The sequence below is a fragment of the Clostridium sp. chh4-2 genome (assembly GCF_002899675.1).
In the GTDB taxonomy this organism is placed as follows: Bacteria; Bacillota; Clostridia; order Lachnospirales; family Lachnospiraceae; genus CHH4-2.
The window spans coordinates 57,308-114,978 of sequence record NZ_PKUU01000005.1 but is presented as its reverse complement, the minus strand read 5'-3'; the positions used below and the strand labels follow the sequence as shown (position 1 = coordinate 114,978).

49 protein-coding genes, 2 tRNA genes, 2 pseudogenes and 2 CRISPR repeat arrays (1 of these 55 cut by a window edge) are annotated in these 57,671 nt (G+C 44.9%); of the genes and pseudogenes, 41 read left to right on the top strand and 12 right to left on the bottom strand.

Translation table 11 applies throughout. The annotated features are described in order from the left end of the window. Together C0033_RS06905 and C0033_RS06900 are read left to right on the top strand one after the other, a co-directional pair. Positions 1-474: the 3' portion of a hypothetical protein gene (locus C0033_RS06905; protein ID WP_103227143.1), read on the top strand. It extends 12 nt beyond the left edge of the window; the window shows 474 of its 486 coding nt (coding positions 13-486); its start codon lies beyond the left edge, outside the window; its stop codon occupies positions 472-474. A 183-nt stretch (positions 475-657) separates the two neighbouring features. After that, positions 658-1,037 (top strand): annotated as a pseudogene (locus C0033_RS06900) (cupin domain-containing protein). A gap of 54 nt (positions 1,038-1,091) precedes the next feature. Here C0033_RS06900 and C0033_RS06895 read toward each other — a convergent pair. Then, a complete protein-coding gene (locus tag C0033_RS06895; RefSeq protein ID WP_103227280.1) occupies positions 1,092-1,907 on the bottom strand; it encodes a class I SAM-dependent methyltransferase in 816 nt (271 codons plus the stop codon). Between the two features lie 29 nt (positions 1,908-1,936). After that, on the bottom strand, positions 1,937-2,644 hold the full coding sequence (locus tag C0033_RS06890; protein ID WP_347501049.1) for a TetR/AcrR family transcriptional regulator: 708 nt from the start codon (positions 2,642-2,644) through the stop codon (positions 1,937-1,939). 144 nt (positions 2,645-2,788) lie between these two features. Between C0033_RS06890 and C0033_RS06885 the strand changes: the two genes are divergently transcribed. Continuing rightward, on the top strand, positions 2,789-3,805 hold the full coding sequence (locus tag C0033_RS06885) for a transglutaminase domain-containing protein (RefSeq protein WP_103227141.1): 1,017 nt from the start codon (positions 2,789-2,791) through the stop codon (positions 3,803-3,805). Between the two features lie 93 nt (positions 3,806-3,898). On the opposite strand, the gene C0033_RS06880 is transcribed toward C0033_RS06885, so the two are convergent. Together C0033_RS06880 and C0033_RS06875 are read right to left on the bottom strand one after the other, a co-directional pair. Continuing rightward, positions 3,899-4,864, bottom strand: a complete 966-nt coding sequence (locus C0033_RS06880; RefSeq protein ID WP_103227140.1) for a helix-turn-helix transcriptional regulator — start codon at positions 4,862-4,864, stop codon at positions 3,899-3,901. Between the two features lie 193 nt (positions 4,865-5,057). After that, positions 5,058-5,129 (bottom strand) — tRNA-Glu (locus C0033_RS06875). Positions 5,130-5,628: 499 nt separating this feature from the next. Here C0033_RS06875 and C0033_RS06870 point away from each other — a divergent pair. The 3 genes from C0033_RS06870 to C0033_RS06860 all read left to right on the top strand — a co-directional run bounded on the left by C0033_RS06870 (position 5,629) and on the right by C0033_RS06860 (position 8,994). Beyond that, a complete protein-coding gene (locus C0033_RS06870) occupies positions 5,629-6,318 on the top strand; it encodes a TetR/AcrR family transcriptional regulator (RefSeq protein ID WP_103227139.1) in 690 nt (229 codons plus the stop codon). Positions 6,319-6,487: 169 nt separating this feature from the next. Next, positions 6,488-7,738, top strand: a complete 1,251-nt coding sequence (locus tag C0033_RS06865; protein WP_103227138.1) for an MFS transporter — start codon at positions 6,488-6,490, stop codon at positions 7,736-7,738. 59 nt (positions 7,739-7,797) lie between these two features. Next, the gene (locus C0033_RS06860; protein WP_103227137.1) at positions 7,798-8,994 is read left to right on the top strand and encodes an amidohydrolase family protein; all 1,197 of its coding nucleotides are present in this window, start codon (positions 7,798-7,800) and stop codon (positions 8,992-8,994) included. 117 nt (positions 8,995-9,111) lie between these two features. On the opposite strand, the gene C0033_RS06855 is transcribed toward C0033_RS06860, so the two are convergent. After that, positions 9,112-9,618: a flavin reductase gene (locus tag C0033_RS06855; protein ID WP_103227136.1), complete on the bottom strand. Its 507-nt coding sequence runs from the start codon at positions 9,616-9,618 to the stop codon at positions 9,112-9,114. A gap of 242 nt (positions 9,619-9,860) precedes the next feature. Here C0033_RS06855 and C0033_RS06850 point away from each other — a divergent pair, with 242 nt between their 5' ends. The 4 genes from C0033_RS06850 (at position 9,861) to C0033_RS06835 (ending at position 15,958) form a co-directional block, all read left to right on the top strand. After that, entirely contained in the window at positions 9,861-10,418 is a 558-nt protein-coding gene (locus C0033_RS06850; RefSeq protein ID WP_103227135.1) for a DUF3795 domain-containing protein, read from the top strand. A 126-nt stretch (positions 10,419-10,544) separates the two neighbouring features. After that, positions 10,545-11,651: a sensor domain-containing diguanylate cyclase gene (locus C0033_RS06845; RefSeq protein ID WP_180994600.1), complete on the top strand. Its 1,107-nt coding sequence runs from the start codon at positions 10,545-10,547 to the stop codon at positions 11,649-11,651. Between the two features lie 12 nt (positions 11,652-11,663). Continuing rightward, positions 11,664-13,868: an EAL domain-containing protein gene (locus C0033_RS06840; RefSeq protein ID WP_103227133.1), complete on the top strand. Its 2,205-nt coding sequence runs from the start codon at positions 11,664-11,666 to the stop codon at positions 13,866-13,868. A 23-nt stretch (positions 13,869-13,891) separates the two neighbouring features. Continuing rightward, positions 13,892-15,958: a M13 family metallopeptidase gene (locus C0033_RS06835; RefSeq protein WP_146043743.1), complete on the top strand. Its 2,067-nt coding sequence runs from the start codon at positions 13,892-13,894 to the stop codon at positions 15,956-15,958. Positions 15,959-16,067: 109 nt separating this feature from the next. On the opposite strand, the gene C0033_RS06830 is transcribed toward C0033_RS06835, so the two are convergent. Continuing rightward, a tRNA-Met gene (locus tag C0033_RS06830) sits at positions 16,068-16,141 on the bottom strand. Positions 16,142-16,356: 215 nt separating this feature from the next. Between C0033_RS06830 and C0033_RS06825 the strand changes: the two genes are divergently transcribed. Both C0033_RS06825 and C0033_RS06820 read left to right on the top strand, forming a co-directional pair. After that, positions 16,357-17,028: a YkgJ family cysteine cluster protein gene (locus C0033_RS06825; protein ID WP_103227131.1), complete on the top strand. Its 672-nt coding sequence runs from the start codon at positions 16,357-16,359 to the stop codon at positions 17,026-17,028. Between the two features lie 13 nt (positions 17,029-17,041). After that, complete coding sequence (locus C0033_RS06820; protein WP_103227279.1) at positions 17,042-18,391, top strand: MATE family efflux transporter; 1,350 nt, start codon at positions 17,042-17,044, stop codon at positions 18,389-18,391. On the opposite strand, the gene C0033_RS06815 is transcribed toward C0033_RS06820, so the two are convergent. Both C0033_RS06815 and C0033_RS06810 read right to left on the bottom strand, forming a co-directional pair. Further along, on the bottom strand, positions 18,388-19,746 hold the full coding sequence (locus tag C0033_RS06815) for an MATE family efflux transporter (RefSeq protein WP_180994599.1): 1,359 nt from the start codon (positions 19,744-19,746) through the stop codon (positions 18,388-18,390). The genes C0033_RS06820 and C0033_RS06815 overlap by 4 nt on opposite strands. Positions 19,747-19,784: 38 nt before the next feature. Then, positions 19,785-20,345, bottom strand: a complete 561-nt coding sequence (locus tag C0033_RS06810) for a TetR/AcrR family transcriptional regulator (RefSeq protein ID WP_103227129.1) — start codon at positions 20,343-20,345, stop codon at positions 19,785-19,787. Positions 20,346-20,578: 233 nt separating this feature from the next. Here C0033_RS06810 and C0033_RS06805 point away from each other — a divergent pair, with 233 nt between their 5' ends. The 24 genes and pseudogenes from C0033_RS06805 to C0033_RS06690 all read left to right on the top strand — a co-directional run bounded on the left by C0033_RS06805 (position 20,579) and on the right by C0033_RS06690 (position 48,483). Further along, positions 20,579-21,973, top strand: coding sequence for an MATE family efflux transporter (locus C0033_RS06805; RefSeq protein WP_103227128.1), 1,395 nt, complete (start codon positions 20,579-20,581; stop codon positions 21,971-21,973). A gap of 14 nt (positions 21,974-21,987) precedes the next feature. After that, positions 21,988-22,596, top strand: a complete 609-nt coding sequence (locus C0033_RS06800; protein ID WP_103227127.1) for a cytidylate kinase-like family protein — start codon at positions 21,988-21,990, stop codon at positions 22,594-22,596. 107 nt (positions 22,597-22,703) lie between these two features. Continuing rightward, positions 22,704-23,618, top strand: a complete 915-nt coding sequence (dapA, locus tag C0033_RS06795; RefSeq protein WP_103227126.1) for a 4-hydroxy-tetrahydrodipicolinate synthase — start codon at positions 22,704-22,706, stop codon at positions 23,616-23,618. Positions 23,619-23,754: 136 nt separating this feature from the next. Then, positions 23,755-24,438: a GntR family transcriptional regulator gene (locus C0033_RS06790; protein ID WP_103227125.1), complete on the top strand. Its 684-nt coding sequence runs from the start codon at positions 23,755-23,757 to the stop codon at positions 24,436-24,438. Positions 24,439-24,832: 394 nt separating this feature from the next. Continuing rightward, the gene (locus C0033_RS06785; protein ID WP_103227124.1) at positions 24,833-25,219 is read left to right on the top strand and encodes a BlaI/MecI/CopY family transcriptional regulator; all 387 of its coding nucleotides are present in this window, start codon (positions 24,833-24,835) and stop codon (positions 25,217-25,219) included. After that, the gene (locus C0033_RS06780) at positions 25,212-26,831 is read left to right on the top strand and encodes a M56 family metallopeptidase (protein WP_103227123.1); all 1,620 of its coding nucleotides are present in this window, start codon (positions 25,212-25,214) and stop codon (positions 26,829-26,831) included. The genes C0033_RS06785 and C0033_RS06780 overlap by 8 nt, the downstream gene beginning before the upstream one ends. Positions 26,832-27,026: 195 nt before the next feature. Continuing rightward, on the top strand, positions 27,027-28,484 hold the full coding sequence (locus C0033_RS06775) for an NAD(P)/FAD-dependent oxidoreductase (RefSeq protein ID WP_103227122.1): 1,458 nt from the start codon (positions 27,027-27,029) through the stop codon (positions 28,482-28,484). A gap of 1 nt (position 28,485) precedes the next feature. Then, the gene (locus C0033_RS06770; RefSeq protein ID WP_103227121.1) at positions 28,486-29,721 is read left to right on the top strand and encodes an FAD-dependent oxidoreductase; all 1,236 of its coding nucleotides are present in this window, start codon (positions 28,486-28,488) and stop codon (positions 29,719-29,721) included. Further along, a complete protein-coding gene (locus C0033_RS06765; RefSeq protein ID WP_103227120.1) occupies positions 29,715-30,080 on the top strand; it encodes a DUF1667 domain-containing protein in 366 nt (121 codons plus the stop codon). Before C0033_RS06770 ends, C0033_RS06765 begins: the two co-directional genes overlap by 7 nt. A gap of 209 nt (positions 30,081-30,289) precedes the next feature. After that, entirely contained in the window at positions 30,290-30,979 is a 690-nt protein-coding gene (locus tag C0033_RS06760) for a hypothetical protein (RefSeq protein ID WP_103227119.1), read from the top strand. A gap of 58 nt (positions 30,980-31,037) precedes the next feature. Continuing rightward, complete coding sequence (locus C0033_RS06755) at positions 31,038-34,229, top strand: UvrD-helicase domain-containing protein (protein WP_103227278.1); 3,192 nt, start codon at positions 31,038-31,040, stop codon at positions 34,227-34,229. Between the two features lie 51 nt (positions 34,230-34,280). Then, positions 34,281-34,931, top strand: a complete 651-nt coding sequence (gene nth / locus C0033_RS06750) for an endonuclease III (protein WP_103227118.1) — start codon at positions 34,281-34,283, stop codon at positions 34,929-34,931. A gap of 25 nt (positions 34,932-34,956) precedes the next feature. Further along, the gene (locus C0033_RS06745; RefSeq protein WP_180994598.1) at positions 34,957-35,574 is read left to right on the top strand and encodes a carbohydrate-binding family 9-like protein; all 618 of its coding nucleotides are present in this window, start codon (positions 34,957-34,959) and stop codon (positions 35,572-35,574) included. Between the two features lie 27 nt (positions 35,575-35,601). Then, a complete protein-coding gene (locus tag C0033_RS06740; protein ID WP_347501048.1) occupies positions 35,602-35,982 on the top strand; it encodes an MGMT family protein in 381 nt (126 codons plus the stop codon). Positions 35,983-35,984: 2 nt separating this feature from the next. Continuing rightward, positions 35,985-36,782 (top strand): MBL fold metallo-hydrolase, encoded by a 798-nt coding sequence (locus C0033_RS06735; RefSeq protein WP_103227116.1) that lies wholly within the window; start codon positions 35,985-35,987, stop codon positions 36,780-36,782. Positions 36,783-37,332: 550 nt separating this feature from the next. Then, positions 37,333-38,145: direct repeats of the CRISPR family, unit length 30 nt; unit sequence GTTGAATAGTAACATAAGATGTTTTTAAAT. A gap of 420 nt (positions 38,146-38,565) precedes the next feature. After that, complete coding sequence (locus C0033_RS06730; protein WP_103227115.1) at positions 38,566-39,522, top strand: adenosine deaminase; 957 nt, start codon at positions 38,566-38,568, stop codon at positions 39,520-39,522. A 63-nt stretch (positions 39,523-39,585) separates the two neighbouring features. Beyond that, a complete protein-coding gene (gene cas6 / locus C0033_RS06725; protein WP_103227114.1) occupies positions 39,586-40,278 on the top strand; it encodes a CRISPR-associated endoribonuclease Cas6 in 693 nt (230 codons plus the stop codon). Between the two features lie 15 nt (positions 40,279-40,293). After that, on the top strand, positions 40,294-42,054 hold the full coding sequence (locus tag C0033_RS06720) for a type I-B CRISPR-associated protein Cas8b/Csh1 (RefSeq protein ID WP_103227113.1): 1,761 nt from the start codon (positions 40,294-40,296) through the stop codon (positions 42,052-42,054). A 31-nt stretch (positions 42,055-42,085) separates the two neighbouring features. Next, the gene (locus C0033_RS06715; protein ID WP_103227112.1) at positions 42,086-43,030 is read left to right on the top strand and encodes a type I CRISPR-associated protein Cas7; all 945 of its coding nucleotides are present in this window, start codon (positions 42,086-42,088) and stop codon (positions 43,028-43,030) included. Position 43,031: 1 nt separating this feature from the next. Beyond that, positions 43,032-43,736 carry a type I-B CRISPR-associated protein Cas5b gene (gene cas5b / locus C0033_RS06710; protein ID WP_103227111.1) on the top strand — a complete coding sequence of 235 codons (705 nt, stop codon included), beginning with the start codon at positions 43,032-43,034 and terminating at the stop codon, positions 43,734-43,736. A 130-nt stretch (positions 43,737-43,866) separates the two neighbouring features. Further along, positions 43,867-46,401, top strand: coding sequence for a CRISPR-associated helicase/endonuclease Cas3 (locus C0033_RS06705; protein WP_103227110.1), 2,535 nt, complete (start codon positions 43,867-43,869; stop codon positions 46,399-46,401). Next, positions 46,389-46,709: pseudogene (gene cas1, locus C0033_RS06700) on the top strand (CRISPR-associated endonuclease Cas1); the annotation flags it as partial. The gene C0033_RS06705 and the pseudogene cas1, both read left to right, overlap by 13 nt. Next, a complete protein-coding gene (gene cas2 / locus C0033_RS06695; protein WP_103227109.1) occupies positions 46,709-46,999 on the top strand; it encodes a CRISPR-associated endonuclease Cas2 in 291 nt (96 codons plus the stop codon). The pseudogene cas1 and the gene cas2, both read left to right, overlap by 1 nt. A gap of 176 nt (positions 47,000-47,175) precedes the next feature. Then, a CRISPR array of direct repeats spans positions 47,176-47,660; the repeat unit is 30 nt; unit sequence GTTGAACTTTAACATTTGATGTATTTTAAT. 334 nt (positions 47,661-47,994) lie between these two features. Further along, a complete protein-coding gene (locus tag C0033_RS06690; RefSeq protein WP_103227108.1) occupies positions 47,995-48,483 on the top strand; it encodes a pyridoxamine 5'-phosphate oxidase family protein in 489 nt (162 codons plus the stop codon). 207 nt (positions 48,484-48,690) lie between these two features. Here the strand turns inward: C0033_RS06690 and C0033_RS06685 are convergent, their stop codons facing one another. Both C0033_RS06685 and C0033_RS06680 read right to left on the bottom strand, forming a co-directional pair. Continuing rightward, on the bottom strand, positions 48,691-48,927 hold the full coding sequence (locus C0033_RS06685; RefSeq protein ID WP_103227107.1) for a M20/M25/M40 family metallo-hydrolase: 237 nt from the start codon (positions 48,925-48,927) through the stop codon (positions 48,691-48,693). Positions 48,928-49,211: 284 nt separating this feature from the next. Beyond that, the gene (locus tag C0033_RS06680; protein WP_103227106.1) at positions 49,212-50,591 is read right to left on the bottom strand and encodes a sodium:alanine symporter family protein; all 1,380 of its coding nucleotides are present in this window, start codon (positions 50,589-50,591) and stop codon (positions 49,212-49,214) included. Between the two features lie 264 nt (positions 50,592-50,855). On the opposite strand from C0033_RS06680, the gene C0033_RS06675 reads away from it, so the two are divergent. After that, on the top strand, positions 50,856-51,674 hold the full coding sequence (locus C0033_RS06675; protein ID WP_103227105.1) for a MerR family transcriptional regulator: 819 nt from the start codon (positions 50,856-50,858) through the stop codon (positions 51,672-51,674). Between the two features lie 60 nt (positions 51,675-51,734). Beyond that, positions 51,735-53,102 carry an MATE family efflux transporter gene (locus C0033_RS06670; RefSeq protein WP_103227104.1) on the top strand — a complete coding sequence of 456 codons (1,368 nt, stop codon included), beginning with the start codon at positions 51,735-51,737 and terminating at the stop codon, positions 53,100-53,102. 2 nt (positions 53,103-53,104) lie between these two features. Here C0033_RS06670 and pdaA read toward each other — a convergent pair whose 3' ends face one another. Both pdaA and C0033_RS06660 read right to left on the bottom strand, forming a co-directional pair. Beyond that, on the bottom strand, positions 53,105-53,917 hold the full coding sequence (gene pdaA / locus C0033_RS06665; protein WP_103227103.1) for a delta-lactam-biosynthetic de-N-acetylase: 813 nt from the start codon (positions 53,915-53,917) through the stop codon (positions 53,105-53,107). A gap of 63 nt (positions 53,918-53,980) precedes the next feature. Then, positions 53,981-54,931, bottom strand: a complete 951-nt coding sequence (locus C0033_RS06660) for a polysaccharide deacetylase family protein (protein WP_103227102.1) — start codon at positions 54,929-54,931, stop codon at positions 53,981-53,983. A gap of 285 nt (positions 54,932-55,216) precedes the next feature. Here C0033_RS06660 and C0033_RS06655 point away from each other — a divergent pair, with 285 nt between their 5' ends. The 3 genes from C0033_RS06655 to C0033_RS06645 all read left to right on the top strand — a co-directional run bounded on the left by C0033_RS06655 (position 55,217) and on the right by C0033_RS06645 (position 57,410). Continuing rightward, entirely contained in the window at positions 55,217-55,801 is a 585-nt protein-coding gene (locus C0033_RS06655) for a cytidylate kinase-like family protein (RefSeq protein WP_103227101.1), read from the top strand. A 169-nt stretch (positions 55,802-55,970) separates the two neighbouring features. Beyond that, positions 55,971-56,705, top strand: coding sequence for a class I SAM-dependent methyltransferase (locus tag C0033_RS06650; protein ID WP_103227100.1), 735 nt, complete (start codon positions 55,971-55,973; stop codon positions 56,703-56,705). A gap of 90 nt (positions 56,706-56,795) precedes the next feature. Next, positions 56,796-57,410, top strand: coding sequence for a 4Fe-4S dicluster domain-containing protein (locus tag C0033_RS06645; RefSeq protein ID WP_103227099.1), 615 nt, complete (start codon positions 56,796-56,798; stop codon positions 57,408-57,410). Positions 57,411-57,671 lie beyond the last annotated feature (261 nt).

The following is a 57,671-nucleotide window of genomic DNA, read 5'->3' as shown; positions in this document are numbered from 1 at the left end:
GATATAAGTGTGATTATCGATTCTATTGATTGGTCAGAGTATGAAACAGCGTATGGCAATGCGGATCAGGATATTCCTCATTATACGAATTCAGGAGATAAGCATAATTATACACCCAAAGTATCTCAATCCTTATTGGATTTATTCTCAGAAGATAAAGAAACCGCCATGCAGGCCACCCATGATTTATGGTGCGGTTTGTGTCATCAGCATGCGTTTGTTTCCTCCGCGGCCCTGCCTGCCTATGACATTCTGTTTTATGCTCTGCAGAGCTTAGACGACGATATGAAAGTGGAACTTCTGGATATCTTCTGCGGGTTTGCGGTCTGCATTTCAAAAGAGAATTCCCAAGGTTCATGGCAGGGACAGCTGCGGAGCAAGTTGAAAAGGGATAAGGCCTATTTTCAAACATTAACCGGCTATCCCAATGAAGATATTTCCGGCTTTTCTGCAAATATCGTTGAGGAATTATAAATGCGGACTGCAGGAAGAAGATTTGAGAATGCAGGCGAGAAAAGACAAGCTGTGAAAATCAGAATTTAGCATGAAGTAAAAGTTCATACAGTAACAACAGAATAGAACTTCTAACTACGGAAAGGCTTTGCTAAAATAAATATGACATTGAAAAGCCGTATAAGCAGTAAGGAGTGATCATTTATGGATATAAAGCAGATTAAACGTGAATTAGGATCAGGAGCAGTGTTCGAAATCGGTGAAAAAAATGATGCGTTTGCAAAATATTTTGTAGGTCAGAGTTATCTCAACATGCTGACTACGGAGAGAGTTGGAATCGGCAACGAGGGGGTCAGATTATCTTAGTGACGGCAGGACGCGGATACTATCAGGAGTGGGGAAAACCGGCACAGGAACTGAACCCCGGCGATGTAGTGAATATTCCTCCGGAAGTAAAACATTGGCACGGCGCGGCGCCGGACAGCTGGTTTGCCCATCTTGCGGTGGAAGTACCGGCAGAAGGAGCTTCGAACGAATGGCTGGAAGCGGTCAGCGACGAGGATTATAACAAATTAAGAAAATGACCGTGTGCAGAAAAGCCGCCGTTGATGATCTTAGCGGCGGCTTTTCCCTATACTCTAATTTTCTGTGTTCACCGAAGTCTGTTTTTTGAATATGTCAAGGGCATGGCTCGTAAATCCCAATAAATCCCGGCGCTCACAAGTGGCAAAATGGTATTTCAAATACAGTTCAAACGTATTGTCATCCATCCTGTCCACCTCTTCGCGCATGAATAAGGCGCATCCATCCGCCGCAACATAATGCAGCCGGGTTACGGAAAAAGCGGACATCAAATCGTCAATGTCTTCTTTTCGTACAAGTTCAAATAAGTCCTTCGGTTCGGATTTGGCGGCAAATGTCCGGGAGTCAATCAATCCCTTTTCTATATACTCAGCAACACTGATATTACCGCGTTTGAACCCTTCGTCGATGAGACAGCCGTCAGATATGACATAAGCGGCAAAAATCACGCCTCCCCGTTTTGTCACCCGAATCGCCTCGCTTAGAGCCTTTCGTTTATCTTCTGAACGGTAAAGATGATACAAAGGACCTAATAACAGCGTAATATCGTATTGATTGTCCGGGATAGAGGATAAGTCCAGAGCGTTTTTACAGGTAATGGTTACCTTTTCACCGGCCTGTGTATTTTGACGGAAAATTTCTATATTGTGTTCCACTAACTCTACCGCATCAACGGTATAGCCCTGACGTGCCAGCGCGTGAGAATACCGTCCGGTTCCGGCGCCGATTTCAAGCACGCGGTCACCGGCTTTTATATATTTTTTAATATAACGCATTGTAGTAAGAAATTCCACCGAGCCATGTTTTAAGGCAAGGCGGCTGTCTTCGTCATAATGAGTGTAAAAATTGATTAAGTATTGGTTTGTTTTCATATTGTCACCTCTATTTTCATTTATAATTATCAAACGGATAAATTCCAATCCGGTTTTTCCTGCCTTATAAAAGACGACAGTATGTTAGAGACCATTTTTTCAGCGCTGTCTCTATCCAATGATAATTTCTTTGTGGCTGTTAAGACTGCAATACCGTGGGTATAGAGGAACAGATCCAAAAAGATTGTCTTTGCGCGTTCCAACCCGATTCCAACGGTTTCTGAAAATTCTGCTGCCCTTTTTTCATTGTCAATCTCATTATAAAAATCCTCTGGTCTTGTCATTTGTAAATCCATGTCCGTTATAAACAATAACTTAAATAAATTCGTTTCTTCTTGGGCAAATTCAATGTATGAGAGGGGAAGAATTAAATATGGGCTGACATCTGCAGAACGTCCGTAACGAATCACAAACTGCTTGTAATATTCATATGCAAACGCAAGAAATTCACTGCTTAATTCTTCCATGCTTTTATAACAGGTAAAGATCGGACGGGTAGAACACTGCAGGTTACCTGCAATACTTCTTGCGTTTACCGTCTCAAATCCTGTCGCTCTCGTGATCTCCAAAACCGTATTCATAATCATTTCTTTCGTTATTTTTGCTTTAGGCGGCATGTTAGAGTACTCCTTTTGATAAATTACATATGTTGCATAACAATTGTTGCACAAACGGAAAGATATGTCAAGAGAGATTATTGCATTTGCAGTCATTTCATAAGTCATTCCATTTTCCATGACAGGCCGTTAATGCGTATCCTGCTTTCATACCGGAATAAAATATAATGATTCCTATACAAACTTCTGCTATAATGAATAACAGCGCAAAACAGCCCGGAACATTTGATCGGCTGTAAAATATTAAAAATTACGGAGAAATCAATGGAATTATATTATTACAATCACATGAATAAACGGCAGCAGGGTGCCTATACAGCCATGAAAACCGGACTTTCCGCATTGGAACGTACATTTACGGTTCCGCTTTTAGACGGGAGAGATTTAGCCGATGTATTTTTTAAACTCAGGCTTGACTGCCCCGATATATTTTACGCAGTCAGTTTTCAATACCGTTATTATCAGGGATCGGACAATCTCGAGATGATACCGGAATATTTGTTTGAAAAGAATAAGATAAAAGAGCATCAAAAAGCCATGAAAGCCAGAATAACAAAGCTGATTCGTCCGGCCCAGGCCATGTCGGAATGGGAGAAGGAACAGTACATTCACGACTTTATCTGCACCAATGTCCGGTATGATAAATTGAAAAAGCCGTATTCCCATGAAATCATCGGACCTTTGGGACAGGGAGTCGGGGTTTGTGAGGGAATTGCAAAATCGGTCAAGGCGCTTTGCGATGCATTGGGGATCTGGTGCATCATAGCGGTTTCAGACGCTAATCCGGATAAAAAGATTAAATACCGCCATGCGTGGAATGTGGTTAGGATTGGCGGAACATATTATCATCTGGATGTTACGTTTGACAATAGCCTCGGCCATGGGGAGATGTTAAGATATGATTATTTTAATCTGGAAGATAAGCAAATCTTCCGCGACCATGAACCTGTGATATATAAAATCCCGGCTTGTGCCGACGGAACGAGGTTTTATTATAAAGAGAAAAAGATGTCGTTTACAAAGAAGGAGGATGTATCAAAGCGGGCGCTGCAAGCGATGCGGAAAGGAAAAACGCTGGTCTTTCACTGGCGCGGCGGTTATCTGACGCGGGAGGTGCTTGCGGAACTTCTGACGATTTTAGAGGAAACAGCCAGACAGAAGGAAAAACATGCGAAAGTCAGTTTAAACTGGCCTCAGGCGGTTCTACAAACGTCATTTATCGAGCAGGAGGCGGTGGAAGAATTGATTGTGGAAGAGGCTAATGAAGGGGAGACGTTATAGGGACAGAATATTCCGTTTTTTACATGAAGGGTGAAGGCATTTTCGAAAATGCCTTCACCCTTCATGTAAAAAAGCAGTTTGATTCATTTTAATTCATTTTCGTACCGGTCTGATATACTTCCAAAGCCGTTCCGGGTCATGGTAAAAGTAAATGATTCTGCCGGGAGTCGTGTCATAGCAATAACCCGTGCCAGTAAAATCAAATGATGACATCGCTCTTTCAACGTTTTCTTCTATACTGCGGTTTTCCTGTTCATAATTGAAAGGCCCATGTTCAAAAACGAGATATTCGGCTTCCGGAATATCGGCTAAAAGCATTTGCGGAGGCACTTCGCCCTTATAATCATAGGGCAGGCGTACACCATAACATTCTGTTCTGGGAAAACCCCAATCGCAGAGCCGGCCTGCCGGATCATTAATATAGGCCATAATCTGACCGCTGCCGCTGTTGGATTCGCTGCCGCCGTGGTCATCCAATTTGCCTTTAATACTATCCAGTAAGCCGCAGACTGTTTCAATGTCCTGTCCTGGAATGCGGTTCTGTTTCTGCCAAAAATCCCAATATCCATTGCTTTCATAGTTTTTTATATGCAGGAATTTGTGCGCGGGAATGGTTACAAAATAAATTTTAATAGCATCTTCAGATTTTATCATGCCAATTTCTCCAAATCCTAAAAAGTAGCGGTCGAAAGGGTTGATTTTTGTACGAAGAACCACAGGACTGGGATGTTTCCGATATACACTTGGGGTTACGCCATATGTTTTCTTGAAGGCCCTGGTAAAAGCTTCATGAGATGAAAAGCCATAATCAAAGGCAATATTTAAAAAGCTTTTTTCACTATCCCTTACCTCTTTCAGCGCAAAAGCTAATTTTCTGTGACGCAGATAATCCCGGAACGGCATGCCGGATATTTCCTTGAATTTTCTCGTTGTGTGAAATTCGGAATAGCCTAAGCGGTGGGAAAGATGGCGAAGGGTTAAGGCTTCGTCGTTATAGTTTTTGATGCAGTTGTCAATTTCGTCGACGATAGTCTGAATCTGTTTCTGCCATTCGTACATTTGTTTATCAACCTCGTTTCAGATTCTCTGTATTCATTATAGAGAAAGAAGGGGCGCGGCGCTTGATTTTACTTGCTGTTATTTCATTTTTTACATAAAGGGTGAAGGCATTTCCGAAAATGCCTTCACCCTTTATGTAAATATCCTTTATGCAAAAAGAAAAAATGCTGCTGCAATAACTGCAACAGCAATCTGACCTATCCGGGAATCGAACCCGGGTTTCCGCCGTGAGAGGGCGGCGTCTTAACCGCTTGACCAATAGGCCTTTAAGAAGCGAACTCGAATATATTATCATATTTAAAACAAAAAATCAATACTTAAAAATATATTTTTATCATATTTTTTCTGCTATACTTCAATTATTATATGAGATGGAATTTTTAGGAATCTCTTATACTATAGATCCGGCCCCTGTCTTTTTTTAACATAATGGAAATTACCATAAGAGTGAAAGCAATGCTCCAGACCGCCGATCTGTTTCAGCGCAGATGATCTATGAATTATCTACAATTAAAAAATGCTTGCGTTTTTATTAATCGTGCTTAATAATATAATTAAATAATAAACATGTTTTCAAAATAAGTCAGGCATTTTTCCAGATGTGGCCGACAAAGCCGTATCCCAGCCCGTTTTCCTCTGAGATACGGGATCATACACGGAACCGCATTACCATTAATTCTTGACATTCCTTTGCAGAAATTATAGAATTGCGTTGATTGTACGCAGTCTGATCCCAAATAAACCAGAAGGAGAGGGCATTGATAATGAGATTTAAAAAATGTGCGGAAGCGGATTCCGCAAAAAAGAATTCTGATTTGAATTGTGCGTCGGCCCAGGCAATCCTGGCGGCAGCCCGGGAATGTTTTATGGAAAAGGAATATACGAAAGTGACGTTCCGGGAAATCGCCAAGCGAGCCCAGGTAACCTCCGGACTGATTCCCTATTACTTTTCCAGCAAGGAAAAGCTGGCGTCCATGGTCTATACGCAGCTTATGGACGAGCTGGCCCTGAAGATAAGCCAGGTGGACATCAAACACTTGAGCTGTGCCTCCCAACTCTATATAACCGTCTATCTTCAATGGATTTTTATTGACGAAGTGCCCGAATACGCCAGATTTTACTATAGTTTATGCGAAAATACATCCGGCCAGTATTGGGGAAACGGAGAGATATGGGGGAATCTGGTAGAGGGATTCTGCAAAGAGTACCGGTTGGAAGTTAGCGAACGGGACAGTGAACTGTTTCAGATCGCCAACCGGGGGGAGACGAGGGATCTGATTCTGCAGCGTTATTACCGCCGTCGCTATATCTCCAGAGAGGAAGTTATGGATATCATAATCTCCAATCTTTTTTATAATTTCGGAATGAGTGACCCGCAGATTTATCAGGCGATCCAGAGCGGGAAAGAATTTCTTCATGCGAATTTTTCTGATAAGATAGAAAAGAACGATTAGAATACAAACGGATGACAGTCCGATTAGATTAACAGCCGGTTTGCCGCAAAATAGATAAAATCATCGGAAGATGGAATATTTTGCTTGACAAAGCCGGCTTTTTTTCGTATCTTAAAATTAAGCATGATTAATTTATAATACTAAATACGCTTAATGATGGAGGCATGATATGAAGAAACTAGGCAACAGATTTTGGGCCTTGCTGTTTTATGGCTTGGCCTGCAACGTAGGTAATGTTATTTTCTTTCCGGTTATGTTTTATGCTCCGTTTCAAACGGTGTTTCAACTGACCAATACTCAGATCGGCAATCTGACGGCGGCCTATGCCAGCCTTGCGATCCCCGCTTATCTTGTCAGCGGAATCATTGCCGATAAAGTCAACTCAAAGCTTCTTATGATGATTTCCACCATAAGCTCAACGGCGGTGATATTTATTATGGCGATCATTCCGCCTTATCCGGTTCTTTTAGCATGCTTTTTCGTGCTTTCCATAACGCTTGGCCTCTTTTTCTGGTCTTCCTCCAGCAAACTGCGCCGTATGCTGGGCGAAGCAAGTGAACAGGGAACGATCAGCGGCGTGATCCAGTGTATTGACGGAATCGTTTCTCTGGGATTTATGGTTGGACTCGTAGCCCTTTTAGGCGACAGTCTTTCTACCGCATCAGGTATGCGCACGCTGCTGATAACATTTGGCATTCTTTATACAATCAGCACCATTGGTTTTATCGTTACATATGATTATAAGAAATTTTCGGAGCTTTACGTAGAGGATCACGGAGAGCCGGTGCGGATGAAAAATTATCTGATCGGTTTGAAAATGCCTGTTACATGGATTACGTCCCTGATGTGTTTCGGCGTTTATATTACTTCGACAGCATTTAACTATATCAATCCTTACATGGCCAGCCAGTATGCGATGTCTGCGTCCATGGCGGCGATCTTTGGCATTTTACTGCGGTACGGCATAAAAATCGTGGTGACTCCGGTGGGCGGCATCATCCGTGACCGGATCAACAACACGACGAAAATGATTGTGGCAACTGCACTTCCCACATTGATACTGGTCATTGTTTTCATGTTTCTTCCAAGAGGAGCGGGATTTACGGTTTTGGCTGTCGCAGTCGCTTTGATTCTTAACTGTACCTATCGGATGGGCAATAACCTGTCCATGATGCCGATTGCCGAATTGAACGTTCCGCTGAATCTGCTGGGCGTTATCAGCGGCCTAACCCTGTTTTTCGGCTATTTCTCCGATTGGTTCCTTCCGTCTTTAATCGGACATTGGATGGATACGAAAGGGGACAATGCATATTACTATGTGTTCAGCGTGGCCGTTGTCGGATTATTCCTTTTTATCCTGGGCGCGCTCTGGCTTAAAAAAGAATTAAAACGGATGGAAAGTGGACGGGCTGCTTCCTAACAAGATGATCCATGTAAAAAGCATACATCAATAATATTTTATGAAAGGAAGGAAACATCATGATTATTAAAAATTGCAGGTTGATTCCATTTTTGACGGAAGAGGGCGCTCCGGAGATGGCGGACGTGATTGTAAACGGAAAGAAGATCGAGGCGGTTGTTCCGTGCGGCACGGCTGAATGTGAGGGACAGGAAATTCTGGATATTCACGGCGCCACTTTGATGCCGGGGCTGATCGACGCCCATGTTCATCTATTTATGGGCAAGCGTTCCGGCGGCTTTAACTTGGGAGACCGGGATACGGTTCCGGCGCAGTGGGCATTTGATTCCTATAGTTTTGCACAGTGGTTTCTGGATAATGGATATACTACGGTCCGGGATGTGGGGGATGAATGGAATTTTTCAGCGATTGCAACCAGAAATGCCGTTAATGAAGGCGTTGTGACAGGCCCGCGCATTTACTGTTCAGGCGTTACGATTGTGCCGTATACGGCAGGTTTTGATACTTCCGCGTTCATGTGCGCATTTTACAGCACTGCAGCCGATGTCAGGAAAGAAGCGAGAAATCAGTTTTATCACGGTTCCGATTTCCTGAAACTGTACGGTACCGGCTCCATGCTGGTGGACGACAGCCTTCCGGGAAAGCGTATTATGCTGGAAGATGAGATTACTGAGGCGGTTACAATCGCAAGGAGTAAAGACAGTTATTGTGCCTGCCACTGCCATGGAGCGGAAGCGTGTGACGTGATGGTTGAACTGGGTGTCCGCACCATTGAACACGCCAGCTTTATTACAGAGGAGACCTGTAAAAAGATAGATGGACGGAAGGATGTGGGATTGGTTCCAACCATTGCCTGCAGTTGTCCGGAGGCATTGGGACTTACTGAAGAATCCGGCCCATCCTATGAAAAATTTGCCCGTGTCAGCGCAGAACGCGATGCGTGTATCAGGAATGCTTATGAAAACCACGATATACTTCTGGGCTGGGGAACGGATATGGATATTAAGACGATGGAAGCGATGCCTTATATCGAGTGGCAGACGAGAAAAGCACGCATTGGATGTTCCAATGAAGATCTGCTGAAGCAGGCCACCATCAACAGCGCCATGCTGATGGGTGTTGATAATAAGATCGGTACGGTTGCGGCCGGCAAGTTTGCGGATTTCATCGTCGTGGACGGCAATCCGGTGGAGGATATCACTGCGATGTATCAGAAGCCGGTGCATGTAATCAAAGACGGTATATTAATTCGATAGGGATTCAGAAAGCTTTATTTAGTTGGCGGAAGGTACGCCGGAAAGAAAAATTAGATTTTACATGAAGGGTGAAGGCATTTTCTAAAATGCCTTCACCCTTTCATGTAAAAGGTGAGGTCAGTCTTTTAAATAAACATTCAGAATTTCAGCAATATACATGGTGTGGTAATCTTTATTAGGATACCATTTTTCATCATTTTCTTTGGCAATGAAGTTCTCTGCCGGCATTTCATCTTTATAAATCTTTTTGCATACAAAGATCATATCCGCCTGTGTAAAAGAGGTAGTGCCATCTACATAATATGGTGTTAATCCGGCCTGGGCGGCTTTATCGCAGTCACGGCCTGAGACGGTTCCGCAGAGGTTCAGCGCCTGTTTATATTCCGGCGGAAAGAATGAAAGCGTGAATACATCGTTTGCGTCTACAAATTCTTTTGTATAGCGCTGGGGGCGTATGTAAGCGGTGACAACGTTTTTGCCCCAGAAAACGCCGGTTCCGCCCCAGCTGGCGGTCATGGTGTTGTAACCGTCTTCATTTCCGGCGGTAATCAGCATCCAGTCGGAGCCGATCTTTGTAAACGGGTTAAAATTAAGTTCTTCCGGTTTGATTTCTTTAAAATTCATTTGAAAAACTCCTTTCTTTAACTTGATTCCAGAGCAGTGGACCGTATCTTTTCAGATACGGAATACAAAAAAAGTGCATATTTGCTGTAATGATAAACAGTGCTATAATTATAGCTGAAGTTGATGGAAACATCAACCAGTTGGCTGCAGACGATTTTATCTATTTGTAACCTATCTATTTGTAACAACGGTAAGTGAACTGTCTTATGCAATAAAGTATATGGGAGCGGAGGAAGCGTTAAATGAAAAATTTCCAGAGGGACGATCTGTTGTTTTCCCTGTGCGGTTTAAACTGCGGGCTGTGTCCGATGAACCTGAACCATTATTGTCCCGGCTGCGGAGGGGGAGAGGGGAATCAGTCATGCGCAATTGCAAGGTGCAGCCTGAGCCGGGAAGGCATTCAGTACTGCGTACAATGCGGGCAGTTTCCATGCGAAAAATATGAAGGAATTGATGAATATGATTCTTTCATCACGCATCGCAACCGGAAGAAGGATTTCATAAGATTTCAGGAAATAGGCGCCGCTGCGTATCAGGCGGAGCAGCGGGAAAAGATGGAGATTCTAAAGCTGTTGCTGTCCGATTATAATGACGGCCGCCGCAAAGGATTTTTCTGCGCTGCGGTGAATCTGCTGGAAATCCAGGATCTTCGGACCGTGATGGAACAGATTCCGGGAGATAAGGAATCATCCGGGCTCACAATAAAGGAAAAAGCTTTGAGGGCGGTGAATGCTGTTCAATGCATGGCTGAAGAAAGAAAAATTGAGATAAAAATCCGCAAAAAGAAGAAAAAAGTATAATTAATAATTTAATCAATGGATTCACTCAAGTGATTGCTATCATTGCAAATATCGTTTAGAATAAAGGATAAGATTTTAAATATGTGACAAATGATATCTGTACGGAAATTAAGGGAGCATGGTAAAATGAAGTCGGATGCAATAGAATCTATATTAACCGGGACAGGAGCGGCGGCCGCAGGAGTGGGGATTGCAGAGGGTGTTTACTGCATTGCAGCGCAGAGCTGGCCGCCGGGGGTATTTGCGGTGATCTGTTTGGCTGTGGGAGCGTCAATTCTGGCCTGCGCCAGGAACGTGCGAGGCAGCAGGGAGGCGTCGGAACGGGAAATCTCGGATTTGCGGAAACATTTGGAGCTGGATGCGCAAAAGTACCGTCTTGTGGCTAAATTGTTTGATGACGTCCTTTTTGAATTTAATCTGGTGGATAATACGATCACCGATTCGACCAACTGGGAGATAGTATCCAGCGGGGACCGTTTTGTCAACGGAACCATAGACCGCAAGATTGTTCATCCGGATGATGTGAAGCCCTTTGTGGAATATTTTCGGGGAAAACAAAAGACAGGGGAATTAAAAGAGATTGAAATCCGCCTCCGCGTGCGGCCCAAAGAGGATTATCACTGGACGCAGATCAAAGGGATTGTGCTGGGCGATAAGGACGGAAAACCGGAAAAGATCGTGGGACGGCGTCAGGATGTGGATAAGCAGAGACGGGAGAGGGACGCACTGCGTGAAAAAGCGGAGCGGGATATGATGACCGGCCTTTATAATAAAAATACATCCGAACTTATGATGAAGAAAATGCTTTCGCAGGGCGGAATTTGTGCGCTTCTGATAATCGATGTGGACCGTTTTAAGGATATTAACGATAAATTAGGCCATCAGGCGGGAGACGAAGTGTTAAAGGATACGGCCAGGGAGATACGGGATTCATTTCGGGATCAGGATGTTGTGGGAAGAATCGGGGGAGATGAATTTGCGGTTCTTATGTGCGGACTTGGAGACAATAAAGAGTCGATTGTGGAAGAACGCTGCGGGCGGATCATACAGGTAATGCAGATACTTTCGGAAAAAAGCAGTTTTAACTATCAGGTTACCTGTTCCATCGGCGCTGCATTTTATCCGGAAGACGGAAATGATTACAGGCTGTTGTTTGAACACGCGGATGAAGCCCTCTATGAAGCAAAGCGCAATGGGCGGAACCGGTTTGAATTTTACAGACAAGAAAAATAAAGGTAGACAGATATGGGAAATCTTAATTATGAAGAGTTGGAAGAAGAAAACCAAAAACTTCGGAAACAACTGAAATTTTATGAGGAATATGACCGTTTGACCGGGCTTTACAACAAGGATACATTTTATAAAAAGACGAAAAAGAAACTGAAATGCAGTAAAAATGAGTCCTTTAATATCGCATGTGTGGATATCGAGCGTTTTAAGCTTGTCAATGATCTTTATGGAAGTGATGAAGGGGATTATCTTCTGCGATATCTGGCTGCCAGGATGAAAGCGGCGTTTTCAAAGTATACGTTGATTCTGGGCCGCCTTTCTGCCGACATTTATGCGATGTGTATTTCCGGGAACATCACGTATGAAACGATTGAGGAAAAGATACTGGATATTTTTAATGAATACCCGTCGGATATTAAAATCGTTCCGGCGATAGGCATTTATCCTGCGGCAGAAGACGATCTTCCGGTTGAACTGATGTGTGACCGGGCCATATTGGCGCTGAACACGGTAAAGGGCAATTATATGAAGCATCTGGCTGTTTATGATTCCAGCATCCGCCATGAACTTTTGGAGGAGCACGAGATATTAAACCGCGCGGATATGGCGCTTCAGAATGGGGAATTTCAGGTGTACATGCAGCCTAAATGCAGCATGAGGACAGGAAAGATCATAGGAGCTGAGGCTCTGATCCGGTGGATTCATCCGCAAAGAGGCCTGATTTCGCCCGGCGCTTTCATTCCTGTGTTTGAGAAGAACGGTTTTATAAAAAAACTGGACAGTTTTATATGGGAAGAAGTTATGAAATGGCTCAGAGGCTGGATTGACAAGGGAAGACAGGTCATACCGGTGTCTGTCAACGTTTCGCGAATCGATATAATGGGAATGGATGTTTTTGAAACCATTAATGAGATCATTAAGCGGTATGAGATTGATCCTGCGCTGTTTGAAGTGGAAGTGACGGAGAGCGCATATACCAACCGCCCGGAACGCCTGATCACCACAATTGAACAGCTGATGCGTTCCGGTTTTACCGTATTAATGGATGATTTTGGAAGCGGATATTCCTCTCTGAATATGTTAAAGGATATCAGCATCGACATCTTGAAACTGGATATGCATTTTCTGGATAAGGAGAACCAAAAGAGCAGAGATATTCTGGAATCCGTGGTACATATGGCAAAATGGCTGAATCTCAGGGTGATCGCCGAGGGAGTGGAAACGAAGAGCCAGGTGGATTTCCTTTTGAATATCGGCTGTGAGTTTGCCCAGGGCTTTTACTATTATAAGCCGATGCCTATCCTGCAGTTTGAAGCGCTTCTTATGGATGATGATAAGGTGGACTACAGTTCCGCCCTGGTTGTGGAGCCTCAAAAGACGGGGATTATCAATTTTAAAGATTTATTTCATGCGGATGTGATCACGGACCGTCTGCTTAATAATATTTTGGGCGGAATTGCACTTTATCAATACGACGGGGAAACCATGCATATGATCGAGTGCAACGAGGAGTATTACAGGGTAATTTACCGCGGCAATATTCCAAAAGAAGAAGAGCTGACGGATGTGATCTCCTGTACGGTAGAAGAAGACAGGCGCCGTCTGATCGAAGCTCTTGAACAGGCGAAGGAGACGGGAGACCGCGGCGTGGAACTGCATATCCGGCGAAGCCTTAGAGATGAAACGGTAATCTGGCTTCAAGTACGGCTGTTTTATCTGTCCACAATCAACGGGCGGGGCATTTATTATGCCGCAATATCCGATGTGACCGGCCGGATGGAGATGATTGAGGAATTGAAGATGTCGGAACAACGTTTCCGCGTGGCAATGGATTCCACCAGCAATACCTTATTTGAGCTGGATATTCCTTCGCGCACCGCAAGATATGCCCAGCACAGCAGAGAAGCGTTTGGTCTGGATGCCTGTATCGCCAATGCGCCGGAAGGATTTATAGAACAGGGGTCCGTGTGTCCGGGATACGAGGATATGTTCCGTGAGATGTATGATAAGATTTATCAGGGAGCGGATACATCAAACTGTACCATTCGGGCAAGAATGGGGGATGGAGAGGTTGTCTGGAATAGGATCACACTGACTGCAATTAAGGATGAAAACGGAAAATCGCTGAAAGCCGTAGGCCTGGTTGAGAATGTGACGAAGGAAAAGAGGCTGGAAGAGGACTTAGAGCGGGTCAGAAAAGAAAGAGAAAATAAATTGTGAACGAATGGGAGGTTCTGACGGGTATGAAGAAAAGAAATCGGGTGGCTGCCGCAATTCTGGCAGTGATATTAGGCGTAATGCCGGGATGCGCTTCAAAAAAGGAAACGCCGCCTGTTGTGGAAACCACAGTGCAGGAGACGGAATCCACTGCGGATGAAGGGCCGGAGGAATTGGCGGAGGAAGACCGGCAGTGCCGTCTGGAAGACGACTATTATGAATACGTGAACGGTACATTTTTAGATGATATCGATATTCCGGCAGATTCTTACCAGTGGAGTTATTTTTACCAGCTGAATCTGGAAGCATACGAAACTTTGAATACCATTTTACTGGATACGGTGGAAAAACGCAGTGAATTTCCGAAAGGCAGTACGGAACAGAAGATAGCCGATATGTACTTAACGGCCATGGATATGGAAGGAAGGACTGAGGCAGGAATCGGAGGGTTTTCCGTGTATGCGGATGAGATAAAAAATGCATCCACCATTGAAGAATATATAGCGGCAATCGGGAAGATGAGCGGAGAACTGTCCTTTTTCAGCTTGCTGTCGGCCATGCCGGACGTAGATATGGGCGATTCGACACGATATATTTATTATATCTATACCCCTGATATGGGGCCTGGCAAGGAGACTTTAGAAGATGAAAGCTTATCCGAACTGCATGAACAGTACCGGGAATATATTGGGGCGGTTATGAAATGCAGCGGGATGGAGGAGCAGGAGGCCGTTAAGGCAGCCGAAGAAATCTTTGATTTGCAGAAACAATTAGCAGCTGCGTCTTTATCGTTGGAAAACCAGTTTAATCCAAATTATGTTTATAACTTATATACAGAAGAGGAATTATCCTCCCTTCTCTCCAACGTCGATGTGAAATCGTGGCTGAAATCCATGAAAGCGGACAATAAAGAGCCGTATATTGTAATGCAGCCGGAGCTGATGGGCAAGGTGAACGAGATGCTGACTGAGGAGAATCTGGAACTTTTAAAGAATTATTCCTTGTTCTGTCTTTACAACGATTTAGCCCCATACCTGACTCCTGAAATCCGGGATATTCAAATGGACTGGATAAATGCGCAGAATGGGATTCATGAGAAAAAAGATGACGAAAAGTTAGCCGGCGAGATGGTTCAGGGAATGCTCGGTTTTGAATTTGGAAAACTGTATGTGCAGCAGTGTTTCTCGGAAGCGGATAAGCAGAATGTGGAAGCGATGGTCCGTAAAATGATCACTGTATATGAGCAGAAAATTGATGATCTGGATTGGATGGGAGAGGAAACGAAGGCATCTGCCAAGCGGAAATTAGAGATGATGGATGTGAAAGTCGGCTATCCGGATCAATGGCCGGATTATTATGCCGATGCAGACATTACGCCGCCGGAGGAAGGCGGCTGTCTGATCGATAACATCATGGAACTGCTCAAATGCGATAAAATGGTTTCCTTAAAACGATTTGACCAGCCGGTAGACCGTTCACTCTGGATAATGACGCCTCAGACGGTCAATGCTTATTATAACCCGTCCGCTAATGAGATCGTATTTCCGGCTGCGATTCTTCAAGCCCCGTTTTATGATTCCACAGCCGGTGAAGCCCGGAATATGGGCGGAATCGGTGTAGTGATTGCACATGAGATCAGTCATGCATTTGACGATTCGGGAGCTTTATATGATGAATACGGAAACTATAAGGAATGGTGGACAGAAGAGGATAAAGAGAAATTCAATCAGCTGACCCAAAAAGTAGTGGATTATTATGATGAACAGGAAGGATTTGAGGGCCGCCATGTGAACGGAGCGCAGACGTTGGGAGAGAATATCGCAGACCTTGGCGCCGTATCCTGCGTATCTGCCATAGTCGGCGATGATCAGGAGCGGTTAAAGCAGATGTTCGAACAGTTTGCGATCGTGTGGGCATCAAAGTTCACAGATGAGAGCATGATTCAGCGTCTGAATACGGATGTCCATTCTCCGGCTAAAGTCAGAGTGAATGCGGTGGTCAGATGTATCGATGCCTTTTATACTGCGTATCCGGAGATCAAAGAGGGCGACGGAATGTACCTGGCTCCTGATAAGAGAGTTAAGGTCTGGTAATTGTGAGCGCGAGAACGGAATGGCTGAAGCCGGGAATTTCCCGGCTTCTTCTTGTTTTTGTAATACGAAAAAAGCCCTGCAGTTAAATTCCTGCAGGACTTTTTTGCAGTAGCGGAAATTGGACTTGAACCAACGACACCACGGGTATGAACCGTGTGCTCTAGCCAGCTGAGCTATTCCGCCACAAATGAACCGTTAAGTATTATTGCATATATTTGGAAAAATGTCAATAAGTTTTATGAAAAAATTATAAGTTTGAAAATTATAAGTTTAAAAGTGCTTATCGGAAAGCTGAACGGTTACTTCGTTTACACCTTCCCACATTTATGCTAAAATAGACGCATTGTGACTTCCAACCGTTTGGAAGAATAAATGATGACAGGAGCAGGAAGATACGGATGAAAAGAGAAGTGGATCTTCAGGAAATATCAGATGGAAAACTGTACGGTTTAAATGACATGGTAAAGGCGGACTGCGGCGACTGCCGGGGATGTTCTGCGTGCTGCCGGGGAATGGGAAATTCCATTCTTTTAGACCCGTTGGACATTTGCAGGCTTTCTGTGAACCTTAACCGGACGTTTGAAGAGCTGTTGGGGGATAAGATTGAATTAAATATTGTGGACGGAATGATTCTGCCCAATCTCAGGATGAGCGGGGAGGCAGAACAGTGTTCGTTTTTGGATGATAACGGGCGATGTACGATACATTCCTTCCGGCCGGGAATCTGCCGTATCTTTCCGCTGGGAAGATATTATGAAAACCAGGGATTCCAATATTTTTTACAGATTCACGAATGTAAAAAAGACAACAGGACAAAAGTGAAGGTGCGCAAATGGATTGATACCCCGGATGTGAAACGGAATGAGCAGTTTATCACAGACTGGCATTATTTCCTGAATGATCTTCAGGAGCTTGTAAAACAAGGCTTGGGACAGGAAGAGATAAAGCGGATCAATCTTTATGTCCTGAAAACATTTTTTATGCTTCCATATAAAACGGAAGAGGATTTTTACCGGCAGTTTTCGTCCAGGCTGGCCGAGGCGAAAAGGCAGATTTTTGATGGAGAGTAAGATAAGAAAACCAATGAAAAAAACACAGAATTTTACAGAAGGCAATATTTTATCGGAACTGATCAGGTTTGCTCTTCCGGTGCTGTTCGCAATCTTTTTGCAGACCATGTACGGAGCGGTGGATATGCTGATTGTAGGCCAGTTCAGCACTGCGTCGGAGATTTCCGCCGTATCTACGGGAAGCTGGATCATGCAGACCATCACCGGGGCAATTGTCGGATTGGCTATGGGAACCACCATCCTGCTTGGACAGAAGATCGGAGAGAAGAAGATGGGGGAAGCCGGAAATGTGGTAGGAGCCAGCATCTGCCTGTTTGCCGTGATCGGCGTGGCAATTATGGTTGTGATGCAGATATTTGCGGTGTCCATCGCCCAGGTTATGAGAGCTCCGGAAGCGGCGTTTAAAAGCACTGTTTTGTACATCAGAATCTGTGCTTTAGGTTCCGTATTCATCGTATCCTATAATGTGCTGGGCAGCATATTCCGTGGAATGGGGAATTCCAAGATGCCTCTTATGACGGTGGCAATCGCCTGCGTTATGAACATTGCGGGAGATCTGCTGCTTGTGGGCGTATTCCATATGGCCGCCGCCGGAGCCGCCATAGCGACGGTAGCGGCTCAGGCGGTCAGCGTGCTGCTGTCCCTGATTGTTATAAAGAAGCAGGGGCTTCCCTTTGAATTTTCAGCGTCCTGTATCCGTTTTGAGAAGAAAATCATAAGAAAAGTGGTGGAGCTGGGATTTCCCATCGCATTTCAGGATATGCTGGTATCCATTTCATTTTTAACGATTACTGCGATTGTTAATGAATTGGGCGTGGTGGCGTCGGCAGGAGTGGGAGTTGCGGAGAAGATCTGCGGATTCATCCTGCTGGTGCCGTCGGCTTATATGCAGTCGATCTCCGCATTTGTGGCTCAAAATATAGGCGCAAAAAAGCCGGAGCGGGCGAAACGGGCTCTGGCTTATGGGATACTGACTTCTCTGGGTGTGGGAGTCTTTCTGGCATGGTTTTCCTTCTTCCACGGAGACATCCTGGCGGGCGTCTTTAACCGGGAAACCGAAGTGGTGGCCGCCGCCGCGGATTATCTGAAAGCATATGCCATCGACTGTTTGTTAGTGTCCTTTATGTTCTGTTTTACCGGATATTTCAACGGCTGCGGAAAGACGGGATTCGTGATGATCCAGGGAATCGCCGGCGCATTCGGCGTCAGGATTCCGGTATCTTATCTGATGAGCCGGATCATGCCGGTATCCCTGTTTCGCATCGGTCTGGCGACTCCGTCCTCTACTTTTTTGCAGATCATTCTGTGCGTTTGGTATTTTAACAGGATGGAAAAACAGAGAAAGCGTTCTGCTGCCGGTTAGTTCTTCTTTTCCTCATTCATTTCATGAAGGGCCGACAGGCCGAATGGAACGGCAATGCAGAATGTCAGAATATCGGATATCGGCTGTGTTGCCTGAATGCCTGTCAGGGCCAGAAAATGCATGGCTGTGAAAAGAACCGGTATGAATATAATTCCCTGTCTGGACATGGCAAGAATGGAAGCCCTTGCCGTTTTTCTGGTGGTCTGAAGAAACATGTTGACAATGATTACCCATCCTAAAAGCGGAAACACAAGGCTCTGAAAGCGAAGGGTTCTCGCCCCGATCAGAATCAATTCCGGATCGTCTGCCCGGAACAGGCGGACGATGGGTTCCGCAAAAATAAATCCAAAAACTCCAAGAGCCGTCATGGCTGCGGTGGAGATCCGGATGCAGAACCAAAATGCCTTTTTCACCCGGTCGTACAGCCGGGCGCCGTAGTTGAACCCGCAGACAGGCTGAAATCCCTGTCCAAAACCTAAAAGAGCGGAAGAGGCGATAATGCTGATTCGGTTGATTACTGAAAATGCGGCGATGGCCGAATCTCCATAAAAACCGGCCGTCTGGTTCAGGCAGATGGTGGCGATGCTGGCAAGGCCCTGACGGCAGAGGGAGGGCAGGCCTCCGGCGATAATCTCTTTATAAGCTTTAACTGACGGAGAAAATGCTTTCCACCTGATCTTGACGCCGTCTCCCTGTCCGCTCATATGGATTAAGATAAGAAAGCTGATAAATTGGGAAACAGCCGTAGCCAATGCTGCTCCGCTGACGCCCATGTTCAGGCCGAAGATCAGAATCGGGTCCAGCACGATATTTAAGATGGCTCCTGTGGAGATGCCGATCATTCCTTTTCTGGCATTTCCCTGAAGACGCATCTGGTTATTCATGACCAAAGAGCACATCATAAACGGTGTGGCGGCCAGTATGTATTTAAAATAATTTCTGGCGTCCGGCAAGATGGTGGGAGTGGCGCCTAGGCCTTTAAGAAGCGGATTCCTCAGCAAAAAACAGGGGACTAAGAGCAGCAGGCCGAAGATTAATGTGGAAAAGAACCCGTTGGCCGCCATTTTTTCCGCATCCTTTGTCTCCTGGCGTCCCAAAGCGCGGGAGATGTAATTGCCCGAACCGTGGCCGAAAAAATAGGAGACGGCCTGAATCAGCGCCATATAGGGAAAGACGACTCCGATAGCGGCCGTGGCCTGCGTGCTGACTTTTCCAACAAAAAATGTATCCGCCATATTATAAAATGCGCTTACCAGCATGCTGATAATAGAAGGAACCGCCATGCTGCACACCAGCTTCTCAACCGGGTCCTGAGTCATGTGCCGGAATTTTTCTTTCTGTAAATCTGTATTCATCATTACCTCACATTCCGCCGCAAAAGCGGCATTTTTTATTATTTTTCACTGAGCATACGGATAAATGAATCTATCATGTAGCGGTAGCTGGAATCCGCGTCATAGGGCGTGGTAAAAAAACCGGCCTGTTCTAAAGAGATGAATCCATGCATGGAGCTGCGGATCATCCGGCCGATATGTACCTGTTCTTCCCGTGTCAGGCAAAATGGGGACAGCAGCTCATAGAGATCCGCCATAAGCGTCCTCCCGGTAGTGGTAAATTCATCATCTCCAAGTTCCGGAATGAGCAGAATTAATTGGTATAATTCCGGATTTTCTTTAGCAAATCTGCGGTAGCCGTTTGCTAAAGCCTCGATGGCATCCGTACCGCTTTTCCCGGCCGTGTCATTCCATACGGTTTGTTTCAGCTGAAGAAGAACCCGTTCCCCCACTTTGGCCACCAGTTTTTGAGAGCTGGCAATATGATTGTACAGGGAAGCGGTCTTGATTCCCAATTCAGCGGCCAGGCCGTGAAGGGAAAAATTATCATATCCTTTTTCGGAGATCAATCTGGCGGCCGCGTCGATGACAATCTCTTCTGTTAATCCTTTTCTAGCCATAAGTTACCTCCTTTGCAGACGTTTATGTAAAATAAAACTAACGCCATTAGCATAATGGAAATTATAAACTAATACTGTTAGTTAGTCAAGATTTAAATAATATTTCTTGACAATTTAATTTATTTTAAAGTATACTAAAAAAGCTGAGTAGCAGAAATGCGTAAGTCCGGGTATGACTTTCGCATCTCTGCTATTTTTTTGCATTAAAATGTACGGAAATGGAGGTTTTTCCAATGGAACAAGAAGTTTCGATGAATAAAATGGGGGTAGAACCTGTTGGCAGGCTGATGATTGCAATGGGAATCCCCATGATTTTATCCATGATGCTGCAGGCATTTTACAATATCGTGGACAGTTATTTTGTCAGTGCTATGGAGGGCTTGGGAGATTTGGCCCTCAATGCTCTGACGCTGGCATTTCCTATTCAAATGCTGATGGTGGCCATTGGCGTGGGTACAGGAGTGGGAGTCAACGCCCTTTTATCCAAATATCTGGGCATGGGCGAACGGGAAACAGCCAGCCGGACGGCAGGAAATGCGATACTGATCAGTATCTGTACGTATTTCGTGTTTTTTATCTTTGGTATGACGGGAGTTGACGCCTACATCAAAACCCAGACTTCCGATCCGGTGGTTATGGAAATGGCCTGTTCCTACTTAAAGATCTGTACCACCATATCATTTGGTTCCATTCTCTTTATGATTTATGAAAAGCTTTTGCAGTCCACGGGCAGGACCGTTTTATCCACGATTGCACAGATCACAGGGGCAGTGGTCAATATTGTCCTGGACCCGATTTTGATCTTCGGATATTTTGGCATACCGAAATTAGGTATTGCAGGCGCTGCTTATGCCACGGTGGCCGGTCAGATCGTTTCGCTCATATTGGGGATGATTTTTCACCACGGATTGAATAAAGATGTGGATACGGGATTCCGTTATCTGAAACCCGATTTCCAAATGATTAAGAACATTTACCAGGTGGGAATTCCGGCGATTGTGATGCAGGCGCTGATGTCTGTAATGACTTATTGCGTAAATGTTATTTTCGGAGGTATTTCCAGTTCGGCGGTGACGGCGTATGGAATATACTATAAGATTCAGCAGTTTATCTTCTTTGCGGCATTTGGGCTGAATAATGCCATCATTCCAATTGTGGCGTTTAATTACGGAAAGATGGATAAGAAACGGATTAACAGCGGCATCCGGTGCGGAATCTTGTATACGGTGATTATCATGGCGGCGGGGGCGCTTGGACTGCAGCTATTCGCGGGACGGATCATCGGAATTTTTCAGGTATCGGACCAGGTGAAGGACCTGAGCATCCGGGCCATCCGGATTATTACTGCCGGCTATCTGTTTGTCGGGGCAAACGTAGCATTTCAGGGGATTTTTCAGGCATTGGGAAAAGGGGTTCTCTCCCTTTATGTCTCCCTCACCAGGCAGATTGTGGTTGTTCTGCCGCTGGCATATGTTCTGTCCGGGCTGCCTGGGGCAGAACGGTTTGTGTGGGTAGCATTTCCGGCGGCGGAGGCCTGCGGCCTGGCGGCTGCCCTGTTCTGCATGAGTTTTAAAGTAAAACGTGAAGGCATTTTTCAAAATGCCTTCACGCCTGATGTAAAAAAATAGAAAAGAGGTGCGTTATGAGCAAACGGATTATTACGGTCAGCCGGGAGTTTGGCAGCGGAGGCAGAACTATTGGAAAGATGCTGGCCGCACAATTAAAGATTTCCTATTATGATAAGGAACTGGTTAAAAAAGTGGCTCTGGAAACCGGATTAAACGAGGAATACATCGAGCAGCAGGGCGAATATGCGTCTGCTAAAAGTAAAATTGCCGCCGCCTTTAATTCCTGGGGAGGCCAGGGAGCGGTCAACGGCATGTCTGTAGATGACTTCTTATGGGTTATGCAGCGAAAAATCATCATGGAACTGGCTGAAAAAGAACCCTGTGTAATCGTCGGCCGCTGCGCTGACTTTATCTTGAAGGAGAGAACAGACTGTTTGAACGTATTCATCCATTCCGACATGGCAATGAGGGCGGAGCGGATCGTCAGGTTATATGGAGAAACAGAAAAAACACCTGAAAAACGGCTGGAGGAGAAGGATAAGAAAAGAAAAGTTTCCTATCAGCATTACACAAACCGGGAGTGGGGAATGTCCCAGAATTATCATATGTCTTTAAACAGCGGTGTGATAGGGTTGGAAAAATGCGTGGAACTGATTTTGGATGTGTACGGAATGGAACGGTAAGGCATATTTTATTAGTATATATTATTTATCCGGATGCTGGGAGGGGCAGAAGGGCCGTCCGGAACGGACTGCCTTTCCCGGCGCAAACGTTTAGAACGGAGCGAAGTATGAAACATACAATTTTCAAAGGTTCAGGAACAGCGATTGTAACGCCTATGGATGAAAAAGGGAATATTGATTTCCGTTCTCTTGGAAAACTGCTGGAATTTCAGTTAAACGGCTGTGCGGATGCCATCATCGTTTCAGGGACGACAGGAGAGAGCGCCACGCTGGAGGATTGGGAGATCCTGGCTTTGGCGGAATACGTAATAAGATATGTGGACCACAGAGTGCCGGTGATCGTAGGAACCGGGAGCAACAACACGGCCCATTCCGTATTTTTATCGAAAGAAGCGGAAGCCCTGGGAGCGGACGGTCTTTTGCAGGTAACGCCCTATTATAACAAAACATCTCAAAAGGGTCTGATCGAACATTTTACAGCCATAGGGGACAGCGTGGATATTCCTATGATCATCTATAATATACCCGGCCGTACCGGAATGAATATTAAGCCGGAAACCTATCTGGAACTGTCCGCCCATCCCAATATCTGCGGAATCAAGGAAGCTTCCGGCAATTTTTCCCAGACGGCGGAAACCATGAGATTATGCGAAGGCCGCCTTGACCTCTATTCCGGAAATGATGACCAGACGCTGCCTATTCTGGCCTTGGGAGGCGTGGGCGTGATTTCCGTGCTGGGCAACCTGATGCCTAAGGAAATGCATGATCTTTGCAGCAGTTATCTGGAGGGAGAGACGGAAAAAAGCAGAAAGCTTCAGCTGGGGCTTTTGGATCTGATGGAGGCAATGTTCTGCGATGTGAACCCTATTCCGGTGAAGGCGGCTTTGAGCATGATGGGCATGTGCCGTGATACGTGCAGGCTTCCCCTGGTGCCCCTTTCCGGAAATGAGAAGGAAAGACTTCGGAAAATTATGGAGAAACATATGGCGGTTCCCGCCCTGCCGTTTGAGGCTGAATCTTAGCAAACTGCCGGCTCCGGCGCAGGTATTGGAAGGCGGTACGGTTACGGTTGAATCACGGTTTTTTGCATCAGCGGTTGCAAAGACGGCTTCCTTATAATAAAATAAGCCTTATAAAACAGAAGCGAGGGAAAATGCCGTGATTGAGTTGCTGGAAGGACAGGCGGGAGAATCAACAAAAACATATGTGACCAGGGTTTTGATCCATAATATCGTGAATATCAATCTGGAGCCGGGAGAGAAGATCATGGAAAATGAGCTCTGCAGCCAGTTTAAAGTCAGCCGGACGCCGATCCGGGAGGCGGTATTGGAACTGAGCCAGAAACATCTGATTGATATCTATCCCAAACGTGGAACTTATGTGTCTTACATCGATCCTGAGCTGGTGGAAGAGGTGAGAAGCCTTCGCTGCGTGCTGGAATCCGAACTGGCAAAAACGGCCTGCAGCCTGTTAGGAGAATCCCAGATTGACCGCCTGAGGGAAAATATCGCCGTTTGGCGTTATTATATGGAAAAGAATAATGAAAAGAAGATTCTTCAGCTGGATAAGGAATTTCACTCCATGCTGTATTCCATGTGCCATAAAAATTATTGGAATGAACTGGTGGAATCCATTTCCCCTCAGTTTGACCGGACGATTATATTGAGCTTCCGGTGCAGGCCTACCAGTGTGATCTTATCTGACCATGAGCAGATGGTGGACGCCATCGAGCAGAAAGACGAAGAGAAAGCATACGAGATGGCAAGAAAGCATATGAGGCGCTATATTGAGAACCGGGAACTGATGAGACAGAAGTATCCCCAGTATTTTAATGAAAACTGAAAAACAGAAGGTTACGATTCACGGCCCCGGGGACCTCTGCGGTCCGGTCCGGCTGCGGCAGTGTATACGGCCTTTCCAGTTCCGGTTTCGGACATAAGCACTTCTAAACGTGCAAAATTTTTCTAAAGACCAAGGGAAATGCCCAAACTCGCTAACGCTCAAACAGGTGGACATTTCCCTTGAACGAAAAATTCTGCGCGTTAAGAATTGCTAATGCCCTGCAAAGTCACGGGAAAGGCCGTATACACTGCCTCAGCCGGACCGGACCGCAGAGGTCACCGGGGCCGTGAATTGTAACAACAGTAATTTTTAAAAATTAAAATCATGCTTGACAATCATCTCCTACAATTGTATGATATCTATATCATACAATTGTAGGAGATGATTTTATATTATGAAACTAGTAAAATTACCGGATACGGAACTGGAAATTATGAAAGTGATCTGGAAAGAAGGAAGTCCCATATCCACCTCGCAGATTAAAGCTGTTTTAGATGAAATGCGGCCGTGGAATGTATCCGCTCTTCAAACACTGCTCAACCGGCTGATAGACCGGAATTTTTTAAAAACCTTTAAAGATGGAAAGAATAAATGTTATGAAAGCCTGGTAGAGGAAGCGGATTATATCGCATTCGAGAATAAAAGCTTTCTGGAACGGATGAATCACAGCTCCATCACAAAACTGGTGGCTTCTTTATATGAGAGCAGGAATATTACGGATGAGGATTTAGAAGAGCTGGCGCAGTTTATTGAGAAGAATACAGGAGGAACGGATGATTAAAACGATGTTTTGGAATGTGCTGGAGATATCCGCCGCCTGTACGGCGGTGATTCTGGCGGTTATGCTCTTTTCCCGGCTGATCGGTTCGATTTACGGCCCAAAGGGGAGATACCTTTTATGGCTGGTCATTATCGTCCGGCTGGCCGTCCCGTGGAATGCTGCATTGTCCCAGGCTCCCGTTTCCGTAGACCGTCTGGTTGGAACCGTCGGTGCTGCGGTGCGGACAGCGGAATTAAAGAAAGACAACAAGGATTTGGAAGTCTTAAATCCCCAAAAGGCGGATAAACAGCCCGTATCTTCCGGACAAAGCGCAGCCGGGAACGCTGCTCTTGTAGAGGCCGGAATGCGGATATGGCGGAATCAGATCAGCGGCATACTGTCCCTGTTATGGGCGGTTGGAGTAGTTTTATATGCGGGATGGAATCTGACGGGCTATATGATCCTGAGGCGCAGACTCAGGCGGTGGGAAGAGCCGGTTTCAGACCGGGATATTCTTTTGTGCTATCAGAACGTCTGCCGGGAATTAGATATTAAAAATGCGCCTGCCCTCAATTATTGCTCCGTGCTTTCAGCTCCTATGTGCGCCGGTTTTGCCCGCCCGGCCATTTACCTGTCCTCTTTAAATTTAAATGCGGATGATTTTTACTATATCTTTAAGCACGAATTAACCCATTATAAAAGACATGATATCATCTATAAGGGCCTGCTTCTGACCGCGCGTTCCATCCATTTTTTCAACCCGTTCGTGCATTGGATGGCAATGGCGGCTGAAAAGGATATGGAACTTTCCTGCGATGCGGAAGTTGTGAACAACTGCCCGCCGGAAGTCCGCAGAGAGTACAGCTTAACCATCCTTAAATGCATCTCTGAGAGCCGGGTATCCCAAACCGCGTTATCCACCCATTTTACCGGTGATAAAGAAAGGTTAAAACGGAGGTTTTGCAATATTATGAACGAAAAAAAGGTGAGAAATGGAAAACTGCCCGCAGTTTTAGCGGCGGCAGCCGTAATTCTTCTGGGAACGCTTGTTGCATGCGGCTCTGATCAGGGAAATAAGGCGGAGCCCCCGGCAGAAGAAAGCACATCGGTACTATGGATGGAAGAGCAGAATGATTCCCTGTCCGAAGCCCAATTGTCGGATGAAACCATTAACAATCTCTGGAAATGGAAGACTCCTTATATAGGAAATAACAGCGCAGTGGGAAACATGATGCTGAGAATTTCCCCGTATTTAAGTTATAAAGGATTTGAGCTGAATACCTCAGAAGAACCATACGGGGTTTTGATCAATCTGGAGGTCAGCGATTGGGATCAGTATGCGGATCAGGGAGAGATCAGCTTAAAGCCATTTTATAAGCAGGCGGCCATTTTGTTCTGCCTTGTGGACAATGCAGGATATCTGGAAGTGAATTTAGGCACGGGAGGAGAATCTTCCAGCTATACGTTCTGCGCGTTTAAAATCAGCCGGGAGGAAAGTATGAGCCAGTACTTTTCCGAAGAAGAGTTAAAACAGGCGGGAGAGTCTTTGGAAAACTTCAAAGCCTTTGTCAACAGCCTGGACAGCGTGTTCCCGGACAGCAGCATTGCGGTGAGCATGGAAAAGAAAGATTAGGAAGAAATACCCTTGTTATGGAACTGGGGAAGAAGAGAAAAACCGGAGGAAGCGGCCCTCCGGTTTTTCTCTTTTTCTATGAGCTAATTACCATGGAAATTATTGACATTCTAATATGAAAATGATATATTACACATATAATGTAATATATTACAAGCGGTGAAATATTCTATAATAATTAAAAGGAGAAAGAATATGGATTGTTCTTATGATGTTCTTATTATTGGTGCCGGAGTTGTGGGAAGCGCCATAGCCAGAGAACTGTCGCGTTACCGGCTGAAGATCGGTGTTTTGGAAAAGAATCTGGATGTCTGCTATGAAACCAGCGGCAGGAATTCAGCGGTTGTCCACGGCGGGTTTGCCTATGATACGGGAACATTAAAGGCCAGGCTCTGCGTGGAGGGGAACCGGATGATGGGAGAACTGGCTGAGGAACTGGATTTTCCATTCCTCCGCTGCGGAAAAGTATTGGTGGGGAATACGAAAGAGGATATGGAAACCCTGGAACGCACCATGAAACAAGGAGCGGAAAATGGCGCTTCCGGCCTGGAACTGATCGATAAAGAACGGCTACACCAGCTGGTTCCGGCTGTGATCGGAGAGTTCGCCATGTTTTCCAAAAACAGCGGTATTCTGGACCCGTTTCAGTTTACGGTGGCTCTGGCCGAGAACGCCCATGAGAATGGAGCGGAGTATTTCTTTGATCATGAAGTGACAGGCATTGAGCGGAAAGACGGCATTTATCATATTTCCACCGTTCAGGGAGAGTTTACATCCCGGTGGGTGGTGAATGCGGCAGGACTTGGATGCAAGAAGATTTCCGACCTTTTGGGGATCACCGGATACCGGGTAATCGGTTCCAAAGGGGATTATATCATTTTGGATAAAAGGCTTGGAGAACTGCTTCCGATGCCCGTATACCCCGTTCCCAGCAACACCTATATGGGAATCCACGTCACCAATACCATCGATGGAAATGTAACGGTTGGGCCCAATGCGGAGATGACGGATGAATTTTCTTATTATGGAGTTCCTCAGCGCAACATGGACTATCTGGCGGAGAGCGCTTCGCGCCTGTGGCCTCATATACATAAAAAAGACCAGATCAGAAATTATTCCGGAATTCTGCCCAAGTGGGTGGATGATAATGGGGTGATCCAGGACTTTAAGATTGAGATTCGGGATGAGATCGCTCCACAGGCCATTAACCTTGTTGGAATTGAATCGCCGGGTCTGACGGCTGCGGTGCCCATTGCCAGATATGCGGTTGAGCTGATGAAGGAGCGGGAAAAACTGGAAGAGAATGAGAATTTCAACCCTGTCAGAAAAGGAATTACCAGATTCCACCAGCTGAGCCGTGAGGAACAGGCCCGGCTGATCGCTGAGAATCCGGATTACGGCGAGATTATCTGCCGTTGTGAAAATGTGACCAAAGCCGAGATTCTTCAGGCCATTCACAATCCACTCGGAGTCAGCACCATGGTTGGAATCAAATACCGCACCCGTTCCATGATGGGACGCTGCCAGGGCGGATACTGCCAGATGCGTGTGGAACAGATGATAGAAGAGGAACTGGGGAAAACGGAGACCGATGTGGTATATGCGCGTCAGGGTTCCTGGGTGCTGTCCGGCAAGGTAAGGGAGGAAGAGTGATATGGAACAACGGGATGTAATTATTGTGGGCGGAGGCCCGGCAGGGCTTGCGGCAGCGGTGCAGCTTAGAAAGAAAGGGGGTCAGGATATACTGATACTGGAACGGGAGAAGAAGCCGGGCGGAATCTTGCGCCAGTGCATTCATGACGGATTCGGTCTGACCAGATTTAAAGAATCTCTCAGCGGACCTGAGTACGCTTCCCGGTTTATAGAAGAAGTGGAGAAAAACCGGATTGAGTATCTGACCGAAACCACCGTACTGCAGATAACTGAGGATAAGGTGGTAACAGCGGCTTCTAAAATGGGTCTGCACCAGTGGAAAGCCAGGGCTGTGATCCTGTCCATGGGATGCCGGGAACGGACCAGAGGAGCCCTTGGAATTCCGGGAGAGCGTCCGGCCGGCGTTTTTACGGCAGGAGTTGCCCAGGCCTATATGAACCTTTATAACCGGATGCCGGGAAAAGAGGTTTTGATTCTGGGTTCCGGTGATATCGGGCTGATTATGGCCAGAAGAATGACGTTAGAAGGAGCCCATGTGCAGGCAGTCTGCGAGATTCTGCCCCATCCGAGCGGCCTTCCGAGAAATATAAAACAGTGTTTGGAAGACTATGATATTCCGCTGTATTTAAGCCATACGGTGACGGATATCCACGGAGACATAAGGCTTAAAGGGGTAACGGTTTCACAGGTGGATGAAAACAGGAATCCCATACCGGGAACGGAAAAGGAATATGCCTGCGATACGCTGATCCTGTCTGTAGGTCTGATCCCGGAAAATGAACTTTCCATAGATGCCGGAGTCCTTTTAGATACCAGAACCAGCGGAGCGGTAGTGGATGAGAATTTCCAGACCAATGTGCCGGGAATATTTGCGGCGGGCAATGTGCTCCATGTACATGATCTGGTGGATTTCGTATCTTTGGAGGCTGAGAAACTGGCCGACGGCGCGGCGGCCTATCTGGAACAGGGAGAACTGCCGGAATGCGCAGTCACTGTGAAAACAGGCGATGGGATCGGCCATGTGATTCCCCAGAAGATCAGCGGCAGAAATGATGTGACCTTATCCATGAGAGTCCGGGATTTTTATAAAGACTGCAGCATTGTGATCAGCCAGAACGGAAAGCGTGTGGCGGAGAAAAAGATGAGAAAAGCGATTCCGGCAGAGATGATACAGATTCCGGTAAAAGCTTCAAAATTCGATCCGTCAGGGGATATGGAGGTGTCAGTAGAATGTTAAAGGAGATTACATGTATCGTCTGCCCCAACGGATGTGAGATGGAAGTGGAGGCGGAAAATGGAACGCTGATTTCCGTAAAAGGAAATTTATGCCCCAAAGGGGAAACGTATGCGAAACAGGAACTGATCAATCCGCAGAGAACCATCAGCACCTCAATTCTCATTAAAGGCGGAGAACTTCCTCTTGCCAGCGTACGCCTGACAAAGCCGGTGCCCAAGAGAGAGATCTTTCACGTGATGGAAGAAATTAAGAAGATTTCCGCAGAAGCTCCTGTGCATGCGGGAGACGTAGTGATCCATCAGATTCTGGGTATGGACAGTGATGTGATCATCACAAAATCCGTGGATGTAAGGAAATAAAGATAAAAGTTTACGACAAAATATGATATAATAGGACAAGTGAAATTCCGCTTGTCCTATTATTTTACGTTATGGGACCGCACTGTGGCGGTAAGGAATCATGACGCCAAAGCGACCCGCCGCAGGCGGAGAATCCCGCTTGCGGGATTCTTTCTGCCAGGAGTCTGGGACAGGTTTGGAACGCTTAAACGAAGCCGGAGGACGATTGAATGAAAAAAATGAAAAAAACAGCGGTGTGCATGATGGCCTGCGCCCTGCTTTTAGGCGGCTGCGCAAAACAGCCTCAGGCAAAGCCGGAGGAAAATGCCATGGATATCAACGAATTTATGATTAAGGAAGGCGTAAAGATGACCTGTGAGATGGACGAACTGGCGGGAAGCCAGGAATACATAAAGATGATGACCGCGTCAGAAGCGGTCAACCAGATCGTCGCCCGGATGGCGGAAGGGGAATATGAACAGCCGGATCACGTATATGTGATTCAGATGCCGGACGATATTCTTTTGAAAACCCTGGAGATTACTGAGGATCAGATCGACGTTTCAAAACCGGTTGCAGACAAGCTGAAGAATAAGATCAACGGATCGGTATTTGCCAATATGCTGAACGCCGGTTACGGCAGCGATATGATAGCGGCCGGAGCCATCATGAACTGGGGAGAATCCTACATTCAGCCGGAGGGATGGAACGGGAATTTCGTGCTGATTTTCGAGTACGGCGGAGAATTTTCCAGCGTCGTATCATTTAACCAGACCGGGGATCAGGTAATCAGCGCATCTTCTCTGTTTATTAAGAATGGGGAAGGACAGCTTTTCCAGGCATTCCAGCAGTATTTAGGCGGATCGGAGCCGGAAGTGGAGGAGTTTTCGAAAAGCCAGCTGGAAGAGATGCTGAAATAGAATTTTTTACAAGGAAGAGAGAACGATGCCGCGCGAAACGGCAGAATGTGAGGGGACAATGTATATAGCAGATTTACATATTCATTCCCGTTATTCCAGGGCCACCAGCAAAGACTGTACGCCGGAATATCTGGATCTTTGGGCGAGAAAAAAAGGAATTCAGATCGTCGGAACCGGAGATTTCACCCATCCGGCCTGGCGGGAGGAGTTGAGAGAAAAACTGGTTCCGGCAGAAGATGGACTTTATTGTTTAAAAGATGAATTAGTCCTGGATCAGGGCAGTGCCATATCGTCTTTTAAGCCCCGTTTTGTGATTACCGGGGAGATCAGTTCCATCTATAAAAAGGATGGAAAAGTGCGGAAAGTGCACAGTGTGATCATTCTGCCTGGTCTGGAAGATGCAGAGCGGATTTCCAAGAAGCTGGAGACTATAGGCAATATTCATTCAGATGGGCGGCCCATTCTGGGACTGGACTGTCACGACCTTTTGGAGATCGTATTGGAGCTTTGTCCTCGGGCAATCTATATTCCTGCCCATATCTGGACGCCCCATTTCTCCCTGTTCGGAGCATTTTCCGGGTTTGACCGGATTGAAGAATGCTTTGAAGACCTGACCCCTTACATTCATGCGCTTGAGACGGGGCTGTCATCAGACCCGCCTATGAACTGGCGGCTTTCCGCATTGGACCGTTTTCAGCTGGTATCCAATTCCGACGCCCATTCCCCTGCCAAATTGGGCCGGGAGGCCAATCTTCTGGACATCGATTTGTCCTATACGGGACTTTGGCGCGCGGTTCAGGAGGGAAAAGGGCTGCTGGGAACCATTGAATTTTACCCGGAAGAGGGAAAATACCACTATGACGGACACCGGAAATGCCATCTCTGCCTGAGCCCGGCGGAGACGGAGAGATACGGGGGCAAATGTCCGGTCTGCGGAAAGAAGATCACCATCGGAGTTTCACACAGAGTGGAACAGCTGGCAGACCGGAAGGAGGGCTTCATTCTTCCTGGCGCAAAGCGGTTTGAAAGCCTGGTGCCCCTTCCGGAAGTGATCGGAGCGTCTATTGGACATTCCGCCGCCGGTATGAAGGTACAGAACCAGTACGAAGGGCTTTTGCGGGCTTTGGGTTCGGAATTTGCCATACTGCGGGAAATTCCGGTTGAAGAGATCCGCCGCCATTCCGGTCATTTGCTGGCAGAAGGAATCCGGCGGCTGCGAAATGGAGAAGTAAAGCGCCTGCCTGGATTCGACGGAGAGTATGGGACGATCCAGCTGTTTGAACCGGAGGAGCTGGCTAACACGGATGGGCAGATCAGCTTATTCGAAGGCTTTAATTTGGCGGAAAAAGAAACAGCCGCCGCAGTGCCGGAGATATTTGATAAGACGGGTGTGAATGAGGGAAAAGCGGATGAAGCTGGTGAAAGCACAGCGGATCAGGACTTAAAAATAGAGGAACAGCTTAATCCACAGCAGCAGCTTAATCCACGGCAGCAGGAAGCTGTGACAACGGCCTGCCGCAGTATGGCGGTGATCGCCGGACCGGGTACGGGAAAGACGAAAACTTTGGTTTCCAGAGTTTTATATTTATTAAAGGAAAGAAAGGTAAAACCGTCGGAAATCACGGCGGTAACGTTTACAAACAGAGCGGCAGAGGAGATGAAGGAGCGTTTGGAGCAGGCCATCGGCAGCAAACGGATCACCCATCTGATGAATATAGGAACGTTTCATTCCATTTGCAATGACCTTCTGATTAAACAGGGGATGAAATTTACATTGGCCTGTGAAGAAGAGATGATGGGAACCGCAGAAGAGACAGTCCGGGAATTCGGACTGAAGCTGTCGGCCAGACAATTTCTGCGCCAGATTTCCCTGATAAAAACGGGTATGGGCAGCCGGGCGGATCAGATACCGGCGGAGGCGGCCGGGTATTACCAGAACCGTTTGAAACAGCTTCAGGTGCTGGATTTTGACGATCTCTTAATCGAAACGCTCCGCTTATTGGAAACGGAGGAGAAAAACCAGATCCGAAGACAGAGGTTTGCCTATCTTTTGGTGGACGAATATCAGGATATTAACCCGGTGCAGTACCGGCTGATCCAGGCGTGGAACAAAGGGGGCCGGGAATTGTTCGTGATCGGAGACCCGGATCAGGCGGTCTACGGTTTCCGCGGTTCCGATCCAGCCTGTTTTGAACGGCTTATGGCGGATATGCCCAGACTTCAGACCATCCGTCTGGTTCAAAACTACCGCTCCGTTCCTTCCATCGTACATGGAGCGGCCGGGCTGATTTCTAACAATGAAGGTCAGCCCAGAGAGCTGGTTCCGTGGAAGAAAGAAGGACTTCCGATCCGGCTGGTCACCGCCAAAAGCGAGATGTCCGAGGCCATTTTTACGGCGAAAGAGATCAACCGCCTGATCGGCGGCATCGATATGCTGGACGCACAGGACCGGACGGAGCAGGAAGATAAAAAGAGGATAAAAGGATTTCCCGATATCGCCGTCCTTTACCGCACCCACCGCCAGGCAGAACTGTTGGAAAAATGTCTTCGTCAGGAGGGGATTCCCTATGTGGTGGCAGGCCGGGATGATTTTCTGGCTGAACCGTCGGTTCAGGGAACGGCCGCATTTTTCCGCTTTCTTTTGGATGAAGAGGATCATTTATCAAAGCAGCTTGCGCTGCGGTATATCTGGAATCTCCAGGAAGATTGTATCTCCGACTGCATCATGCAGTCCGCCGCGGAAAAATATGCGGAACTTGTAAAGAAGACAAAACCTGAAAAACTGCTGGCCATGTGGATGGAAGAGATGGGACTTGCCGGGCGTCCGGAGATGCAGAAGCTGGCTTCTATGGCGGTCTTTTATAAGACCATGCCGGAACTGCTTAAAAGCCTTACGTTTGGATTGGAAAGCGATTTGAAGCGGTGCGGAGGTAAAACTTATACTTCTGATGCGGTTACCCTCATGACGCTGCACGGCGCAAAGGGCCTGGAATTTCCTGCGGTCATTCTGTGCGGGGTAAGAAAAGGGCTGATTCCCCTGGAAAATGGCGGACAGACGGCTGATCTGGAAGAGGAACGCCGTTTATTCTACGTGGGGATGACAAGGGCGAAGGAAGAGCTGGTTTTGGTCACCTCATCGGAGCCGTCGTCATTTTTACAGGAGATACCGGAAGAAGATCTTGTGAGGGAACGGGCGGAAAAGCAGAGAAAATCGGGCGGAGAACAGCTCAGCCTGTTTGATTTTATGTAGAAAGGACGTAATTGTGAGGGTACTGAACAATTACGAAAGGATAACGGTTGAATGGCAGAGGATAAGACATTTAAGGCGGCTTCTCCGGAACAGGTGCGGCCGGTTCTTGAAAAGCTGGATGAGATTTATGGCACCACGAAGGAGGGCTTTTACCATCAGGAGCAGTGGCAGCTTCTGGCAGCAATCATGCTGAGCGCCCAAAGCACGGATAAACAGGTGGATGAAGCTCTGCCCGCTTTATACGGCCGCTTTAAAAAGGCAGAGGATATGGCGGAGGCTTCTTTAGAGGAAATTGAAGAATATATCCGGTCCATCGGCCTATATAAGAATAAGGCGAAAAATATAAAGAGATGCTGTCAGCAGATCGTAGAAGATTATAATGGGAAGGTGCCGGATACCATCGACGGTCTGTTAACCCTTGCGGGAGTGGGAAGAAAGACCGCCACCTTATATTTGGCGGACGCCTACGGGATTCCCGGTGTCACGGTGGACACCCATGTATTCCGTATCTCAAGGCGCCTTGGCTGGGCGGACGGCAAGAATCCTCAGCAGGTGGAATTGGAACTGCAGAAGGTTTTGCCAGAGGAGCATTGGAACCGGATTAATTTTCAGCTGATCTACCATGGACGGGCGGTCTGCACGGCCAGAAAGGCAAAATGTGAGGTGTGCCCGCTGGAAAAATGGTGTGCGAAACGGTTGTGATTTTGCGGCGAGGGAGGAGAAACGAGTGGAATATTTAGTAAAAACAATAGAGAACAGGGACCAATTGGATCAATGTGAGCTTTTTTATGTGGATCAATACAACTGGGGCGGCGATTACAGGCCAAAGACTTATGGGAGAATGGGATATTGGAAGAATCACGGCTTTTTGGTGGAGATGACTACGGAAGAGAAGAATCCCACAGGAGTCTGTACGGAACCGGACGGCATGGTTTGCAGGGAAACGGCTATGGAAGCATTTTTCCAATTCTTTCCAAAGGATTGCGAGAATCAGATTTATCTGAACTTTGAAGCCAATGTACTTGGAACGCTCCATGCAAAATACGGGCGTTCAAGAAAGGACCGCCAGCCTCTCCCAATGAATCTGAGAGATGCCTGTGGGTGCAGGTGCCGGATTTTGGAGAACTGTTGGAAGATGGAAATTATGGTTCCGATAGAAGTGATTGATTATGTCTATGGAAAAAATGAAGTTACCGGATTTGAAAGCGGGGATTCGTTTAAATGTAATTTTTACAAGATCAGCGATACCCAGGAGCCGGTGCATTTTGGAAGCTTTACAGAGATTAAAAGCGAAAATCCGGATTTTCACCTGCCGGAGTATTTTGCGGATGCGATGATCGGATAGGGCCGGAAATGCACGTAATGGAAATGAATGGAAAAGGGCAGGGACAGCAATATGGACTTTTATCAGAGAGTGGTTCTTGTATGCAGGCAGATTCCTAAGGGAAACGTGGCTTCGTATGGGCAGATTGCGCTGCTGTGCGGAAAACCGAAAAATTCAAGGCAGGTGGGTTACGGCTTAAACCGCCGCATCCGGGAAGGCGAAGTTCCGGCCCACCGTGTAGTGAACGGCCAGGGATATCTGAGTGGGGCGAAAGCATTTGCAGAACCGGATCTTCAAAAGATTATGCTGGAGGCAGAAGGCGTAGAGGTCCAGGCGGAAAACCGGGTGGATATGAAACGGTTTGGATGGAAAAACACGTATGAAGATGCAATTTGGCTGAGAGAGCGGTTTGAGGAGATGGGGATTTAGGAATGGGAAATGTGAGCGGGATTTACAAGGTGTGGGAAAATGACTGGTTTACCGTAGAGCAAATAGATTCTGATACGTTCGCCGTCAGTGAATACAAACATTGGGAAGAGACGCACTCTTATCTGCTTCTTGGAAATGACAGGGCGCTGATGATTGACAGCGGTTTAGGCATTTCCGATATTAGCCGTGTGGTTCGTTCCATAACCAGGCTGCCGGTTTTGCTGGCAGCTACACATGTTCATTGGGATCATATAGGAGGGCATAAGTTTTTTCATAACATAGCCGTGCATGAAAAAGAGGAGAAATGGCTGTCTGTGGAATTTCCTATTCCTTTGGAAGTGGTAAAGAAAAATTTGGTTCAAAAGGAATGTGAGTTTCCTGCTGATTTTGACATTGACCAGTACCGGATCTATCGGGGAAAGCCGGATCAAATTCTCCATGATGGCGACCGGATTGATTTGGGAGGAAGGGAGATAGAAGTGATTCATACACCGGGACATTCGCCGGGGCATATCTGCTTTTTTGACAGGAAAAAGCAGTTTTTATATTCCGGCGACTTGATTTATTCCGGTTGTTTGGATGCTTTTTATCCTACGACTGATCCGTATGAGTTTATGCAGTCGGTGAAAAAGGTGGAGGGGTATCCAATTGAAAGAATTTTGCCCGGGCATCATAAATTGGATATTTCGGTCAGGATGGTTACTGAGGTTGGGGAGGCATTTGGTTATTTGTATGAGAGAGGGGTTTTGAGGCAGGGGGAGGGGGTATTTGAGTTTTTGGGTTTTCAGATTCATTTGTAAGAGAAGGGGAGAAATTGAATCAAATTAGGTAAAAACAATATGCAATCAAATTATGTAATTAAAATATGAGTAAAACAATTTTGTTGTATTGACATATTTTAGAATAAGAGTTATGATGGGGACAAGGTGATAGCACATGGTGCATTTAATTAATTATGTAAACAAAATATGTGATGATTCACACATTTAACAATAACATAGGATGTTTTTTTGAATACCTTTAAAAAAAAGCTAATGTAATTACGAACTGATATGAATTAAAAAGCTAAGCTGAATGAAGGGGGATCTGTATTATTAAGTTAATGAGGATACTATTTTTGAAGAAGAAATTCTTGGAAGACGAGGCAAAAGTAAGGGAGAAGAGTTGATTAGCGAAATTATTTACCAAGTGGCAGAGAAGTCTATATAGCGGAAAGCCTTATTTTATCTGGGAAAATAGCAGTTTTCTGTAAGAGGTGAAAATAAGTGGAGTGGTTGGGAAAAATGGAAAGAATGTAGAAAATATGCGGGGTTTTAGGGGGGATAGGAGAAAAGTGACGTAAAAACGTGGGTTGAATAGTAACATGAGATGTTTTTAAATTGGTTAATAGCCGGTTCATTGTGTCTCTCATGGCAGGTTGAATAGTAACATGAGATGTTTTTAAATTATCCATATGGCGGATTCATAAAGACCCGTTCTCCGTTGAATAGTAACATGAGATGTTTTTAAATCCTGAATAAACACTACACTTGTAAGGCGGCCTCGGGGTTGAATAGTAACATGAGATGTTTTTAAATGCTTCAGCAAGCACTCCGCTTACCATCTTTGTTCCGTTGAATAGTAACATAAGATGTTTTTAAATCTAAATTTAAGGAACTGGCTTGCGCCCGGAGTTCCGGTTGAATAGTAACATAAGATGTTTTTAAATGTTTTCTAAGCTTCAAAACCGAAATCTGGCGTTTGGTTGAATAGTAACATAAGATGTTTTTAAATAGATATCCATCTTTTTTGCAATCTTCACATACTGTTGAATAGTAACATAAGATGTTTTTAAATTGGGAAATGCGGGCCGGAATACATGTAATGATGCCGTTGAATAGTAACATAAGATGTTTTTAAATTATGTTACAACGCACTGTGAGGTAACAGTTTTGCTGGTTGAATAGTAACATAAGATGTTTTTAAATCCGGTGATGACCTTATAGATCGGATCAATGATGATAGGTTGAATAGTAACATAAGATGTTTTTAAATTATATCGCTTTACAATCCTTCTGATCTACAATTGCGTTGAATAGTAACATAAGATGTTTTTAAATATTAGAGTGGAAGGCTTAATTTCGATGGTAGTTTGTTGAATAGTAACATAAGATGTTTAATGCCAAACCATACACTCAAAATTAAAAATAATAGAATTATTATAGCGAGTAATAAGGTGCAAAATGGTGAAAAGTCGCATGAGTACAGAGTTACCATAGATTCATAGGATTTCCATATTAACAAAGTCAAAACACTAGTTACCTCTTTTTTGGCATCTATACACCCTGAAAAGTTATAAAGAGAAATAAGAAGATATAGCAAATTTATTAGTCGAAATAACGACTATGATTACTATATCCGCCATGAAAAAAATAAGCGCAAGCAATATTTCTTGTTTGTAGATGTTTTGCTTCTAAAAACATTTTTACAAAGGTATATCTTAAATAATATTTAGGATTCCAAAAGTATTTACTATATATTACAAACGCAACTCGAAATTGTTTAATGTAAAAAGAATTATATATAATTTTGAATAGGAGACATATGAAAGATCTATACTCTCACAAATTTATTAATGCCCTAAAAGCCCACGATACAGACACGATTAGACAAACACCAAAAAGTGATCTGCATAATCATTTTGTATTAGGCGGCGACCGTCAATATATTAAAGATGTTACTGGCTGCGATATTCCTGCGTTTAAGGGCATTTTGTCATCAATGCAGGATATGCATGATTGGAATAACACTTATTTAGGCACTAAATTTGACAGTAAAGAGATGCGGAAACTATTAATTGAAGCTACTTTTGTCCAAGCAAAAAATGATGGAATCAAAGTCCTGGAAATTGGGGAAGATGTTTGGGGATTAGGCGAATATTTTAATAATAATATTAATGAATTGATCGATGCATTTACTGCTGCTAATAAAAAAATTGCACCAGAGACAGAACTCCGTCTGCAAATTGGACTATCAAGGCATTGTTCGATTGATTATCTGATGAAATGTCTGGAACCTTTTTGGGGAGTGGCTCCGTTTTATTCAATTGATCTGTACGGTGATGAATTTGCACAGCCAATAGAAAATTTTATTCCGATTTACAAATTAGCCAAGGCAAATGGTTTGCGCCTAAAGGCCCATATCGGAGAATGGGGAACGGCGGATGATATTTATAAAGGAGTCGAATTATTAGAGCTTGATGAAGTACAGCATGGAATTGCAGCCGCAGATTCGAACCGTGTTACGGAGTATTTGGTAAAGAACCATATACGTCTTAACATTACTCCTACAAGTAATATAAAACTCGGAAGAGTGAAAGAAATGAAAGATCATCCGATTCAGAAATTATTCCGCTCTGGTGTGGACGTTACGATTAATTCAGATGATGTATTGATTTTTGATAGCGATGTATCTAAAGAATACAGCAGGTTATTTGAAAGCGGTACGTTAAAGGCTGAAGAACTTGACGCAATTCGAGTAAATGGATTGCAGCGCTTATAAGCAGTTTAAAAAAGATATTCGTATATAAAATCAATAAAAATACCAAGAAAGGAGGAGTCCGCCATGCTGGTATTTGAATACCGCTTTCATTTCCGCCTTCTAAAACCAGTCGCTTATACCAAAGCGGCAGAAGCAGTCAGCTATTTCATAGACAGTGCATTTGCCAAAGATGAAGAATTTTTACGCTTCCACGAAAAAAATGAATATAAATATTATTCATTTGACCTTTTCTATCCATGTGAAGAAAGCGGACATTATCAGGCGGGGAAGATATATTCTGTCAGGATACGGACTGTCCGTCAGGAATTGGCAGAATATTTCTCCCAAACGCTTCCATGTCACAGATCAGAGGAGATGCTGGGATTAAATGGTGAATTAAAGATCATTCCTAAAAAAATAATCGAGAGAATCTATTCCCTGACTCCTGTCATAATCAAAACGGAAGACGGATATTGGAGACAGCATATGAGCCTTCCGGAATTTGAAAATCGTATAAAGGTCAATTTGATAAAGAAATATAATCAATTGACTAACAGTAAGATAGACGAAGATTTTGAGCTGTACAACCTGATCGTGTTCAAAAACACCAAGCCGGTTAAAGTGCCGTATAAGGGCATTCATCTGCTGGGGGATAAGGTCAATCTGACTGCATCCAATCACCCTGCCGCTCAGGAACTGTTGTATATGTCGCTGGGAACCGGGCTGGGAGAGAACAACAGCCGGGGCGCGGGATTTGTAAATTACCGCTTTTTATAAATTGGAGGTGATCAGGTGATTCAGGAAACACTGGAAGTCTTTGAAACGATGCTGGAAAAGGAACCCAGGCTGCTTTTGGATGCCTATGTGCCCAAAGATGGGACGTATCGGTTGGTTGAGCTGACGGAAGACGGGTACCGCATCAAAAGGACAATTGATATTCATTATGATAAAAAGACCGGTATCGTGGAAGGAAGCGCCAATGCGGATTATTGGCAGGTAAAGACCTTAGACTATTACAGCAAGCTTTTGGAGATGAATAAGCCAATCGATCCTTCCAAGATCATACACTCCAACAATTATCTTTCATTTGCCGCTAAAAAGGACAGTGTAAAGGAAGGGAAACTGACGGCGGAGATATTGGACGGATACTATCATATCTTGAAAAATCCGAGAGAAAAATACAAAAGACCGAAGGCCAAGGCTTTATATGAATCCGTTCTGGAGGAAATCGGGGAACCGGATCAGGAGATATTGGAACGAATCAGCTCCTACATACGCATGCCCGATATCTGGGAAGGAATTGATTGGGGAAAGAAAGAGTATTTGAAGCTGTTTTTTGTATTTCCCGATGAAGAACGGACCGGAAAGTATTATGAAAAAGAATATTTACGCTATTTGATCCCCAATATCTACAATAATAATGATTTTAATGAACGTGAAGACGGAGTGATTGTAGGCCTGCCAAATGACAATATGGGCATGAATGCCAAAAAACCATATCTGGGCAGCCTGACGAGAAAAGTGAGCGTGCCGTGTCTCGTTAGGAAGGAGCGCGCCATATCGCAGGCCAAGCTGTTTGATTATCTGCTTGGAATGGCGGCAAAGGGCCAGGTTAACGTATATGTGGACTTTGAAAACCAGACCATTTGCGGGTACAGCAACCGGGAAGCGCCTCAGGAACTTGAAACCGGATATTATCTCAGGCTCAGAAAGGGGAAAGAGGTTGAGATCATCTATGGAAGTGCCGTTGTAAATTATAATCCGTTTCTGAATGCTCCTTTCTGTCTTCGCAACAGCATCGGGATACAGGAAAGCACGCTGGAAAAATTTGAATTGTCTTACAACATTTATTATGAGAAATTATGGGAAATCAGACATGCGGTTGATCAGACCTTTTTCGAGGGCAGATTGACCAATAATTTATATACGGAAGCGAAAGATATACCGGCCGGGGACGGCAATTTGAAGCGGATTATTCTGGAAACCAGAGACCGTTTTATCTTATGGTTTTATTTGAACAGATGGGACGTGGCGGAAGGGCTCTTTGACAAAGCTCTGTTGGAAGTGATTTTTAATTCAATCAGGAGCGGAAGGATGCTGCTGGCCCAGCGCCAGTTTAATCTGAAATGGTCTTTACAGGATTATCTGCACGGGCAGGACAGGAGGATGGAACTTCGTATGGAAGATATTAAAAAATGTCTTAGAAATCATATTAATTCTAAGGAAGACTGGATGTTTAGCTCAGAAGAGGAATACGGATTTGCGGTGGGACAGATTGTATCTTATCTGTCCTCCAGAAGTAAGGCGAATAACAGGCCTGCGTCTTTTGTCAATCCGTTTTTGGACGCAAAGGATCATGCCGATGTAAGGCAGAAGCTGTTGAGATTATATAAGAAGTATAATTATGCAATTCCACATTTAGCGCCGGGAAGAGGCGAGCAGTTATTCAGCCATATCATGACCTACCGTCCCGATGAAAAATCCAAATTAGACAGGGAAATGATTGCCGCCGGTTTTGCCTCCACTTCTCTAATCTATGAAAAGAAAAACTAGGGTGATAATCAGGAAAGTGAGGGAACTGTAAATGAATAAACGAGTATATGGTGTATTAGGAATTTCTTCAATTATGGCCAATTGGAATGCCGATTTTTCCGGATTTCCCAAAACTACGTCGGACGGGATGACATATGGGAGCGATAAAGCACTGAAATATCCGATGAAAAAGATGTGGGACAACGAAGGAAAGCCTGTTATTTATATAAAATCAATGAGGCTGGAGAATGGCAAAAAAGGAGAGGTATCCCTCATTCCTAGAAGCTTAAAAGAGCGCTATGAACAGGTCTTTGGAGTAGAGGATTTAAAAAAATGCAAGGACAGCCAGGCCATTTTAAAAAATCTGTTCCAGGCGGTCGATATAAAAAATTTCGGAGCTACATTTGCAGAGGCGGGCAATAATATATCGATTACAGGAGCGGTTCAATTTGGACAAGGCTTTAATAAATACGATGGAACAGACCCTCAGGAACAGCCCATACTTTCCCCATTCCGCGATGCCACCAAGGCGACTGAAGATACGGGAGAAGCGAAAAATTCCACGTTGGGAACCAAGATTGTAAGCAATGAAGCCCATTATTTTTATCCATTTGTGATCAATCCGCTGGCTTATAAGGAATTTGTGAAAATGGAGGTAACAGAAGGTTATACAGAAGAGGATTACCAGAATTTCAAACAGACTTCTCTTGTGGCTGCAACCGCATATTCTACCAATGCCAAAGCCGGCTGTGAAAATGAATTCGCCCTTTTTGTGGAAACGGAGGAGGATTTGTATCTGCCCAACCTTTCGGAATATATCAACTTTACAAAAGGAGAACCCAAGAATACCATCACATTGACCTGCGGCTCTTTCTTAAATGATGTGGCTTCCCGCATCCGTTCCGTAGAAGTTTACTATAACCCATATACCACAACGATTGAAGCCGATTTGAAAAATGCCCGTTTTTACAATATCATAACCCAGAAAGAGGTGTGATATGGAGATTTTAAAATTCAGGCTGAAAGGAAAGACCGCCTTTTTTAAAAATCCTGAAGTAAACACATATTATTATTTCACTTATGGAAATATTCACAGAGTGGCTCTGCTTGGCCTTTTTGGCGCAATTCTCGGATATCAGGGGTATAACGCCCAACAGGAAGTTTACCCGGAGTTTTATGAGAAGCTGAAGGACTTAAAGGCTGCCGTAGTGCCGGCTGCCGAATATGGCTGTTTCGAGAAGAAAGTCCAGACGTTTAACAATTCTGTGGGTTACGCTTCACAGGAGACGGGAGGCAACCTGATTGTAAAAGAACAGTGGCTTGAGAATCCGGAGTGGCAGGTCTATGTGCTGATTCAGGATGAAGAGAGCAGAAGGCTGGCAGACGCCGTCATGGCCCATCACTGCGTTTATATGCCTTATCTGGGAAAAAATGACCATCCGGCTGACCTTTTGGAGGCCGAAATCATTACAGCGGAGCCGGAGAGCCCCATTGGCGGACCGGTCAGCAGTCTGATTCCGGAATCTATGGCAGAATTTGACTTTGGTAAAATGACATTTAAGTATACGGAATATCTGCCTGTAAAGTTAAAAGAAACTACAAATTTATATGAGACTGAGAAGATGATACTGACCGATGCCTGGGTGAAACGGTGCGAGGAACCTGTTTACAGAGACAACGAATACCGGCTCATGTTTTTCTGACCGGAATTTAGCAGTCTGCTGGTAAGACCGGGTCAGCGATCGGATTTGTACTCATAGATATGGAGGTGCATCGTAAAATGTTGGGATTGAAACCTATATTTTACGGTGCATTTTATTTGGGAGAAAAAAGATGACAAAGTTTATCGATTGGAAACGCATTATAAAGCCTGACGTTCCTCTATATGCCCATCTGAGGGAAGAAGGGAGCCGGGTAGAACGGGAAGAACTTGGAAAACACCTGGAATTATGCCAGGCGTATTTTTTGAAAATAGATCAGGAAAAGAATCTTTTAAAAACGGCCCTGCGTTTTTTTGAAATCATCTGCCCCGGCGCATCGGACGGAGCCGCCCGGATTTTTGCGGAAATGTTTGCGCAGGTGATAACGTTTCATGATATTGGAAAGGTAAATCCGTTGTTTCAGAGACTGGCCATGAAGAACAAAAAGATCCCCGACCGGGAGATTCCAGGACTGTCCGGCCGGGAGCATTCCATGCTTTCCTCTATCATTTATCTGGATTACTATCTCTTTTTCATTGAAAACAGTTCCTGTGCGCCAAAAGAGCAGAGCGCGCTTAAAGCGGTATTATGGGAAAATGCTTATGTCATATCAAAGCATCACAGCGATTTACAGTCTATGACGGAATATATGAACCGGTTTAGGGGGCCGGTTATGAGAATGCTTCTCACCTCTCTGGCTGCCGATCCGCCGGCCGGTCTGGATCAATTGAAGATGCGGAAACCAGATTTATGGAAACGGGAATGCAAAGAGTACGAAGCCGCTAAAAAGGTGATGACCAGAGCTCAGGACATTAACTGCTATTTTTATATCAGACTGCTTTCCTCCGCATTGATGGCGTGTGATTATTATGCCACCACAGAGTTCATGTCAGGAACCAGGGTGGAAGAATTCGGAACGGTGTCTGATCCGTCTGTATTTCAGAATTCCTATGAAAACTGCGGGCTGGTGAAAGAAATTCGCAAAAATGCTGAAAGTTTGAAACATAAAAATTTAAAATCCCAGGATTTAACCATCAATGATCTGCGCAGCTGGATGTTTTTGGAAGCGGAGAGGCAGTTGAAGGAGTATCCGGATGAAGAAATCTATTTTTTGGAAGAGCCAACCGGAGGCGGAAAGAGCAACACTGCCATGAATTTAAGCTTTCAGCTTCTTAAAGATACAAAGAAGATATTTTATATCTATCCATTCAACACATTGGTTGACCAGAATCTGAAATCACTTCAGGATATATTTGGACAGGACGAGGCCTGGAAGCAGATTGCGGTGATTAATTCGCTGACCCCAATCAGAGGAAAAGGGGATTTGCAGGAGGACAGCACTCATTACTATGAAAAGGCGCTTCTGGACCGACAATTTTTAAATAATCCATTTATCTTATCCACTCATGTCAGCTTTTTCAGGACGCTATTCGGGGAAAGAAGAGAGGATTTGTTCGGCTTTTTGCAATTGTCGGGCAGCTTGGTGGTATTGGATGAGATACAGAGTTATCGGAGTTCAATTTGGGCGGAAATTATCATTTTTTTAAAAGAATGTGCGTCATTGATGGGAATGAAGATTATAATCATGTCGGCAACATTGCCGGGATTGGATGTTTTGGGAGGAGAATCCTGCCGTGTTGTCCGGTTGATTAAAAACAGGCAGCAGTATTTTAATCATCATCTGTTCAGGGACCGCGTGCAGATCTCCTATGAGCTGATGAATGAACGGATGACCATGGAACGCCTGCTTTGTCATGTGGTTAAACAGAGCGGACAAGGGAAAAAGATACTGGTGACATTTATAAAAAAAGAGTCCGCTTACAAGTTTTATCACATGTTGTGCCAATGTGAGCAGATCACGGTTCCGGTTCAGCTGATCACCGGAGATGATTCCGCATATGAAAGAGAGCTGATCTTAAAACCAATCCGGCAGAAAATGGTCCGGGAGCTGATTCTGGTAGCTACGCAGGTGATTGAGGCCGGCGTGGACATTGGCATGGACGTGGGCTATAAAGATATTTCCAAATTGGACAGTGAAGAGCAGTTTTTAGGGCGGATCAACCGTTCTTTTGAAGGCCATGGGCTTGTATTCTTCTTTCATATGGATCAGGCGGAAATGATTTACAGGGATGATTACAGGCTGGACCCGGAACTGACGCTTCTCAATCCCCAAATGCGGGAATTGCTGGTAACAAAAGATTTCCCAGCTTACTATGAGCGGGTGCTGGAACTTCTCAGGAAAATGAGAAACGAGAGCAGTTCCTCTGAAGGAATCGCCCCATTTTTTGAAAACAGTGTAAAATGGCTGGATTTTCCCAAAGTGGAAGAACGGATGCGCCTGATTGATGAAAACAAGTGGACTGTCTCTTTAGTCTTATGCCGGGTAATCGTTCTGAACGACGGAACGGAATTGGACGGTTTTTGCATATGGAATCAGTATAAAGCTTTATTGCAAGACCGCTCGACGGTATATGCGGAAAAACAGGTAAAACTGTCGGAAATCAGGCATTGGCTGAGTTATTTTATCTATGAACTGAAATGGAATCCTGGTTTGAATTACAGCGATATGGTGGGGGAACTGTATTGTATAGAAGATGGTGAGAGGTATTTTGAAAATGGGAAGCTGAACCGTGAGAGGTTGGAAGAGCGAGGCGCAGATTCTCATTGAGTTTGGACATCAGCGAGGTATTTAAGCCAGTTATTGTCTACCGTACAATATTTGAACTGGTGAATAACCGAAGGCTTCAGGTGGAGAAGCATTTTGATAAAAAGGTGAATTATTGTCTTTTAAATGAGGAGGGAAGAAAAATTTTTATAGAGGCATTTGAGCAGCGGTTAGAATCAGTATTTGTCCATCCGAGATTAAAAAGAAAGGTTAGTTACAGAACTGCAATTAAGCTGGATTGTTATAAATTAATAAAGTATATTCTGGAAGATAAAGAATTCGTTCCATTTTCATTAAAGGAGAGCGTATAGTGAAAAAACAGCTGAATTATAATTATGCCTTTGTTTTTTATGATGTTAATGAGAAAAGAGTTCAGAAGGTATTTAAAGTTTGCAAAAAGTACCTCTCGCATTTTCAATACTCTGTATTTCGAGGGGAAATAACTCCGTCAAAGCTGATACAATTAAGAACGGATTTGAATCAGGTAATTAACAAGAATGAGGATTTTATCTGTATTATTAAGTTGATGAATGATAATGTTTTTGGAGAAGAAATCCTTGGAAAACGGGATGAAAGCACAGGAGAAGATTTGATTATTTAAATTATTTACCAAGCGGCAGAGAGGGGGAAAGAGGAAAAAGCCTTATTTTATCTGAGGAAACGGGGGATTTCAGGGGGCCGTGGGAAATTGGGGTGGCGTTTGGGAAAAATTGAAAGATTCTTGAAAATATGCGGGGGTGGGGTATAGTGTAGGAGGGAAGGGACGTAAAAGCGTGGGTTGAACTTTAACATTTGATGTATTTTAATACATTACCCTTACCCCGCAGTCTGTAAGGCGATTGTAGTTGAACTTTAACATTTGATGTATTTTAATCCTATGCTGATCGGTGCCGATGGCGATGCATTTTCGTTGAACTTTAACATTTGATGTATTTTAATGCCGTTTTTTTTGCCTCCGTCTGAGGGATGTCAGAGTTGAACTTTAACATTTGATGTATTTTAATGAGTAAAAGATAATGGAACTTATATCATGGATGCGTTGAACTTTAACATTGGATGTATTTTAATTATTAGTAGTATGATATGATAAATGGAGGAGAGGGTTGAATCGTAACATAAGATGTTTTTAAATAAGCATATCCATCCGGGTTAAAATAGTATTTATGGTTGAATAGTAACATAAGATGTTTTTAAATAAATTATAAACGCGTGAAGTCCTATCCAGGGGTCGTGTTGAATAGTAACATAAGATGTTTTTAAATTAGGGTTTTTCAGCAGCGGGTTCAGGGACTAAACGTTGAATAGTAACATCAGGTGTATAAGTTCTTGATACAAATAGAACTAGAGATAAATAGTAACAAAAATACTATTAAATAATCCATGTTTGCGAACAGATTCAAACAATTTACGTTTAGTCTTTACTTATGTTACCAATAAACCAAGTAATTCACACAGAGAAATTTAAAAACATCTTATGTTAACATTAAAAACAAATTAACACAAAAACCCAAGCAGTCCAATCCCCATATTTTCACAACCAATTAGGATATCATATACCTCCATATATAAAATACCAAAATAAAAGGAGAAACCAATATGTTCAGAGAATTGAGAAGAAAAAAACAGCAGCTGCCAAATGAGTTAACAGAAGAAATTTTACTAAAAGGAACAACCGGAATCTTGGGCGTTTCCGGTGACGACGAATATCCATATACAGTACCCGTTAATTATGTCTATGAAGATGGAAAGATATATTTTCATTGTGCGAAATCGGGGCATAAATTGGATTCCATAAGGAAAAATGACAAAGTATCTTTCTGCGTCATTAATAAAGAGCAGATTGTCCCGGAGGAATTTACCTCATATTTCAGAAGTGCCATAGCATTTGGCCGTGCATCCGAGGTGGAGGATGACCAGGAGAAGCTGAGGATTATGCGTCTGCTAAACGCCAAATATTCTCCGGGACTTGATGAGGCGGGAGAGAAAGAAATACAAAGGGATTGGAAGATATTGTGTGTCATACAGATAGAAGTAGAGCATTTAACGGGAAAAGAAGCCATTGAGTTGGTAAAATTGAGAGGTTAAATGATTATATACTGCCTATATAAAAAAGATTCTTTACCTTTATATAGAAAATGGATGACGCAAATTTTTATCTGGCGGAGGGCCGTGATTGTTTTTACATCAACCGTGAAGGCATTTTCGAAAATGCCTTCACGGTTGATGTAAAAAACAATCATGGCCTTTCCCTATTCATCCGGTCCCTATCCCCGCTGTCCTTTCCTCCATCCCTCACAAATCCAAAATCCCTTCGTCAAATTTATCCACCCAAATAACCGCTTCACGCAAAACATCCGCCCCCTTCTGGGCCTGATCCCAATCCGTCCATTCTTCTTTACAATGGCTCAGTCCGTCTTTCGATGGCACGAAGAGCATAGCAACAGGAATCTTAGTACCTATCGCATTTCCATCATGGCCTGCAACGCTGGGAAGACGGGTGCATGGATAGGACAGATTATGGCAGATCAAATGATCATATAAATTACCGCCTTTCCTGTTTTTGTTATGTTATGATAGTGCTTTACTAGAAGAAAGTGCAAAAAAATGACCGGTTCTTTCGAACCGGCCATGATATGCGATATGAAAATAACGAATGTTTGTAAATCCATTTCCTTATTTCATAATTATCCATCCCTTATTAAATAGTAAGATAATAAAAAGCACAGTAACTTCCTATGAAGCGCCTGTGCTTGTTTTATCTAAAATATCATATATTTCAGGAAAAAGCAATAGAAATATCAGAAAAAACTATTTTACAATTTCTCTTCCTTTACCAATTTTACCACAGTCCCGCCGAGCAGGAACAATGCGATCAGGTTAGGAATGGACATCAATCCATTGAAGGTATCCGCAATTCCCCATAAAAGCCCCAAATCCACCGTAGCGCCCAAAATAGCAACCGCCGCATACACCAGCATAAACGGCCGATTAATTCCGGAACCAAACAGGAATTCTATACAGCGCGTGCCGTAAAGCCCCCAGCCGATGATGGTAGAAAATGCGAAGCAGCACAGCGCGACAGCGGTAAAGATGGACACCCAGCTGCCATAGGTGGATGTAAATCCGCTGATGGTCAGCTCTGCTCCGGCGGCGGCTCCGTAAGAGACAGGAATGCCGCTGCATAAGATCACGAGCGCGGTCAACGTACAGATCAGAATCGTATCCGTAAATACTTCGAAAATACCGAAATATCCCTGCTTGATAGGCTCCTTCGTATCCGCCGCCGCATGGGCGATAGATCCGGTACCTAAACCTGCTTCATTGGAGAAAATACCTCTGGAAACTCCGTTTTTAAGGCTTAAAAACATGGTGCCGACGGCTCCTCCGGTAACTGCCGACGGAGAAAATGCTCCGCAAAAGATAGAAGAAAAGACTGCCGGAACACGCTCAATATTCAAGAAAACAACTCCAATAGCCAGAAGAATGTAAAACAGGGCCATAAACGGAACCAGCCTTTCCGTAACCCGTCCAATCCGCTTGATGCCGCCCAACAAGACGGAAGCCACTAAAACTGCGATAAAACAGCCGATGATTAAATTAATCTTAGCGACGGACTCGTTTGAAACAATACCGTAATTCAATAAAGCCGAATCAATGGCGGTCGTGATGGTATTGACCTGAGTAGCATTTCCCGTCCCGAAAACTGTGAGCACGCCTAAAGCCGAGAACACCACAGCCAGCCACCGCCACTTAGGACCAAGACCATTTTTTATGTAATACATAGGGCCGCCTACCCAGTCCCCGTCCTTATTCTTTTCTCGGAAATGGACGGCCAGCGTAACTTCCGAAAACTTGGTACACATACCAAGAAGCGCGGAAACCCACATCCAGAACACCGCTCCCGGTCCTCCGATTGCAATCGCCCCCGCGACTCCGGCTATATTACCCGTCCCCACCGTAGCCGCCAAAGCGGTACAAACCGCCTGAAACGGAGTGATTGATCCGTCGGAAGCCTCTTTCTTATGAAACAGCCTTCCAACCGTCACCTTAAACGTATACCGGAACCTGCGAAACTGAATAAAATGCGTCCGTATACTCAAAAACAATCCCACGCCGATAATACAAACCATAGCCGGGATTCCCCAGACAAAACTATTCACAACATCATTAATCTCTTTTACTGCCTGAAACATCTGTCTATCCTCTTACTTTCAACCATTTTACAGAACCGCCTTGTATTCATTCCATAATATCATTTTAACTACCTTGAATACGGCAGTCAGATGTTTCCCATAATACCACATTTTTACAAAATTGTATAGAAGCAGAGTTTTTGCATTGCCATGCAGTTCCTTGTTTGGCCTTCTGGCCTTTGAAAATGTCAGGTAGACAATTTATGATGTGCAAGACTATAATGAAGTCAGGAAAATACCGTCCGAATGAGGAGAATGAACAGAATGAAAGAATTATTTACAATCGGAGAGATGGGAGAGTTGTTTCAGATTAATATACGGACCCTTCGTTATTACGATGAAATCGGCCTTTTAAAGCCCGAGATGATCAACGACCAGACCGGCTACCGTTATTATTCCACAAAACAGTTTGAACGCCTGAACGCCATCAAATACCTCAGGACTCTTGATATGCCGTTGGAAAAGATTAAACAGTTTTTTGAAAAGAAGGATGCCAGGATGATGAAGCAGATTTTAGAAGAGCAGCTGGAGAAGACGAGGCAGCAGCTTCAAAATCTGCAGAATATGGAACGAAAGCTGAACATCCGTTTAAGCCAGCTGAATCAGGCGCTGAATGCACCTTTGGGGCAGATCCGTAAGATAACGCTGGCAGAGCGCCCCGTTGCATTTTTAAGAAAAACCATACGCCAGGGAGAGGATTTAGAATATCCCATCCGGGAATTGGAGCGGATGAACCACCTTCAGCCGGTGATGTTTTTGGGAAAGGTGGGGGTTTCCATAGGTATGGAAGACCTGATGTCCAATGAATACGGCCGCTTTTCGGGAATCTTCGTGTTTTTGGAACAAGAAGATAATTACCAGGGGGAACACCGGTCTTTGCCGGGCGGAGATTATCTCTCAGTCCTGTATTCCGGCACTCACCAGGATTCGGCGGATTATTACAACTGTCTGTTTGAATATATGAAAGAACATGGGTACCGCCTCCTGGGGGACTCCGTGGAGATCACCTGGATCGATTCCGGTTTCACCAACGATATCTCCCAATATGTAACAGAACTTCAGATTCCTGTTCAAAAAACTTGACTCTCCAGTAACTAGAGGGTTTATTGTTTCCTCTATAGATGTTAGTTTAAGGAGGACAGTATGAAAGAAGAACATAATCTGACGGAGGGAAATGTGTTTCGTGTATTGCTCACATTTTCCATTCCATTTGTGATTGCAAATATTATCCAGGCCCTTTACGGAGCCGTGGATCTGCTGGTGATCGGCCGTTATTGTTCGCCGGAAAGCGTGGCGGCGGTATCCACAGGAACCCAGGTGACGCAGATTATCACCAGCATGATCACAGGGCTGACGCTGGGCGGAACAATTCTGGTTGGAAAATATACGGGTATGAATGACAAAGAAGAAGTGAGAAAAACCATTGGAACCACATTGACTGTTTTTTTCATCATCGCAGCCGTTTTAACCGTATTGATGATGATGCTTGCCAGCCCGATTCTCAGTTTGCTGAAAACTCCGGCGGAGTCATTTGAATTGGCCCGGTGTTATGTTATGATATGCAGCAGCGGAATTCTCTTTATCTGCGGCTACAATGCTATCAGCGCTATTTTGAGGGGATACGGGGATTCGAAGCGCCCCATGATGTTCGTTGCCTTATCCTGCGTTTTGAATATTATTGGAGATGTGGTATTTGTGAGATTTGCAGGCCTTGGAGTGGCTGGGGTGGCTTTAGCGACCATCGGAGCTCAGGGGATCAGCATGATATGCGCAGTCTGTTATCTGAATAAAAAGCGTTTTATCTTCACATTTTCTCTGGAAAATTTCAGGATTGACCGGGATAAGATGAAAGAGCTGGCTCAGGTGGGGATTCCCATCTCACTTCAGGAGTGCATGGTGAGACTGTCCTTTTTATATCTGACAAGCGTGACCAACCGCCTGGGCATCTATGCGGCCGCGGCGGTTGGAATCGCCAGTAAATACGATGTGTTCGCCATGCTTCCCGCCACGTCCATTGCCAATGCCTTGGCGGCCATTACCGCTCAGAATTATGGCGCAGGAAAGCCGGAGCGGGCCAGGTCCTCCCTGTTTGCCGGTCTGGGATTTGCGGTGGCGGCTTCGGCTGTGTTCTGGCTGTGGGCGCAGGTATCGCCCCAGACGATGATCGGAATCTTTGCAAAGGACCCGGCCATAATTGCGGCCGGTATTCCGTTCTTTAAATCCTGCAGTTATGATTATCTGGCTGTCAGCTTTGTATTCTGTCTCAACGGTTATTTAAACGGGCGGTCCAAAACCATCTTTACAATGATCAGCTGCTGTTTCGGCGCGCTGGCTCTGCGCATGCCGCTGATCAGCCTTGTTTATACTTATTGGCCGGACAATTTAAGAATGATCGGCTCCATTGCTCCCGTTGTTTCCGGTTTTATGGCAGTTTATACCCTTATCTATGTTCTGTCCGGACTGCGGAAAGAACAAAAGGGGGCAGGCGCAGCACAAGGGCAGTGGAATTAAGGTTAAGCGCCTGCAAGCTGGTCTAAGGACTTGAAGGTATAGCCCATCTCTTCCCATTTTGTCAGCAGTTCATCCAGAATCTGACCATTGGTTTTGGATGTGCTGTGAAGAAGAACAATCGCTCCCGGGTGGATTCTGCCCAGGAGCTTTTTAAATGCTTCCTCCTTGGTGGGCTGCTTATCCGCATACCAGTCCACATAGGCCAGACTCCAGAAAAATGTTTTGTATCCCAGGTCTTTTGCCATCTGCAGATTGCTTTCGCTGTACTTGCCCTGGGGAGGCCGGTAGTATTTTTTCATGGGCTGGCCGGTGGTCTGCTGGTAAAGCGCTTCCAAGTCTCCCAGCTCTTTGGCAAATGCCTCTTTGGTGGAGATTTTCGACATATCGGGGTGGTGGTAGGTGTGGTTTCCTACGATATGTCCCTCCGCCAGCATCCGTTTTACAAGATCAGGACTGGTTTCTATGTAATTTCCAACTACGAAAAATGTGGCCGGGGCGTTGTGCTTTTTTAAGGCGTCCAGAATCGCTTCCGTATTCCCGTTCTCATATCCTGCGTCAAAAGTGAGATAGAGAACCTTTTCCTGGGTATTTTCCGCGTAATAGGCGTCGAAATTTTTCAGATAATCAGCGGTAGCGTTGGCAACCGGCGGCTGGCCTTCCTGTTGGAAGCTGAGCCCCCAGTTTCCCTCTGCCGAAGTCTGGATCGCTTTTGTTTGGGAGGTGTCTGTGATTTCCGCCAGCTTATATCCGGCCAGAAAGAAGACGACGAATAAGAAAAAGACTTGAATGATTTTTTTGCATTTTAAATATTTCATGATTTTTCACCGCAATCTATTTAATTCAATATATTGGAGATTGCGGTGATTCATGCATGAATTCTAATGAGTGCTGAAATAGACCTGGCCCGGTTCCATAGGGATGCCCTTGGCCTCATAAAGTTCGCTGACTGTAACAAACTGGAATCCCTGTTCCGCCAGCTTGGGAATGACTTCTTCAAATGCCTCTGCCGTACTTTCATAGAGGTCGTGCATCAGGATGATATTGCCGTCCTTGGCGTGGGCCATCACGGCTTCTACGATTGCATTCTTATCCCTGGATTTCCAGTCTTCGGTGTCCACATTCCACTGAATCACAGGATAAGCAACCCGCTGACAGACCTCTCCGCCGTAAGCACCATAAGGTACGCGGACAAGTTTGGTTCTGGCGCCGATAGCTTGATCCAGATACTCATTGGTCAGTTCCACCTGCATAAATATCTCTTCCGGAGTGAGCTTTTCCAGGTTTTTATGCTCATATGTATGGTTGGCAATTTCACTTCCCGATTCGTAAATCCGTTTTAATGTGGTAGGATAATCGGCGATTCTGCTTCCAACGATGAAAAATGTGACGTGGCCGCCATATGGTTCCAAAGCGTCTAAAAGCCTGTTATCCACCTTTGCATAGGGGCCGTCGTCAAACGTAAATGCGATCATAGGCTTATCCGGGTCCGGATAAACCGGAACCTCCGCTTCTGAAGGAGTGGCTTCCGTCACCGGCTCAGTGGTTTCCGGCTCCGAAGTTTCCGATTCCGAAGCCTCGGAATCCGTAGAAACATTCTCATCTTCCGGCAACTTTTGATCCGGCATTACGTCTGTCTGTGCAGAAGCCCTTCTGGTGAACAATTTGGAAATATTATCTTTCTCATATTTAAAAAATTGTACGATACAAAACAGTACAACGAAAAATGTGATAACCGTAATGGAAATTTTAAAAATTTTGCGTAAACGCTCTGCGCGTGCCTTTGCCCGGTTCATTCTGCTGGGCCTTCTGCGTTTGTAACTGCCTGACATGAAAATTCTCCTTTATCTTAAACATACCTATATAGACTATACAGGAAAAAAGAGAATACGTAAAGGAGAATACTGCTGGAAATGAGAGGGGTTTTCAATATTTTTTTTGCAGAAAGACATATACTGCCTATTTTAAGGAAGATCAGAGTTACTGCAAAAGCAGAACACGGAACGAACATCCGTCATCCGTTATTTTTTAAACGCGCTCTAGGAAAATACTGTTTAAAATGATATAATGAAGTTATCTAAATGGTACTCAAAGCAGCGAGAGAAGGAGGTACGGTTATGGAGAGAGTGATAACGATCAGCCGTGAATATGGCAGCGGCGGCCATGAGCTTGGGGTAAAGCTGGCCGATAAACTTGGGATTCCCTTCTATGATAAAGAATTGATCGGTATGATATCTAAGGAGGGAAATATTGAAGAATCCATATTGAGGGCCAATGACGAGGTGGTGCCCGATCTGGATAATTACTCCATGCGTGAAATTCAGCCCTATTATCAGATTGCGATGACGGAGCATATCTATAAGGTTCAATGTGATGTGATTCAGTCTCTGGCCGACAAGGAGCCGTGTGTGATTGTTGGACGGTGTGCGGATGCCATTTTATCGAACAGCGTGAACATCTTTGTTTATGCGGATATTGAAAGCCGCATAAAGCGGATCAGAGGAGTGGAACCGGATTTGTCGCCGGAAAGCGCTATGCTTCATATCCGCGCCGTTGATAAGAAGAGAAGAGCATATCACCAGTATTACTCCAGCAAGGAGTGGGGCGTTATGACGGATTATCACCTGTGCTTAAACAGCGGTTTAGCCGGAGTGGACGGATGTCTGGACGCTGTGATGGCGTATTTAAGCCATGTTAAATAAGGTATTAATTTGGCAGCAGTATGGCCTTATATCTTATTCAGTTCATAATTTAGGATCTTAAAAAATTCCGGCTCTGCAGATTGCCTGAAAGATTCATATTTGCAGAACCGGAATCTTTTGGTCTTAATAAAAGCTATAAAATATTTACTTTGAGAGAGGACTTACCCACATGAAAGAAAACAAGTATGACGACATAGTATTTTTTGAAAAATACAGCCAGATGGACCGGTCGAAAAAGGGACTGGATGGAGCAGGAGAGTGGAACACTTTAGAACGGATGCTGCCGGATTTTCAGGGAAAACGTGTATTGGACCTGGGCTGCGGATATGGATGGCATTGTATTTACGCGGCAGAGCACGGAGCGGCTCAAGTGGTTGGAATCGATATCTCGGAGCGCATGCTGGAAGTGGCAAAAGAGAAGAGTGAAGGGCTTCCTGTTACGTATATCTGCAGCGCCATTGAAGACTTGGAATTCCAGGAGGGATCATTTGACATTGTGCTCAGTTCGCTGGCATTTCATTACCTTCCTGATTTTGACCTGATTGCCGGAATGGTAAACAGGGTATTAGTGCCGGAAGGCAGATTTATATTTTCAGCAGAACATCCGGTGTTCACCTCCCAAGGGCCCCAGGACTGGTACTATGGGCCGGATGGAGAGATTCTTCATTTCCCGGTGGACCGCTATTTTTATGAAGGAAAGAGAAATGCCTGTTTTTTAGGAGAATCGGTGATAAAATACCACAGAACGCTGACCACTTATCTAAACGGACTTCTGTCCAATGGATTTGAGATCGTTGGATTTGAAGAACCCCAGCCGACAAAAGAGATGATAAATACGGTCCGGGGCATGAAAGATGAACTCCGCCGTCCGATGATGATGATTCTCTCCGCCAGAAAAAAATAAATTTCATTTTGTTGTAAAAACAACAGATAAAAATCCTCTTGCTTATTATAATCAGTTTAGACAGTAAATAAGGATTAGGAGGAACGGAACATGATACGTAAAATTATTCAAATAGATCAGAAAAAATGTAATGGATGCACCGCATGCGCAACCGCCTGCCATGAAGGCGCCATCGCCATGGTGAACGGTAAGGCGCAGCTGATGAGAGACGATTACTGCGACGGTTTGGGAGACTGCCTGCCGGCCTGCCCTACCGGAGCGATTACATTTGTGGAACGGGAAGCGGAAGCTTATGATGAGGCTGCCGTGAAAGAAAACCACAAAAAGCAGAGCGGCACTTCCCAGCTGTACCATTGGCCGGTTCAGATCAAACTGCTTCCGGTGAAGGCGCCTTATTTAGACGATGCCGATCTTTTGATTGCGGCGGACTGCACCGCCTATGCATTCGGCGATTTCCATCACCGGTTCATGAAGAACCGCGTGACCGTGATCGGCTGCCCCAAGCTTGACCAGGTAGATTATTCGGAAAAACTTACAGAACTCATCAAAAATAACCGCCTGAAAAGCATAACCGTAGCCAGAATGGAAGTGCCTTGCTGCGGAGGCATAGAATGGGCTGTAAAACAGGCTATAGAAAAAAGTGGAAAAGATGTGCCGTTTAATGTTTCTGTCATTACGATTGACGGATCATTAAAAAAGGCATAATATAGGATAAATGAAAATACCGTATCTTACAGTGATTGTAGATATGGTATTTTTTGTTATTATTCACGGCCCAGGTGATCTCTGCTATCCGCTCCGGTTTTGGCAGTTTTGCAGGAACTTTCCAGTGACTTTGCAGGGCATTAGCAATTCTTAACGTGCAGAATTTTTCGTTCAAGGGAAATGTCCACCTGTTTGAGCGCAAGCGAGTTTGGACATTTCCCTTGGTTTTTAGAAAAATCCTGCACGTTTAGAAGTGCTTAT

Excerpts from the sequence above, each read along its gene's own strand:
- C0033_RS06800 (WP_103227127.1), top strand. The coding sequence starts at position 21,988 with ATGAGCAAACGGATTATTACGGTCAGCCGGGAGTTTGGCAGCGGAGGC.
- C0033_RS06735 (WP_103227116.1), top strand. The coding sequence starts at position 35,985 with ATGGGAAATGTGAGCGGGATTTACAAGGTGTGGGAAAATGACTGGTTT.
- C0033_RS06780 (WP_103227123.1), top strand. The coding sequence starts at position 25,212 with ATGATTAAAACGATGTTTTGGAATGTGCTGGAGATATCCGCCGCCTGT.
- pdaA (WP_103227103.1), bottom strand. The coding sequence starts at position 53,917 with ATGAAATATTTAAAATGCAAAAAAATCATTCAAGTCTTTTTCTTATTC.
- C0033_RS06870 (WP_103227139.1), top strand. The coding sequence starts at position 5,629 with ATGAGATTTAAAAAATGTGCGGAAGCGGATTCCGCAAAAAAGAATTCT.
- C0033_RS06840 (WP_103227133.1), top strand. The coding sequence starts at position 11,664 with ATGGGAAATCTTAATTATGAAGAGTTGGAAGAAGAAAACCAAAAACTT.
- C0033_RS06885 (WP_103227141.1), top strand. The coding sequence starts at position 2,789 with ATGGAATTATATTATTACAATCACATGAATAAACGGCAGCAGGGTGCC.
- C0033_RS06670 (WP_103227104.1), top strand. The coding sequence starts at position 51,735 with ATGAAAGAAGAACATAATCTGACGGAGGGAAATGTGTTTCGTGTATTG.
- C0033_RS06805 (WP_103227128.1), top strand. The coding sequence starts at position 20,579 with ATGGAACAAGAAGTTTCGATGAATAAAATGGGGGTAGAACCTGTTGGC.
- cas5b (WP_103227111.1), top strand. The coding sequence starts at position 43,032 with ATGGAGATTTTAAAATTCAGGCTGAAAGGAAAGACCGCCTTTTTTAAA.
- C0033_RS06820 (WP_103227279.1), top strand. The coding sequence starts at position 17,042 with ATGAAAAAAACACAGAATTTTACAGAAGGCAATATTTTATCGGAACTG.
- C0033_RS06660 (WP_103227102.1), bottom strand. The coding sequence starts at position 54,931 with ATGTCAGGCAGTTACAAACGCAGAAGGCCCAGCAGAATGAACCGGGCA.
- C0033_RS06880 (WP_103227140.1), bottom strand. The coding sequence starts at position 4,864 with ATGTACGAATGGCAGAAACAGATTCAGACTATCGTCGACGAAATTGAC.
- C0033_RS06850 (WP_103227135.1), top strand. The coding sequence starts at position 9,861 with ATGAAAAATTTCCAGAGGGACGATCTGTTGTTTTCCCTGTGCGGTTTA.
- C0033_RS06760 (WP_103227119.1), top strand. The coding sequence starts at position 30,290 with ATGAAAAAAATGAAAAAAACAGCGGTGTGCATGATGGCCTGCGCCCTG.
- C0033_RS06835 (WP_146043743.1), top strand. The coding sequence starts at position 13,892 with ATGAAGAAAAGAAATCGGGTGGCTGCCGCAATTCTGGCAGTGATATTA.
- C0033_RS06845 (WP_180994600.1), top strand. The coding sequence starts at position 10,545 with ATGAAGTCGGATGCAATAGAATCTATATTAACCGGGACAGGAGCGGCG.
- C0033_RS06815 (WP_180994599.1), bottom strand. The coding sequence starts at position 19,746 with ATGAATACAGATTTACAGAAAGAAAAATTCCGGCACATGACTCAGGAC.
- cas6 (WP_103227114.1), top strand. The coding sequence starts at position 39,586 with ATGCTGGTATTTGAATACCGCTTTCATTTCCGCCTTCTAAAACCAGTC.
- C0033_RS06825 (WP_103227131.1), top strand. The coding sequence starts at position 16,357 with ATGAAAAGAGAAGTGGATCTTCAGGAAATATCAGATGGAAAACTGTAC.
- C0033_RS06860 (WP_103227137.1), top strand. The coding sequence starts at position 7,798 with ATGATTATTAAAAATTGCAGGTTGATTCCATTTTTGACGGAAGAGGGC.
- C0033_RS06690 (WP_103227108.1), top strand. The coding sequence starts at position 47,995 with ATGTTCAGAGAATTGAGAAGAAAAAAACAGCAGCTGCCAAATGAGTTA.
- nth (WP_103227118.1), top strand. The coding sequence starts at position 34,281 with ATGGCAGAGGATAAGACATTTAAGGCGGCTTCTCCGGAACAGGTGCGG.
- C0033_RS06865 (WP_103227138.1), top strand. The coding sequence starts at position 6,488 with ATGAAGAAACTAGGCAACAGATTTTGGGCCTTGCTGTTTTATGGCTTG.
- C0033_RS06770 (WP_103227121.1), top strand. The coding sequence starts at position 28,486 with ATGGAACAACGGGATGTAATTATTGTGGGCGGAGGCCCGGCAGGGCTT.
- C0033_RS06785 (WP_103227124.1), top strand. The coding sequence starts at position 24,833 with ATGAAACTAGTAAAATTACCGGATACGGAACTGGAAATTATGAAAGTG.
- C0033_RS06765 (WP_103227120.1), top strand. The coding sequence starts at position 29,715 with ATGTTAAAGGAGATTACATGTATCGTCTGCCCCAACGGATGTGAGATG.
- C0033_RS06895 (WP_103227280.1), bottom strand. The coding sequence starts at position 1,907 with ATGAAAACAAACCAATACTTAATCAATTTTTACACTCATTATGACGAA.
- C0033_RS06775 (WP_103227122.1), top strand. The coding sequence starts at position 27,027 with ATGGATTGTTCTTATGATGTTCTTATTATTGGTGCCGGAGTTGTGGGA.
- C0033_RS06730 (WP_103227115.1), top strand. The coding sequence starts at position 38,566 with ATGAAAGATCTATACTCTCACAAATTTATTAATGCCCTAAAAGCCCAC.
- C0033_RS06655 (WP_103227101.1), top strand. The coding sequence starts at position 55,217 with ATGGAGAGAGTGATAACGATCAGCCGTGAATATGGCAGCGGCGGCCAT.
- dapA (WP_103227126.1), top strand. The coding sequence starts at position 22,704 with ATGAAACATACAATTTTCAAAGGTTCAGGAACAGCGATTGTAACGCCT.
- C0033_RS06715 (WP_103227112.1), top strand. The coding sequence starts at position 42,086 with ATGAATAAACGAGTATATGGTGTATTAGGAATTTCTTCAATTATGGCC.
- C0033_RS06740 (WP_347501048.1), top strand. The coding sequence starts at position 35,602 with ATGGAAAAGGGCAGGGACAGCAATATGGACTTTTATCAGAGAGTGGTT.
- C0033_RS06705 (WP_103227110.1), top strand. The coding sequence starts at position 43,867 with ATGACAAAGTTTATCGATTGGAAACGCATTATAAAGCCTGACGTTCCT.
- C0033_RS06890 (WP_347501049.1), bottom strand. The coding sequence starts at position 2,644 with ATGGAAAATGGAATGACTTATGAAATGACTGCAAATGCAATAATCTCT.
- C0033_RS06680 (WP_103227106.1), bottom strand. The coding sequence starts at position 50,591 with ATGTTTCAGGCAGTAAAAGAGATTAATGATGTTGTGAATAGTTTTGTC.
- C0033_RS06675 (WP_103227105.1), top strand. The coding sequence starts at position 50,856 with ATGAAAGAATTATTTACAATCGGAGAGATGGGAGAGTTGTTTCAGATT.
- C0033_RS06855 (WP_103227136.1), bottom strand. The coding sequence starts at position 9,618 with ATGAATTTTAAAGAAATCAAACCGGAAGAACTTAATTTTAACCCGTTT.
- C0033_RS06755 (WP_103227278.1), top strand. The coding sequence starts at position 31,038 with ATGTATATAGCAGATTTACATATTCATTCCCGTTATTCCAGGGCCACC.
- C0033_RS06650 (WP_103227100.1), top strand. The coding sequence starts at position 55,971 with ATGAAAGAAAACAAGTATGACGACATAGTATTTTTTGAAAAATACAGC.
- C0033_RS06645 (WP_103227099.1), top strand. The coding sequence starts at position 56,796 with ATGATACGTAAAATTATTCAAATAGATCAGAAAAAATGTAATGGATGC.
- C0033_RS06810 (WP_103227129.1), bottom strand. The coding sequence starts at position 20,345 with ATGGCTAGAAAAGGATTAACAGAAGAGATTGTCATCGACGCGGCCGCC.